The sequence below is a fragment of the Shinella sp. GW821-FHT11G07 genome (assembly GCF_058808115.1).
This window is the reverse complement of sequence record NZ_JBXARJ010000009.1, coordinates 170,235-223,778: the sequence shown is the minus strand read 5'-3', so window position 1 is coordinate 223,778 and position 53,544 is coordinate 170,235. Positions and strand designations below refer to the sequence as shown.

Sequence of the window (53,544 nt, the reverse complement as noted above, 5' to 3'; positions counted from 1 at the left end):
ATCGGAAGATCGAGTGCTTTCGCAGCCTTCGCCAGAGCGACGACATTGTGCTTCAATTCTCCTGTCGAATAGTCACGCACGCCCGTCATCAGACCGATCTGGTGGTCGACGAGAACGAGCGCCGCATTCTCGGATGTAAGCGGCTCATAGGCCTTGGCTTGATCGACCATTGTATTCTCCTTTTGCTGGTGTGTTGCAGCAAGCAACGGGGCGGCTCCCAACACGGTCGCCGCCATGCCGATCGCTGCCGTCTGAAGGAATTGACGCCGTTCCATTGCAACCTCTTTGCAGTTCCTGGCGGCCATCGCAGCACATCCAGCATCGCCGCTTCATGGCAGCGACGAGGTAAATCTAGAGGCTGGATTTTCGGCTAAGAAGCCGGTTAAATTCCAACTTAGCGTCCAACAGAATGGACGATGGAGAATGTCGTGCTTGACCTGAACGACTTCTATTTTTTTGTGCAGGTGGTGGATCGGGGCGGCTTCACGGCGGCGGGGCGCACGCTTCATGTGCCCAAATCGACGTTGAGTCATCGCATACGACGGCTGGAGGCTGATCTGGGCGTTCGCCTGATCAACCGCACCTCGCGGAGGTTCGGCATGACCGACGCCGGAGGTGAGTTTTACCGGCATGCCGTCGCCATGCTCCAGCAGGCAGAGCAAGCGGAGACGGCGATCCGCCACCGACTCAGCGAACCGACCGGCACGGTGCGCTATACGACAGGGGTGGCGACCGCGCAGTTCGCGATGGGGGACCTGGTTGCGGGCTTCCTCCTGCGCTTCCCCAAGGTAAATCTCATCGGCCATGCGACGGACCAGACCGTCGATATCGTAGGCGAGAATTTCGACGTGGCGATCCGTGCACACTCGGCTCCCCTGCCCGATTCGACGCTCGTTCAGCGAAAGCTGGCGCCGGCGCCATGGCTTTTCTTCGCCGGCGCCACCTATCTCGACACCAATGGCAGCCCCGAAACACCGCCGGACCTCGCAAGGCATCCATCGCTGTTCATGATGCGAACTGGGATTGCACCGACGTGGCGGCTGCGCCATTCCAGCGACGCCAAGGGCGACGAGATTATCGTGCCCATCGCGCCGCGCCTTCTGAGCGACGACATCGTGGGCCTGAAGCAGGCGGCGATCGCGGGTCTTGGGATCGTTGCCCTGCCGGGCTACATCTGCCGCGACGAGGTGCGTGCCGGACGGTTGCGGCGCGTGCTGCCGGACTGGCTCGCCGGTGAATCGACGATCTCGGCGCTGATCCCGTATCGGCAGGGACTGCTCCCATCCGTCCGCGCCTTCATCGACCACCTCGCCGCAGAGTTCCCAAAGGCCGTCCTGCTGTAAATCGCTCCTTCGGCGAGATCACGTTGTTTGATACCGTCGGCATAGGGTGAAGGCTGCGAACTCAGATCAGCATTCCAGTTACGACTTTGCTGGAGCTACAATTTTGCCTTCGTTGAACGTGGCGTGGACAGCAGCAAACTGGTTTCGCTACCCGTGATGCCCGGCACAAGCCGAATCTTGCGAAGCACGGCGTCGAACTCGGTCAAACTCGACGCACTAAGTTCGACCAGCAAGTCCCATCGGCCGTTTGTCGTGTGGATCTGCGAAATCTCCGGAAAGCCACCGAGCGTGCGGATCACGCGGTCAGTCACATGACCTTCGATCTCGATCATCATGACGCCGCGGACGACGTCTTCGAGCGCATCCGCGCGCAGCATTACGGTATAGCCGACAATGGTACCATCCTGCTCCATCCGCTCGATGCGCGCCCGCACGGTTGCCCGCGATGCACCGGTTTCCAACGCAAGGTCCGAAACGCTGCGGCGCCCGTTGCCGCGCAGGAGCGTCACGATCTTCCGGTCCAGGTCGTCCATGCCAGTTTGGCTCCGTGGCTTTTCATTTTGATCAATATGGCATTCCGACATGCCAAATTTCAATATTCAATCTGCCGCTTGAGGCTTCTAGAGTTCTAAAAACCAATCGGGAGTTAGCCATGGAATGCACGTTGATCGGAGCCCCCCTGCAAATCGGTGCGGGGCAGCTTGGCTGCGAGATGGGCCCGAGCGCCCTTCGCATCGCCGGTCTTCGGACGGCGCTGGAGGAATTGGGACACGCGGTCAGGGATGCCGGCAATCTCACGCCGCGTCCGTTCGTGGAGATGCCGCACCCGAACGCAGCCGTGCACCATCTCGGTGAAACCGTTGCCTGGGTGGAAGCGCTATCGGCGGCAGCCTACGAACATAGCGAAGCCGGCATGCCCATTTTCCTTGGTGGCGATCACGCGATATCCGCCGGGACCGTTCCGGGCCTCGCACGGCGCGCCGCAGAACTCGGCAGACCGCTCTTCGTGCTCTGGCTGGATGCCCATACCGACTTCCATAGCCTGGAAACGACCGCGAGCGGCAATCTGCACGGCACACCGGTCGCCTACTATACCGGCCAGGCCGGTTTCAACGGCTATTTCCCGGCGCTGGCGCATCCCGTCGCCACGGAAAACGTCTGCATGATCGGCATTCGCAGTGTTGATCCCGCCGAACGGGCCGCCATAACAAAAACGGGCATTACGGTGCATGACATGCGGGTCATCGACGAGCATGGCGTGGCCGTGCTGGTCCGCAATTTTCTCGAGCGGGTCAGTGCCGCAAACGGCCTTCTGCACGTAAGCTTCGACGTCGACTTTCTGGAGCCCGACATCGCGCCGGCCGTCGGCACCACCGTGCCGGGCGGAGCGACATTCCGCGAGGCGCACCTGATCATGGAAATGCTCCATGACAGCAGCCTGGTGACAAGCCTCGACATCGTCGAGCTCAATCCGTTTCTCGACGAGCGCGGCAAGACCGCGAAACTGCTCGTTGATCTCGTTGCCAGCCTGATGGGCAAGCGGGTGATGGATCGCCCGACGCTTGCGGGCTGAGCGCGACTGTACTTTGTCCGGAGGAAAAATGAACACTGATCCGAAATTGAACGTGGTTCCGTTCGTCAGCGTGGACCATATGATGAAACTGGTGCTGAAGGTCGGCATCGATCGGTTCCTGACGGAACTGGCAGCGGTGATTGAGGAGGACTTCCGCCGCTGGCCGGTCTTCGACAAGACCCCGCGCGTCGCGTCGCATTCCGAAGAAGGCGTCATCGAACTGATGCCAACCAGCGACGGGACGCTCTACGGCTTCAAATATGTGAACGGCCATCCGAAGAACACGCGCGACGGCCGGCAGACCGTGACGGCCTTCGGTGTCCTGTCGGATGTCGGCAACGGCTACCCGATGCTGCTGACCGAAATGACGATCCTGACGGCGTTGCGCACCGCGGCGACCTCGGCAGTCGCGGCAAAGTACCTCGCCCGGCCGAATGCCCGCACCATGGCCATCATCGGCAATGGCGCGCAAAGCGAATTCCAGGCGCGCGCCTTCAAGTCGCTTCTCGGCGTCGACAAGCTCCGCCTCTACGATATCGACGCGTCGGCGACGAGGAAATGCGCCCGTAACCTTGCCGGCCTCGGCTTCACCATCGTCGAGTGCTCCTCCGTCGAGGACGCCGTCGAGGGCGCCGACATCGTCACCACCGTCACGGCCGACAAGCAGTATGCGACGATCTTGTCCGACAATCATGTCGGCCCCGGCATCCACATCAATGCAGTGGGTGGCGACTGCCCCGGAAAGACCGAACTCAGCAAGGACATCCTGCTGCGCTCGGACATCTTCGTCGAATATCCACAGCAGACACGCATCGAAGGCGAAATCCAGCAGCTGCCGGCCGAGCATCCCGTCATCGAACTGTGGCAGGTCATGACCGGCGAGATCGAAGGTCGCAGGAGCGCCGACCAGATCACGCTCTTCGACAGCGTGGGCTTCGCGATCGAGGACTTCTCGGCGCTGCGCTATGTGCGGAAGAAGATTTCCGAACACGGCATGTTTACCGAGCTCGATCTCCTTGCCGATCCCGACGAGCCGCGCGACCTCTACGGCATGCTGCTTCGCTGCGAAAAGAAGCTCAACGCGGCGTAGCATTGGTGGTGGTGAACTGACGCCAACTCCAAACTGGTGATCTGCGGGTGCTATGCTTCCGCAGTGATCCAACTCAAGACCGTATTGAGCGCGTCCGATTTCCGATACCGCGGCCACACCAGATAGAAGTCGGACGGACCGCGGAGTGACCCATCGGTGACGCGGACGAGCCGATCGTCCAGAATATCCCGGGCAACGAAATCACGGTTCGCCAGCACGACACCCTGTCCGGCGATCGCCGCTTCGATCGCGTGCGAGGTCTGGTTGAAACTGATGCCCTTGAAGGACGTCTGATCTCGTCTTCCGAAGTGCTTCTCAATGAACTCCGGCCAAAAATTATGCGCGTCGTGGAGGAGTGTGTACCGAGCGAGTTGCTCCGTCGTACCCGGCGTCCCAAGCTCTGAAAGCAGGGACGGACTGCATACCGCGACGATCTCCTGTTCGAACAGCAGCTGATGTGCCAGGCCCGGTCCGAACGGAGGCCGGCCATATCGGACTGCGACGTCGACCCCATCAGCATGGAAGCTCGACACACGGTCTGTCGCCAGAATATGCAGATCAAGATCGGGATGACGTGTCGTGAAATCGGGCAACCTCGGGATCAACCACTTCGAGGCGAACGTCGGTGTGGTGCTGATCGTCAACTTGACCGGCTGAGGTGTCAACTCCACCGTCGCCTGCGAGATGATCTCGAATGCACGGCGGATATCGGCAATGTAGCGTCGTCCCTCGCCGGTCAGGGCCAGTGTGCGCGGAAGACGCTCGAACAGGATCACACCGAGTTCGGCTTCAAGACCGCGGACCTGCTGAGCTACCGCGCCCTGTGTCACACCGAGTTCTTCCGCGGCCATGCGGAAGTTGAGGTGCCGGGCGGCCACTTCGAATGCTTTAAGGCCGTTGAGTGAGGGAAGCTTTCTAAGGGTCTCAATCATCGATAGTTTTTCTACTGTCAAATAGAAGGATAACTGTTTCGTCTTCGCGTAAGTGGCGTGATATTCAACGATCATAAACCCTACAATCGAAGCCGGAAGCAAGAAAGAGATCACGCTATGTCTGTAGAAAAAGTTGCGATCATCACCGCAGGCGGCAGCGGAATGGGCGCCGAGGCAGCGAGGCGCCTCGCTGCGGACGGCTTCAAAGTCGCGATCCTGTCATCGTCGGGCAAGGGCGAAGCGCTCGCCAAGGAATTGGGCGGCATCGGCGTGACTGGCTCGAACCAGTCAAACGATGATTTGAAGCGCCTGGTCGATGCGACGATGGAGACGTGGGGGCGTATCGACGCGTTGGTCAACAGCGCCGGACACGGTCCCCGCGCGCAGATCGTCGAGATCACAGACGAGCAGTGGCACACGGGCCTTGACGTCTACCTCATGAACGTCATCCGCCCGGTCCGTCTGGTGACGCCGATCATGCAGGCACAGAAGGCAGGCGCTATCGTCAACATCTCCACGGCCTGGGCGTTCGAACCCTCGGCGATGTTCCCGACTTCTGCAGTGTTTCGTGCAGGCCTTGCCGCCTTCACGAAGATCTACGCGGAAACCTACGCCGCTGAAGGCATCCGGATCAACAACGTGTTGCCCGGCTGGATCAACAGCCTTCCAGCCGTGGATGAGCGCCGTGACAGCATTCCGATGAAGCGCTATGGCACCAGCGCCGAAGTGGCGGCAACGATTTCCTTCCTTGTTTCAGAGGGTGCCGGTTACATCACTGGCCAGAACCTCAAGGTAGACGGTGGCATCACCCGGTCGGTCTGATCTGAGCTAACGCAGCAGCTCCGGCTAATCGGTCGGGGCCGCCTCGCAAGATAGGGGGAGCGGCAATGTCGGGCTACTGGGTTGTCAAAGGCAGCGACGTCAAAGACGGCGAAGCGCTCAAAGCATACAATGAAATCTTCGCCATCATTGCAAAGCGCTACGACGTCGAAATCATTGCGGGCAGGCACCGCGTTGAGACTGTCGAGGGAGCCCATTTTCCGCGGCAGTTCATCTTGCGTTTCGCCAGCTATGAAACGGCGAAGCCTGTTACGAAGACCCAGAATATCAAGCCTCTCTCGAATTTGCTGCGTGCGCCTATTCCCGTGAAGTTTCCATTCTGGAGGGCTCGGAGAGAGTACCGCACACCATCACAATAGAAGAGGCCTCACCGTGAATCTTACCGACACTGACGCATCCGCATGGGCAGAACTCGAAGCTGCAACCGTCAATCCGCAGTCGGGCTTCAGATATGTGAGCCTGTGTTCGGTAGATGCCTCCGGTCGACCGCAGGCGCGCATGGTCGTGCTGCGTCGTGTCGAGAGAACCAGACGTCTCATTGAGGTCCATACGGACACCCGAAGCGCCAAGTGGCAGGAGATATCGCACCACGCGTCCGTGACGATCCTGGGCTTCTGCGCGCGAACGAAATTACAGCTCCGTCTGCAGGGAATGGTGGAGCTTCATGGGCCAGTCAGCGAACGTGCGGACAAGGCCTGGGCCGGGCTCTCACCATGGACGCGCAGTACCTACGCAGGCGGGCCTCCCGGCGACGACGTGCACGTCGGGGCAATACCCAAATCGATGGCGGCAAATGCTATCGCCGACTCTGACGGAAAGGCATTCTTTGGCGTACTGAGTTTCCGGGCCGAAGCCTTGGACTGGTTTGAATTACGGCACGCCGATAACCGAAGAGCCCTGTTCACCTATGATGAGTTTGGCGCTCTAGCGGACCAACGATGGGTCAATCCGTAACCCGGGATGGGTTTAGGAACATCCCTCTCCTTCCGACAGCGAGCACCGATTGCCGACGAAGGTTTTTGGCGCCCATCGCAGGCGTCGCAACACGGTTGGGCTTGACTCTCCGTATCCAGCACACGACAAAAGCCTGTCTTTTGCTGGAGCCCACCATGGCCGACGAACCAAACCTTGATGCGAACACCCAAACGGTTGACGTGACACCCGTTGCGGCCCCCACCGCTGCCAAGAAACGTCGGTCTCCAGCAAAGCGCAAGGAGACCAACGCACCAGTCGCTGTCGCACCCTCACGAGTGGCATCGGTTGCGGTTCAATCGAAGGCGCGCCGGCACTCCGAAAGCGAGAAGCTCGAGAAGATTACCCAGATCGAGAATAGCCTCAGCGGCGGATCAACACTGAAAGCGGCGGCCAAAGAGGCCGGCATCTCCGACCAGACTTTCTATCAGTGGAAGCGCTCAGTGCCGTCATCTGAAGCAAAAGTCGCGCAACCCGCTCCGCAAGACGATAGCCTTGTGGACCTGCTCAAGCTCGAGGCTGAAAACATCCGCCTCCGTAACCTGCTGGCCGAAAAGCTGCGCGCCGAAAACGCCGAGTTGCGCAAGCGGCTTGGAATGAAGTAACTCCCAGCCGCCTGACACTATTGTCCGTTTGGCGCGACCAATGTATGTCGCTGCCTGTGTTGCTGAACTGCGGCGCAAAGAGTGGAACCGAGAACCTGATCCGCATGAAGTCGCAACGCAACTTTGTTGTCGAGATAAAATCGAGCCGACGCCGACCGAAGACCTCTGCTGCGCCCTCGATATGGGGTTATACGGACTTCAAGGCATTGGCCCGCGAGGTGAAAGTGCACTCACCTCAAATCTTCGAGGAAAAGCAGGCGCCTGCTGACATCGTCATTGCCGCGCCCAGCGTGGCTAAGCCGATAGTCGAAGCTCAGGCACCGGTGTCTTCCGACAGTGATCAACCGCTGGCAATCGTCTCAACGGAAAAACCAGCGGATGAAGCCCATTCCGCTCTAACGACAAGAACGCCACGCACTTCGCGCAGACGCTCAGCACCCAAACAGACGTTGCAGCCCAGCTTGAGACCATCGCCGCAGCCATCGGAGGCGGCAGTAGCACCCTTGATGAGCTTTGACGCGTTGATGGAGCTCGACAACTTGAACCGGAACCTTGGGGCTCGGCTGCGGCAGCAGCTTGAATCGGAGCGGGCTGAACTTCTCCGGATGCTCGACCGCATGAACTTGCGCAACAAGCAGGCCTGATGAAAAGCCAGCCCGGTTTACCCGCTCAAGAAACGCCAAATCGCTCCAGCATCTTCTTGAGCTGACCGTTCTGCACAACAAGCGCGTCCGCCAATTGGCTTCTTAGCCGCAGGATCTCCTCGTCCGCACGCTGCATATCTGCGTAGTCGCCTTCCTGTGAGGGCACCGAATGGCCTCGCGAGCTGTCCGAGGCGTGTGTGTTTTGAGTCGCCGCGCCCGTTGACGTGTTCTTCGCCTGGCCGGACCGCTTCGTCCGTGTTCCAGTCCGGCCCCTTTTGCCCGCTTCCTCATTTTTCGCCACTACCGCTGCGTTGGGACGACCGCGCTTGAACCGGTTTCGCGCTAGCGTCTCAGGCCGTTTGCCACCAATCGGCGCGCTCGTCGACGCACGCGCACCAGCATCTTCATTTAAACTCGCTGCTTGTATGGCGTCGAGCTGATCGGTCCGAGGCAGAAGGGACGCCTCAGATGCAGATGACAGCGCCAGCACCTCGTCCGATTGGACCGAGCGTGCCGTCGCTTCAGCGTCATCAGGATTTGCACCGTGCTCCAGTTCCGCTGATCGGGCGCGCGAAATCAAGTTCGCCAGAAGTTTCCACGGTGACTTCATCGTGCTAGCCCCTCATCCACGGCATGTCTGGCGCCGCATTGATCAGGCTCCCGTTGTGAGCCGGATCACATTTTGACCCCGACAATTTCGACGCTACAGCCGATCTCAATCCGCTACGGGCATGCCGGCCCGCTAGACTAGACCAAGCTTCTTTCGCAGGTCGGCGTTTTCTGCCCGAAGCTTTTCAGCCAACGTTTTCCGGAGTCGGCGATTCTCTTCCTCAAGCTGCAGAAGCTCAGCCATCTCGTCACTCGCGGACGAAGGTGATCCAGCGATCGCCCCGGCCGGATGAGCGACGGCTCCATCCCTTCGACGCTTGGCTGCAACCGGCTTGACCGCAGAAATCGGCGTCACCTCACTTGGAGCTCCGGCTCGCTTTTTGCGGCCGTTAGAATTTTTCGCTTCCTTTAGAGGCGAAGGAGCTGTCTTTGCTTCTGCCGCTGCTCTTTTGCCCCTCGGTAGCCGTTGCTTTTTCGGCGCCGGCGCAGCCGCGTCGGCGACCGTCGATGCACCGTCCGGATTCCCGGTTAGAGTCTGTTCTTCAGCCATCATTCACCTCCCCTTATCACAAGCCCATTTTTCAAACGCCGGAGAGCAGTAGTCAACCCGACTTTAGAAACCCGGGACCATTCACCCCGAATCATCCGCAACGCCGTTTCGGGCGATGGTCGCCAGAGTATCTTAGCGCGGTAGGGAAGCACGTAACCGCACCAAAACTCGACAAGTCTTCATTCGGAGGCTAAAATCAGTGGTGTTGGTTACCCAAGCGCCGCTCGCCCGCTCTACGTCGCCAGGCTGGCGAACCGCTTGCGATACTCGGCCGGCGTGACCCCAACATGGCGGGCAAACGCCCGGCGCAATGTGTCGGCATCCGCGAAGCCACAATGTGCAGCGACCTGTTTTGGCGCTTCATGGCCTTGCTCCAGCAATAGCCTGGCCGCGCTGACACGGGCTTCCTCAACCCATGTCGCAGGCGTTATTCCCACCTCGTTCCGGAACAGCCGGGCAAAATGGCGCGGGCTGAGCTCCATGCGCTTCGCGAGGCTTGCGACGCTGTGGTCGAGCGCCGGATTGGCGGCCACCCAGCGCTGCAGTTCCTGCAGTGCCGCCCGCCCCGCCGGCACGGCCTCACCCTTGCGGCTGAACTGCATCTGTCCGCCCGGACGCTTGAAGAACATGACGAGCTGGCTTGCAACCTTCATCGCGATGTCGCGCCCGAGATCTTCCTCCACCAGCGCCAGCGCGAGGTCCAGGCCGGCCGTAACCCCCGCCGCGGTCCTGAGCTGGCCATCGCTGACATGAATCGCGTCCTGGTCGATGACGACGTTCGGATATGTCAGCGCCAATTGCTCTGCCACCGCCCAGTGGGTCGTCACCCTGCGGCCGTCGAGCAGGCCGGCTGCCGCGAGAAAGAAGGCGCCGCTGCACACCGATCCGAAGCGCCGCGCGGCGGGCGCTCTGCGTCGCAACCAATCGACCACCATACGGTCAGCGGGGACCTCCGCGGCATTCGGACATCCCGCTACGAGCAATGTGTCTATCGCCTCGCCGTTCTCGCCGTCGATGATCCAGTCGGGCATCAGCCGCGCCCCCGACGAACTGCGGATCGGCCCGGCCTCCCCTGCCGCCACCAGCAGCCGGTATGCCGCATAACCGGCCTGCGCGTTTGCCTCGGCGAATACGTCGAGGGGACCAGAGATGTCAAGAAGCTGCACACCGGGCAACGCGACCATCACCACCGTTTTCGTCTTCACCTTCATGGGCACGTCCGCCTCAGCCCGGATTTGTCAGAATTCGTCGTATTACGACAATTGCAGACACACCTACTCCAGATCTATCGTCCTGGCGAGCAAAAACACAGGAGACAGCAATGACCAAGATCATCGAAGCGGCCGCCATCCCCGACAGCAAGCTGGCGCGTGCGATCGCCGACTACATCCGCGACACCGAGACCGACCTGCTCTTCAATCATTCGAGCCGCGTCTATCATTTCGGCGCACTCGCCGGATTGCATCGTGGACTGAAGTTCGACCGGGAACTGCTCTACGCTGGCGCGATGTTCCACGATATCGGCCTGATGCCGAGCCACAGCAGCCCACACGAGCGGTTCGAGGTCGATAGCGCCCACGCCGCCCGCGACTTCCTGCGCAGCCACGGCATTCCCGAGAAAGACGCCTACACAGTCTGGACCGCCATCGCGCTGCACACCACGCCGGGCGTGCCGGTCCATATGCACCCTGTCGTCGCGCTGGTGACCGCGGGCGTCGAGATGGACGTGCTCGGTCTCACCTACAAGGACTATTCGGACCACGAGCGCGAGGCCGTCGTGAAAGCGTTCCCGCGCACGCCTGAGTTCAAGGAAGACATCATCCAGGCGTTCTACGACGGGATCAAGCACAAGCCGGACACGACCTTCGGCAACGTCAAGGCCGACGTCATCGCCGACAGGGAGCCGCATTTCCACCGCGGCAACTTCTGCAGCGTCATCCGCTGCTCCCATTGGCACGGCTGATTCATCCCGAACGTAACGAGGGGGCACGGCCAGTTCGTTTGGCCGTAGCAACTCCCAACAAGGGACCACCCAATGACTGACACACCGAAATATCTAACCCATGCAACCGGAGCACCCGTCAGCGATAATCTCAACATCCAGACGGCAGGTCGCCGAGGACCGGCGCTGCTGCAGGACATCTGGCTGATCGAGAAGCTCGCCCACTTCGACCGTGAGGTGATCCCGGAGCGCCGCATGCACGCCAAGGGCTCCGGCGCCTTCGGCACATTCACCGTCACACACGACATCAGCCGCTACACCAAGGCCCGGATCTTCTCGCAGATCGGCAAACAGACGCCGATGTTCGCCCGTTTCTCGACCGTCGCAGGGGAGCGCGGTGCGGCCGACGCCGAGCGCGACATCCGTGGCTTCGCCCTGAAATTCTACACCGAGGAAGGCAACTGGGACATGGTCGGTAACAATACGCCCGTGTTCTTCTTCCGCGATCCGCTGCGCTTCCCGGATTTGAACCACGCCATCAAGCGCGATCCGCGCACGGGCATGCGTTCGGCCGACAACAACTGGGACTTCTGGACCTTGCTCCCGGAAGCCCTTCACCAGGTAACGATCGTGATGAGCGAGCGCGGCATCCCCAAGAGCTACCGCCACATGCACGGTTTCGGCAGCCACACCTACAGCTTCATCAATGCCGCCAATGAGCGGACCTGGGTGAAATTCCACTTCCGTACCCAGCAGGGCATCAAGAACCTGAGCGATGCGGAGGCCGAAGCCCTGGTCGGCAAAGACCGCGAAACGCATCAGCGCGATCTCTTCGACAGCATAGAGAGCGGCGACTTTCCGCGCTGGACACTCTTCATCCAGATGATGACGGACGCTGAAGCCAAGGCCCTTCCGTTCAACCCGTTCGACCTGACCAAGATCTGGCCGAAGGCGAATTTCCCGCTCATCGAGGTGGGGTACTTCGAGTTGAACCAAAACCCGGAGAACGTTTTCGCCGAGGTCGAGCAGGCGTCGTTCTCGCCGGCTCACATCGTGCCGGGCATCAGTTTCTCGCCTGACAAGATGTTGCAGGCCCGGCTGTTCTCCTATGGGGATGCGGCGCGCTATCGCCTCGGCGTCAACCATCACCTCATTCCGGTCAACGCGCCAAAATGCCCGTTCCATAGCTATCACCGCGACGGCGCGATGCGCACCGATGGTAATCTTGGCCGCACCCCGACCTATTTTCCAAACAGTCGGGGAGAATGGACCGACCAGCCTGATTTCAACGAGCCGCCGCTTGAGATCGAAGGTGCGGCGGCCCATTGGGATCACCGCGTCGATGATGATCACTACCGCCAACCCGGCGACCTGTTCCGCAAGATGAACACGATGCAGCGCCAAATACTGTTCGACAACACCGCCCGCGCCGTCGGCGCAGCCGCCGTACATATCCAGCAGCGCCACGTCACCAACTGCACGAAGGCTGATCCCGACTATGGCTCCGGCGTTTCCGCAGCCCTAATGCGCCTCGCAACCATCAGGGCGATCGACGACGACGGGCCAGTCGCATGAGAGCCTAACCCAGACGAGATCGCCGCCCTCGCAGCCGCTTGTAAGCGCGAAATGCTCTTTCGCATCCTGCGGGGCGGCTCGGCCGGAGGCTGCCCGGCATCGCCCTTTCGAAAACGGCGCTGGTCCCGTATCGGCGGGATGGCGCCACCTACCGCGGCGATGGCAGAGATTGTCGCCCGAATCCGGACAGTTCAGAAGGAGCGGCAAGACGCCGCGTGAGCTTCATACAGAACGCGCGTTCCACCGGCTCAATGCAGCATGTCGATCGAAACGGAACTGACGCCCGAGTGCTGTGTCTCCAATCAGGTCAAATCCATGGGCTGCCCCGGGATAGACATGGCATTCCACCGGGACGCCGGCTCTTGAAGCGCGAAGCGAGAAGTTCACGCCTTCCTCAAGGAAGAGGTCCAGGCCACCGACCGCCAGGAACAAGGGCGGGAAACCGTCGAGATGTTCGGCAAGGCTGGGAGAGAAGTAACCCGCGCGTTCATCGTCGACGGCATAGGCGCCTCTCATGGAGGTCCATCCGAAGCGATTGTCCTCGGCCGTCCAGACAAATCCTCCCGTTGTGGGGTTCGGCTGGACATCCTGGTCCGAGCCTGTCCGATGGTCGAGCATCGGATAGATCAGCATGACGCCCGAAGGCAGGAACGCACCGCGATCGCGCGCAAGAAGCGTCGTCGCGGCGGCGAGGCCCCGGCCGGCACTGTCGCCCATGATGGTGATGCGGCGTTCGTCCACGCCGAGTGCGGAGGCATTTTCGAAGAGCCAGCGCAGGCCGGCATAACAATCCTCGACCGGGCCGGGGAACGGCGTTTCTGGCGCCAGGCGATAGTCCACGGACACGACGACGCTTGCGGTGTCCGCCGCCAGCTGCCAGTTCAGGCCGTCGTTCGACGCTGCCGAGCCCAGAACATAACCGCCACCGTGGACGTTGTAGATCGCGGGCTTCATCCCCGTTCCGGGTGGGGTATAGATACGCAACTGGATGGGCGGCGCGCCGACCGGGCCGGCGACGACGACAATGCGCGGCGCCTCGCCCACCATGCCCAACTGCCCGAAAGACTGCTCGACCATTGCCCGCACAGAGGCAAGGTTATCGGCGTTGAGGCCGAGGCCACCTCCCTCCAGCAGGAACGGGCGGAGTTCCGGGTCGAGCAGCGTTTCTCCGTTCATGTTCAAGGTCCTCGGTTTGCCTGGCGCCGATCTTAATCTCGCTGCGTGTGCCAACCAGCCCGATAGTGTCGAACGTAACGTTCCAGATTTCCGATGGGCGCATGAGCGGGTGCGGGGCCGGATGCCCCCGGCACCCGCTTAGTCCTCCCCCGGACCTGGTTCGACGAGTTCGATCAGCACATTGTCCGGCCCCTTCAGGTAGGCGACGCGCCGGCCGGTCCAGGGACCTTTCTCCACCGTCTGCGGCAGGCCGAAGGCCACCCAGCCATGGCTCGCCACCACGCACAGCAAGGCATCGGCATCCTCCACCAGCAAGCCGAGATGCGACGCACCGCTGTCGCAGGCCTGGAAGGCAAGCGGTTTTCGCCCAAGCGCCGTCTTGTACTCCAGCAATTCCACGACGTGCGGCCCCTTGGCCAGCATGGCAAGTTCGATCGATCCGTCATGGACGCCCGTGACGTCGCGGACGAAATCACGATCCTGCAACACATCGCGCCCGACCAGGTCGAAGCCGAGAATATCGACCCAGAAACGCAGCGACGTTTCGAGGGATGTGACCGTGATCCCGACATGATGCACGGCGATGCCGGATACACTGTCAAGCATGGCCGCGCTCTTCCCGAAACAGATAGAGCGCCTGCTGTACGGGACGGTCGGAGAAGGAGAACAGCACGCTGTCCTCGTCGGTCTCATGCCAGACATGATGCCACGAGGGCACGACGAAGATATCGCGCTTGCCCCATTCGATGACCGTGTCACCGATATGGGTGCGGCCCCGACCTTCGATCGGCACGAAAACGGTGGCGTCCGTCGAACGATAGCGGGCGGTCGCAAACCCTTTCGGCAGCAGTTGGATGAAGGTGCCGATGGTCGCCATGGCGTGGTTGCCGGTGATCGGATTGGTGTAGCGCATTTTCAGCCCATGGTACGGATCCCAGGCGTCGTGGCGGCGCATGCGTTCGAGTGCGTCGCGGGTTCGGTCGTAGGGGTAGTTGAAGACGGGGGACGTGCCGTCACCCGCGCCGTGATCGACGGGCAGCAAGTTCGCGCCATAGCGGGCGTCACTGTCGCCGATCGGGCGGTCCAGCGGTTGCTCGTCCCGGTCGAGATGTTCGGCAAACGACGCGTCGAGGAACTGCACGATGGGAATGTCGAGCCCATCCAGCCAGAAGATGGGGTCCGAACTCTGGTTTCCGTGATCATGCCAGGCCATCGGCGGGGTGATGATGAAATCGCCCTCGTGCATGATGGTCTTCTCGCCGTTGACGGTGGTGTGGGCGCCGCTACCCTCCAGCACGAAACGCAGCGCGCTTTGCGTATGGCGGTGCGCCGGGGCTACCTCACCGGGCAGCACGAGCTGCACCCCGGCATAAAGATCGGTGGTGATTTTCGATTGCCCGCGCAGGCCGGGGTTTTCCAGGACGAGGACGCGCCGCTCCGCCTCCTTCGCCGTGATCAAGTCGCCCGCCTCCAGGATCGCCTCGCGAATCGTCGAAAAATCCCAATGCGCTGGGCGGCAAAGGCTGCGCGGGGTGGGGGTTACGAGATCAGCCAGCGACGTCCATAGCGGCGTCATGTTGCTCCGGCTGATCCGGTCATAGAAGCCCTGGCGTACTGCCTCCGTGGAGGTCGCCGTGAGATGATCAGCCGACATGCGCGCCTCCTGTTGCAAGCGGTTCCGCGATGGTCTTGCCGCGAAGGCGGATGGGGGCGGTTTCCTTGAGTAGCAGGATGACGACGATGCCAAGACCGAGGGCATAGAGCGGGACCGCGGCGGCGTGCTCGATGCCGTAGTGTTTTGCGATGGTGCCGGCGATGGCAGGCGCAAAGCCGCCGCCGAAAATCTCGCCGATGCCGATGACCATGCCGGAGCCCGTCGCCATCAGGCGGGCGGGCACGGATTCCGCGGTGATCGGGCCGACCGTCAGTGTGAGAAGCGCATAAAGGCTGCCCATCGCGACCATCATGCAGAGGAAGAGCACGGTGACGTTCGCGCCGGCCCCGCCGAAAATCCAGAAGGCGCCGAAGGCCAGCACGGCGGAGAGCAGCATGACGGGTTTGCGGCCGATACGGTCGGACAGTGCGGGCAGCGTCAGGGCGCCGAGCGCGCCGCCAAAACCCATGGAGGACAGGATGAGGCCCATCTGGTCCATGTTAAGGTGCAGGTAGTCCACCAGATAGCTCGGAAACAGTGCTGCCACGACGATGATGCAGGTCAGCCAGAACAGCTGGCAGAGAATGGCGAGCGGCACGTTGCGGTAGGTGAAGACCTCGTACCAGGTGTGTGTGCCGGCATCATGGGTCGCGCTGTGGGCGGCGATTTCCGATGGGGTAGACTGCTGCAGGACGCGGTGCAACAGGTAGGCGATGACCACGCCGGGGATGGCGACCATCAGGAAGATCCAGGGCCAATCGATAACCTTGAGCAGTTGCGTCACTGCCAGCGGCGCAAGGCCAAGGCCGAGCAGCGCCGGCATGGTCTGCTGGATGCCGACGTTCAGCCCGTGCCTTTTCGGCGGCGAGGCGTCCATCGTCGCGATGATGCTCGCGGGGGTGAAGGCGCCTTCGGCCAGCCCCATCAACACACGCGCCAGCACAAGCGAGGCAAGGCCCGTTGCAAGACCGCTGAAACCGGCGATCAGCGAGAAGATGAACAAAGCCGGAACGATGATTTTCTTGAAGCCGAAGCGGTCGGACAGGTTGCCGGTGAAGAGCGAGGACAGGCCCCAGGCCACCGCGAGCGCGCCGGTTATAATGCCGAGATCCTGGTAGTCGAGGCCGAGATCGCTGGCGAGAACCGGCATCATCGGCACGATGATGAACCGGTCGACGCCGACGAGGCCAAGGCCGAGCGACAGCAGCGTCACCGCCTTCCACTCATAGCCCTTCGGCCGGCCGGATCGGTCGACCGTATCGTTTGCATTGGTCACGACGGGTATCATTCTGCATCCTCCTGGTTGGCTGGCAAAGCCTGTTCGAAAGCGGTGAGCGCCAGTGCTGCTTCCGCGATACGTTTCAATGTCGGAAAGGGAGAGAGGTCCAAGGCGTAGGTTTTTGCGTTGATGACCTGCGGCACGAGGCAGATATCGGCGAGCGACACCGTATCGCCATGGCAGAACCGGCCGGTCTCGGCGCTTGTCGAAAGCGCGGCCTCCAGCGCGAAAAATCCTTCGGCAATCCAGTGGTTGTACCAGCGGGCGACCGCCTCATCCGGCAGGCCGAGCGGCCCGCGCAGGTAATTAAGCACCCGCAGATTGTCGATCGGATGCACATCGCAGGCGATGATCTGCGCAAGCGCGCGGACCCGGGCCCTGCCTGCGGCGTCACCGGGCAGCAATGGCGGCTCGGGCCGCGTCTCGTCCAGGTATTCGATGATGGCGAGCGACTGCGTGAACGTCTTTCCGTCGATCTCCAGCGCCGGGACCAGACCCTGCGGATTGATCCGGCGATAGTGCGGCTGGGTCTGTTCGCCGCGCCGCAAGTGATGCGGAATGGTTGTGTACGCCACGCCCTTGAGGTTGAGCGCGATGCGGACCCGGAACGAAGCCGACGAGCGGTAGTAGCCGTGGAGAGTGACGGGTTCGCTCATGTGACCGACACCCGAAGCGGCGGAAGGCCATCGATGCGGGCTTCGAGCGCGTCACCGCGCACCACGGCACCGACGCCCTCGGGCGTGCCGGTATAGATGAGGTCGCCGGGGGCGAGGTCCATGTAGCGCGACAGCCAGTGGATGATCTCGCCGACCGACCAGATCAGCTTGGCGAGCCTGCTTTCCTGCCGACGCTCACCGTTGACGTCGAGCGTCATCGTCGCATCCGCGACGGCGTTCCATCGGGCTAGGGGAACGATCTCGCCGATAGGCGCGGAGCGATCGAACGCCTTGCCCATGTCCCACGGGCGGCCTTTTTCACGGGCGGCGATCTGCACGTCGCGGCGCGTCATGTCGAGGCCGACGGCATAGCCGAAGATATGGGACGCGGCGTCCTCGACGGGAATATTCGCTCCTGCCTTGCCGATGGCGACGACCAGCTCGACCTCGTAATGGTAGTTGCCGGTCATCCGCGGATAGGGAATGCGCGCGCCGTCCAGTTCCACCGTATCGCCGGGTTTCAGGAAGAAGAACGGCTCCTCCCGATCGACCTCAAAACCCATTTCCCGCGCATGGGCCTCATAGTTCCGGCCGACGCAGTAGATGCGCCGGACCGGAAAGTCGCCCCCACCGACAACCGGGACGGTCGAGACGGAAGGGGGTTGGAATACGTAACTGCTCGTCATCACACTCTCCGTCGATCCCGGGATTGGGGCCTCACCAGGCCGTGAGGCCGCCATCCACCTTGATGTCCGTGCCGGTCACCCAGCTCGCCTCGTCCGAGACGAGGTAGACGATGGCCCAGGCGACATCATCGGGCTTGCCGTGGCGGCCGATCATCGTGTTGGTCTTCATGGAGTCTTCGAAGCCCGGTAGGTTGTCGAAGGCGAATTGGGCGGCCGGGGTGTGGATGATGCCGGGCGAGACCGTGTTGGCGCGGATGCCGTGGCGCGCACCCTCATAGGCCATCTGGCGGGTCATCGAGAGCACGCCGCCCTTGCCGGTGAAATGGGCGATTGCGCCCATGTTGCGCGTGGCGCCCCAGGCGGAGATCGAGGCGAAGTTGACGATACTGCCGCCGCCGCGTTTGATCATATGCGGCCAGGCGGCGCGCACGGGCAGGAAGACGATGTCGAGTTCGCCCTTCAGCGTCTTGTGCCACTGCACCAGCGTCATGTCGGGCACGGCAGCGAACTCGACGAAGCCCGCCGCCGTCACCAGCGTGTCGATGCCGCCGTATTTTTGCGCGACATAGTCCATGAGGGCGGCAGCACCCGCTTCGCTGGTCAGGTCATAGGAGACGGGGTCGATCTCGAAACCGTCGGCCTTTGCGGTGGCCACGGTGCCGGCCAGCGCCTCCTGGTTGACATCGACGCCGATGACGGTCGCGCCCTCCCGGGCAAACAGCAGTGCGGTTCCCTGGCCGATGCCGCTGGCGGCGCCGGTGACGATTGCAACTTTTCCTTTGAGACGATTGGGCATGTCATGCTCCCTGAATGGTTGATGCCGGTGATGGGTCCCTGCGCCGTTTTCGGGCGCAGGTGTTCGTTGCCGCCGCTTTCGCGACGCGGTCGATTTTCGATGGTCATTTGATAGTTGCCCTGCGGTGGTCAGGCCGCGACGGGTTGTCCGGCCGCGTCCGCCAGGAAATCGAGGATGAGATCCCCCACGATGTCCGGCCGCTCGATATTGGCGCAATGGCCGCAACCCGGGATGACGGCGACCGTGCCGCCCGGAATGCGCTTGGCCACTTCGCTGGCGTAGCCGGGCAGGCGCAGCTTGTCCTCCGCCCCGGCGATCAGCAGCGTCGGAATGCCGACCGCCTCATAGTTCGTTGCATCAGCCTGTCCGAATTCCTTGCGCTCCGGGGCATTCGGCGAGCGGAAGCGCGCGGCCGCCACCGCCTCCCAGGCGCCCGGCGCGATGCTGAGCGCATGGCGCCGACGGACGTACTCCTCATCGCTGTGCCAGACGCTGCCCTCGAACAGAGACTGGAGGATACCGACCATGCCGTCGAGGCTGCCATCATAATGGGTGAGCCGCCTGCGCGCCTCGTTCTCCGACATCCAGCCGCCGCCGCTGATCGCCACGAGCCTGTCGATGGCAAAACCCGGATGCCGTTCCGCCGCGATCTGCAGCAGGAACGTCGCCCCCATGGAATTGCCGATGAACGACGCCCGATCAATCGCCAGAACCTCGAGGAAGCGTGCCATATGCGCGATCATACGCGCCCGCTTGCCGTCGAAGTCATGGATCTTCGCCGTCTGCCCGAAACCGAGCCAATCCGGCGCGATCACCCGGTAGTGTTCCACAAGCCGGGGTATGAGGTACTCCCAGCTCAGTTCCGCACACCCGCCGAACTCGCCGCTGTGCAGTAGCACGACGGCCGGCCCTTCACCGGCCTCAAGATAGTGCGTGCGGATTCCGTCGACACTCACGAAACGGCTGCGATAGGCCTTTGTGACCGGCGGAACCTTTTCGGCGGCGCTCATGGCCGCGCCTCCGGCAACGGACGCAGGCGCCGCAGGCGTGCTGTTGCGTCCGGATGCATCATGTCGGGCATCCACTGCGCCCGGCCGTTCAGTGCGCAGACCACACTGTCGGCACCCGGCAGGGCGCCGACCGCCTTTTCGACCATGGCGATGATGTTGGCGGCCTGCCAGCAGACAGGACTGGTCAACCTCAACGTCACCCGCACCGCGCCTTAGTCGATGTCGATCGATTCGATCATGCCCATTTCCCTGAGCGTGATCGGCGCACCCGTCGCGATCGAGCACGGGTCCACGACCCGTTCGAGGGCCTCGTAGATTGCTGCCTCGTCAAGCATAGGCCGCCTCCTGCATCGTCGAGAAGGGTGCTGCGACACCTGCGCGGCGGCGCTTGGCGAACCCGTCGTCCTTCGTTGCGGCAATCCGCGATTCCAGGTCGAGGCCGGTCATGCGGGCATAGTTGTCGAAGAGGATCTTCTTCTTCGCCGCCCGGTCGATCTGCGGCAGGCCCGCGCCGGAAACCAGTTCGTCGGGGAAAGCGAACTTGTGCACAAACGCTTCGAGCAGCGGCTGCGGATGGAAGGCCATCGCGCCGGTCCCCCAGAGGATGCGGTCGATTGCATTCTGTCCGCCGGGGCCGACGAGCGAGGCCATGATGTGCTGGAAGGCGGCCGGCCGGGTCGCGGCCAGCGCGCAGGTGATTTCGAGGTTCACATAGACATTGGGGAAGCGCGCCAGTTGCCAGGCGGTCTCTTCCGCAAAGGCCATGCCGCCATGGATGATCTCGAAATTGAGATCCGGAAAGGCCATGCAGGCACGGTCGATATCGCTGACGCGATAATGTTCGATGGCGACCGGGCCGAGCGGCAGCGCCTTGTGGATCGCCACCACCTTGATGCCGAGCTCCTGCGCCCGCTGGAACAGCGGGAAGGCCACCTCCGGGTCGTCCATCTTCCAGCCCTGGATTTCCTGGCCGACCCAGCTGTTGGGATAGAGTTTCAGGCCGACGGGCTTCAGGATTTCGACCTGGCGTTCGAGTTCGTCGAGCGCGGCGGTACCCGTCAGCGGATCGACGCCGCAATAGGTGATCATCCGGTTCGGCCACCGTTTTTTCGCCTCGACGGCCTTTTCGAAACTACAGAGCCCATCGTGAAAGGAGTAGATCGGCAGAGCGTGATAGACCGCCAGATCCGTGTCGCTTTCGACAAAAACCTGATCGACCGTCTCTTCGATACTCCAGTCCCGGTAGAATTGTTTTCGTGTCGGAGCATAGCCGGGCAGTGCGGCCGCCATGACAGAGTCATAGACAAGATCGCATAAGGGTTTTGCGAAGCGGTTTGCAAAATTTCGTTCATCCATATTGTAGGCATGGATGACCGCGTCTATCACGTTCAGGCCGTCTATCATCGGGAGCTCCCATCTCGATTTCCGTTGCTTGAAGTGTTCTAAAATTTATGATCTTCGTCCAACGAGGATTAATGACCTCGTGATCTGGATTTGAGATCAGGGCCTGCCGGCACGCGACGTACCGCTCAAGATCTCCTGCACAACGTCATGCGCCACCTCGCGGAAGGTGACGGCAGACGGGTTCGGCTCATCGTCCTTCCAGGCGAGGAGCAGTTCGTAAGGCGTGTCAAAGTCCATGAGGTCGCGGAAGACCACTCCCGGCTGGGGAAGCTGCGCCACCCATTTCGGCACCAGCGTGACACCAAGCCCGGCACTGACGAGGGAGAGCAGCGTGTGCAACTGCCCGCCCTCCTGCGTGACACGCGGCGCAAAACCCGCGCCCGCACAGGCTGTCTTGAGCAGATCCAGAATGCGGCTGTTCATCTGCAGGGGGAAGGTCACGAAAGGCTCCGCGGCGAGCTCCGTCATCGATACCGCAGCCTTCAACGCCAGCCCGTTCGCCGATGGAAGCGCGACCATCAGCGGCGCGGAAATCAGCACCTCGGTACGGACTGAAGCCGCGAGATGGGAGGGGGCCGGGATGATGCCGATATCGACCGCGCCGCCGGCTATGGCCTCGACCTGGACATCCCGGTCCATCGGGATCAGCTTGAGATCGACATGCGGCCAGCGCTCGCGAAAATCCCGGATGATCGGCGACAGCAGCGTCCACAGCACATTGTCGACGAAGCCGATGGAGAGGCGCCCGACAATGCCGCTGGCCGATGCCTTCAAGCGCCGGACCGCTTCGTCGGTGCGCTGCAGGATGTCGCGCGCCTCCGGAAGAAAGACCTCGCCGAGCAAGGTGAGGCTGACATCCTGGCGCGAACGCTTGATCAGGGTGAAGCCGAGTTCGTCCTCCAGGAGCTTCAGCTGCTGGCTGACGGCCGATTGCACCACATGCACCCGGTCGGCTGCCCGTCCGAAATGAAGTTCTTCGGCGACGGCCACGAAGTAGCGAAGTCTGCGCAGGTCCATGACCGCCTCCTTTCCCAAGCGCACGCGCTTGTGTGTTCGGAAAGGCTACACGTCTGAAAATCCGGCAATAGCGGCAAAGATTCGAGGGTTACGGTCGAAATACTCGAACGATCGCACCATTCGTCCTGGCGGACAGGTCCAATGACAATCAGGTCCCATGCACCGTTCGATTTCTTCGACCGTAACCACTCATTTTATTCGACTGTTCCCCCAAGCCGTTTGATGCCAGCTTATTCCCAAGCCGCAAGGGCGACTGCATCCAACCAACGGAGAACAAAATGGCGAAGGTACTGGTCCTTTATTATTCGACCTACGGACATATCGAGACGATGGCCTATGCCGTCGCGGAGGGCGCCCGCAAGGCCGGAGCCGAAGTCGACGTCAAACGCGTTCCGGAAACCGTGCCGGAAGAGATTGCCCGCAACGCCCATTTCAAGCTCGACCAGAAGGCGCCAATCGCCACCGTCGCGGAGCTGGCGGACTATGACGCCATCGTCATCGGCACCGGCACGCGTTTTGGCCGCATCACCTCGCAGATGGCAGCCTTTCTCGACCAGGCCGGCGGCCTTTGGGCGCGCGGCGCCCTGAACGGCAAGATCGGCGGCGCCTTCGCCTCCAGTGCCACGCAGCACGGCGGACAGGAAACCACGCTGTTTTCGATCATCACCAACCTCCTGCATTTCGGTATGATGATTGTCGGCCTTCCCTACAGCCATCAGGGCCAGATGAGCGTGGACGAAATCGTCGGCGGTGCACCCTATGGTGCGACCACGGTGGCAGGCGGCGACGGATCGCGCCAGCCGACCGAAATCGACCTCGCCGGCGCACGCCACCAGGGCGAACTCGTTGCTGCCGCTGCCATCAAGGTCTTCGGCTGACCTACTGATCGGCCGGGGGTTCACTCCCCCGGCCCACACTCTTCAACACCGACAATCACAACGGAAGCGTCGTCCCGCAGCGCGGGCGAGGAGCGAAGCCATGCCTACTGATTTCGACGGTAAAGTGGTTCTGGTCACCGGCGCAGGCTCGGGGATCGGCCGGGAGGCGGCAAGATTGTTTGCCGAGCGTGGCGCCCATGTTTTCGCGGCCGACCTCAATCTGGGCGGCCTTGAGGAAACCAAGGACGTCGCGGCGCCGGGAAAGATCGACATCCAACGGATCGACGTTTCGAGCGAGGCGGAGGTGAAAGCCTTTCTCGCGCGCATCGAAAGGGACACCGGCCGACTGGACGCAGCGTTCAACAATGCCGGCATCACCGGCGGTACTCACCGCATCGAGGACTACCCGACCGACGATTTCGATCGGGTGCTGACCGTCAACCTGCGCAGCGTGTTCCTCGGCATGAAATACGAGATCCCGCTGATCGCGAAGACGGGTGCCGGCGCGATCACCAACACCGCCTCCGTCGCCGCACTGACGGGACCGGGCGGCATGAGCGCCTATGCCGCCTCCAAACACGGCATTCACGGCCTGACCCGCGTCGCGGCGATGGAAAATGCCAGCCGCAATATCCGCGTAAACGCGCTTGCCCCGGGCTGGACCGACACGCCGATGGTGGTGGCCAACAGCGCCCAGAACCCGGCCTTCGCCGACCTCGCCCGAAAGGCCATCCCTGCCAAGCGCGGCGGCCAGCCGCGCGAACTGGCCGAGGTCGCCGTTTGGCTGAGCTCCCCGGCCGCAAGCTACATCTTTGGCCAGATGATCGTCGTCGACGGCGGCATGACCATCGGCGGTTTTGAACTTTAACCCCAATTCCAGACACGAAGGATACGACCATGACCAGAAGTGCAGAAAGCGAAGCCGCGATCGCAGTGGTGCGCCGCAACACCGAGGAAGTGCAAGGAAAGGGCAATTTCGCCGTCTTCGACGAAGTCTTTTCCGAGGATTTTCTCGACCACACGCCGCAGCCGAACATGGTGCCGGACAAGGAAGGCGTGCGTGGCCTCTATGCCGGCCTGCGCCAGGCGTTTCCGGATTTCCACGCGGACATTCATTGGCAAGCGGCCGACGGCAATCTCGTCACGACCTTCAAGACCTATCACGGCACGCACAAGGGCACCTTTCTCGGCATTCCTCCGACCGGCAAGACCATCCAATTCGAAACGGTCGATGCCATGCGCGTCGTCGACGGCAAGATCACCGAGCATTGGGGTGTCGCCAATCTCTATTCACTCGTCGGCCAGCTCGGCCTCCAACTCCAGCCGACAGCTTGAGCCAGTCCATCATCCCGAAGGAAGACTGCAATGAGTGACATTCTGAAGAACAAGGTGGTGGTCGTGACAGGCGCATCGAGCGGCATCGGCCGCGCCATCGCCATCCGCGCCGCCGAACATGGCGCCAAGGCCGTGATCGTCGCCGACATCATCGAAGAGCCGCGCGAAGGCGGCAGGCCGACCGTCGAGGAGATCGAGGCCATCGGCTCGGCCGCCCGTTTCGTGAAGACCGATGTCAGCAAACGCGCCGACAACGACGCGCTCATCGCCGCATCGGCCGAATTCGGTGGCGTCGACGTCATGGTCGCCAATGCCGGCATTACGCTGCGCAACGACGGCGCGGACGTGCCGGAGGACGATTATCACCGGCTGCTGTCGATCAATCTCGACGGTCCGCTGTTCGGCGCGCAGGCGGCGGCCCGCCAGATGAAGGCGAACGGCAAGGGCGGCAGCATTGTGCTGATGGCCAGCATGGGCGGCATATCGGGCGCCGGCATCACCGTCGCCTATTCCACCAGCAAGGGCGGGGTGGTGCTGATGGCGAAATCGCTGGCCGACGCGCTGGGCCCAGACGGCATCCGCGTCAACGCCGTGGCACCGGGAACCATCGATACCGAATTGCTGCGCACCAGCCCCGGCATTGCCGAGGCATCCGAAGGGTTTCGCAAGCGCACGCCGCTACGCCGCCTCGGTCAGCCCTCCGAAGTGGGTGACGCAGTCGCCTATCTCGGCTCGGATCTCTCCAGCTACGTCTCGGGCATCGCACTCCTCGTGGACGGCGGCCTGCTGGCCGTCCTCTGACGCGAAACGCTCCGCAAAGGATTTTTGACGATGAAAGCCCTTCGTTTTGAACAATTCGGTACGCCGGATGTCCTGACCCATCAGGATATCCCCGTTCCCGCCCTCAATGCCGGCGAGGTGCTGGTCAAGGTCCGTGCGGCGGCGATCAATCCGAGTGACGTGAAGATCGTCAGCGGCCTGTTCGGCGGCTCGGTTCCGCGCACGCCCGGCCGCGATTTTGCCGGTGTTGTCGTCGGAGGCGACCTTGCCGGCAAGGAGGTCTGGGGGAGTGGCGCCGGCTTCGGGTTCCGGCGCGATGGCGCGCATGCGGACTATGTCGTTCTGCCTGCAAGCTGGCTGTCGGAGAAACCCGCCACTCTGTCGATGGCCGAGGCCGCGGCGGTCGGAGCACCTTTCGTCACGGCCTGGCATGCGCTTGTCGATGTCGGTGCGCTAAAGGCGGGCGAAACCCTGCTGATCACCGGTGGCCTCGGCGCCGTCGGGCGCGCCGCCACGCAGATCGCCCGTCACCTCGGCGCCCGCACCATCGTGGCGGCGAGAAACAAGGCCGCGAACGAGGCGGACGACTTCATCGACCTCTCGAAAAAAGACCTGCCGGAGGCCGTCCGCGCGGCCACCTGGGGCAAGGGCGCCGACGTGGTGCTCGATGCGGTCGGTGGCCCAATGTTCGAGCCGGCGCTCAAATCACTGGCCCTGGGTGGCCGCCAACTCGTCATCACCAGTGTCGGTCAGAAGCGCGTCGAGTTCGACCTTGCCGACTTCTATCACAACCGCTCGACACTTTTGGGCGTCGATACCGCAAAACTCACGGGCGAGGAGATCGCCGGCATTCTCGACCGGCTCAAGGCAGCGTTCGACGGCGGCGCCTTCAAGAAGCCGCCGTTGCGGGAATGGCCGTTCGATCAAGCCGCCGACGCCTATCGCAGCACAGCGGCGGGCGAAGCGGCGGAAAAAAATGTCCTCGTCATGAAATGACGGCCGTGGCCGACCTTGGCGGAGGCTACCACCGATTGGAATAGGTCATGTCGTCGTCTTCGGCCTGATTTTCGAAATGCGCAATCAGGAAGCGGCCCGCTGGACCGGGGGGAACATCGGTGCGGTGAACCGCCTGGAGCCGGTAGGGGCCACCCTTGCAATCCGGCATGTCGAGATGGACCAGACGGCCCGTCCGGATATCCTCGCGCACCATGGGCTCGGGCATGTTGCCCCAGCCCATGCCCTCCTTCAAAAGCATGTGTTTGGAACCCAGGTCGGCCAGTCGCCAGGTACGTGCGCCGACGACCCCCAGCTGAAACCCTTGCGTCAAGGTCGAGCGGTCAGTCAGCACGAGCTGCACATGTTCGCGCCCGGCGCCCGGCAGGTTTTTTCCCGCCTTCGCCAGAGGGTGCGAAGGTGCTGCCACCGGAATGAGGTGGACGAAACCGGCGCCGATCCGCTCCAGCCCGTCGACCTCGATGTCGAGCGGGCCGCTGACGCCGATCACCGCCGCCCGGTTCAGCACCATTTGCGTGACCGCCCCCAGAGCCTCGACATAGAGATGCAGCGTCACGGAGGGGAAGGCTTCGCTGAAGGCTTTCAGGGCATCGGTGACGCGCGAGGCGGGCAGCATGACATCCAGCGCGACGTGAATTTCCGGCTCCACGCCTTCGAGCATGGCCCGCACTTTGGCACGCAAGCCATTAATGCCGTTCGAGACGATCCTCGCCTCCGCCAGCACGGTGCGCCCCTCCGTCGTCAGCTGCGGCTTCTTCGTCGTGTCGCGGTCGAACAGCGAGACGCCGAGTTGCGCTTCGAGATTGGCTATCGAATAGCTGATCACCGACGTGGCACGCCCCAGCTTGCGCGCGGCCCCTGCAAAACTCCCGACATCCACCACCGTGAGAAACACCTTGAGCTGGTCAAGGGTGGGCATGCCGGGATTCTGCATATCTATTTCCTCGAACGTTCCTGTCCAATTTATGTCAGTTTTTTCCGCAAGCCACCAGCGGTAATTTGAAGCTCGACAGCAACATCCTCCTCGCCTTCCGGCTGAAGTGGGGATCGTTGAAGGAGCTCAAAATGACATTCGCTTCGAATGCCCGAATAGAACAGATCATTCTTCCGGCGACACGCGATCTCGGCGGTTTTTCGGTGAAACGCGCGCTACCCTCGCCGCTGCGGCGGACCGTCGGTCCTTTCATCTTCCTGGACAGTTTCGGGCCTGTGACCTTCGGCGCCGGCGCCGGCATCGACTCCCGGCCGCACCCGCATATCGGGCTTTCGACGATCAGCTATCTGATCGACGGCGAGATCATCCATCGCGACAGCGAGAACTACGTCCAGAAGATCAAGCCCGGCGAGGTCAACGTCATGACCGCGGGACGGGGCATCGTCCATTCCGAGCGCAGCAGCGACACGCTGCGGGAAGCGGGCGGGCGGCTGTTCGGCTTCCAGAGCTGGGTGGCGCTGCCGGCAAGCCATGAGGAAACCGACCCCGGCTTCCAGCATCTTGGCGCACACGAACTGCCGCGCGTCGAGGGCGAGGGCATCGACATGCGCCTGATCGCTGGTTCGCTGCATGGCCGGCGCGCGCCGACAAAAACCTTCTCCGACCTGTTCAATGCCGATGTGGCTCTCGTCTCCGGCGCACGCTTTCGCATCGACGGGGAGCATATCGAGCGGGCCGTCTTCGTCGTCAGCGGCGCCATCGAGGTCGCCGGGCAGGACGAGCGTTTCACGGCGGACCAGTTGATCGTCTTCAAGCCCGGTTCCGAAATCGTCCTCAAGGCGATCGGCCCGGCGCGGCTGATGGTGCTTGGCGGCGAGCCGCTCGCCGAGAAACGGCACATCTTCTGGAATTTCGTGTCGAGCCGCCGAGACCGGATCGAGCAGGCGGCCCGCGACTGGCGAAACCGGGAGTTCCCGGGCGTGCCGGGAGAAACCGAGTTTACGCCGCTGCCCGATGGGCCGGCAAACATAACGTAACCCCAACCCAACGAACCCAAAGGAAAGCGAACATGACCTACGCAATCATCGGCTCGGGCGCGATCGGCTCGGCTCTCATCACGCATTTTTCGGCAAAGCGCATACCGGTCAAGGTGGCCAACAGCCGGGGCGCGGCATCCCTCGACGCCGTCGCCGGGAAACATGGCGACGCAGTCATCCCTGTCGAACTCGACGAAGCCCTGGCGCAGGATATTGTCATCCTCGCCCTGCCGTTCACGGCGGTGCCAGACCTTGCAAAGGTGCGCAAGGACTGGTCGGGCACCATCGTCGTCGACGCGACGAACGCGATCCAGTTCCCCGAATTCCGTCCCGCCGATCTCGGCGGCAGACTGTCGAGCGAAATCGTCGCCGAGGCTCTGCCCGGCGCGAAAGTGGTCAAGGCCTTCAACACGATACCGGCCGCGGTTCTGGCCGCCGATCCCGTCGAGGCCTCCGGGCGCCGGGTCGTGTTGCTGTCGGGCGATGATGAGGCAGCCAATGCCAGCGTCGTCGGCCTGATCGAGAAGCTGGGTTTCGCTGCGCTCAATCTCGGCAGCCTCAAGGCGTCCGCGCCCGTCCAGCAGTTCGGCGGTCCGCTGGTCGCCGTCAATCTGATCAGGAAGGGCTGACGGAGCCTTTTCGCCGCACGGTCGATACGCTTCACATCCAACGCGAAAAGCCCTCATCGCACAAACGATGGGGGCTTTTCGCGTTGGGATTCACTGCTGCCGATCAAGGCCACCACCGGTCACAGCTGGCGAGAAACTATTCGAAATTATAGAGCGTTATTGTCTATTTTATTCGGCTTTTACGATGAGTCAGGTGACGCCATAGTGCTTCTCACAGGGCGGCCGTGGTGGCCTGCCGATTTCGAAAAGGATACGAACATGTCGCACACAGCAATCGCCCGCCAGGTAGAAGACCTGGCCTCTTCCGCCGCCGTACAGGCTGTCCTGCCGACCGCCGGCCGCATTCTCATCAGCCTGATTTTCGTGCTTTCCGGTCTGAACAAGCTTGCCGCTCCGGCCATGACGATCGGCTACATCGAATCCGTCGGCCTGCCCTTCCCGACGCTGGCGTATGGCACGGCACTCATCGTGGAAATCATCGGCGGCCTCGCCCTTGCGCTGGGTTACCAGACACGCCTTGTCGCCGCCGTGCTCGCCGTGTTCTCGGTCGCGACCGCCGTGAGCTTCCACAACGATCTCGCGGACCTCAACCAGTTCGTCCACTTCTTCAAGAACATCGCCATGGCCGGTGGCCTGCTGAATGTCATCGCACTCGGCGGCGGCAAGTTCAGCATCGACGGCTGGCGCCGCTAAGCGGGTGGATCACGCCGGCCTCGGGCCGGCGTTCTCCCGTTCCGTCAAATCCCCCAAAACATCGATCGAACAGAAAAACCCATGCGCATTCTGAAAATTCTCCCGCTGGTGGCCGCGCTCCTTGTTGGCCAAGGGGTCATGGCGGCACCGGAAAACCAAGAAACGGCAATCGCGGTCAAGTGGTACGAAGCCTTCGACCGGAACCAGCCGGAAATCCTCGAAGCCATCCTTTCCGACACCTGGCGCGACATCCCCGATGCACCCGATGCCGCGCCTGGAGCCCAAACTGCAAAGTCCCTTCTGAAGATGCTTCACACCGCCTTCCCGGACTTCCGGATCGCAGTCGAGGACATCGTCGCGGAGGGCAACATGATCGTTGTCCGGTCGACCATTTCCGGCACGCAGACAGGACCCTTTGCCGGTCTTCCGGCATCCGGCAAAAAACTCCGAATTCAGGCCGTCGACATTCACCTCGTCGAAGGCGGCAAGATCCAGAAAACCTGGCATACCGAGGACTGGATGACAGGCCTGCGCCAGCTCGGCGCCTTCGGGCGGTAAGACTTCATTTCAAAATGCCGGCAGGTGCAAATTCCCTGCGGCACTCCCCAATCAAAACCAATCAGGAGGCAGGCCTTGCCTGCCCAATGGAGAAAGCCATGACGTACGTCGTCAAATACAGCCAATGGGGCGGCCCGTCCGTCCTGCACGTCGAACAGGAAAATACCCACGCACCCGGCGCCGGCGAGGTGCTGATAAAGCAGGACGCCATCGGCGTGAACTTCGTCGACACCATGTTTCGGGACGGCACGTTCAAAGTCGGCCTGCCGGCCGTAGCTGGGGTCGAGGGCGCCGGCATCGTCGAAGCGATCGGCAAGGGAGTCAGCCGTTTTGCCGTCGGCGACCGGGTTGCCTATTTCTTCGCACCCGGCAGTTACGCCACATCCCGTGTCGTGAACGAGGACGTCCTCGTCAGGCTGCCGGATGACGTATCGACCGAGACGGCCGCAACCCTTCTCACAAAAGGCCTGACCGCCTGGATGGCTATCAACGCCATGGCGAAGCCAAGCGGCTCGGATATCGTCCTCGTACAGGGCGCGACGGGTGGCGTGGGCAATCTGCTCGCCCGCTGGCTGCGGGCGCGCGGCTTCACGGTGATCGGAACCGGTTCCCGCCACAAGCTGCCGGCCTTGCGGGAGGTCGTCGATCACGCCTTCGCCTATGACACTACCGGGCTTGATGACCATATCCGCAGGCTCGCCCCCAACGGCGTCGACATCGTTTACGAACTGGTCGGAGCAACGACCTTCGCCACCACGCTCAAGGCGATCCGCGATGGCGGAACGATCGCCGTGATCGGAGCGGCCTCCGGTGGTGCCGCCATCGACGAAGCTGACCTCAGCCGGCGCGGCATCCGCCTGGTGCGCGGCAGCACCGCCCAGCATGTGACGAAAGACAATCTGCAGGTCGCCGCGGATGCGGTGTTCGCAGCCTGGCGGACCGGCGTGTTCGGCGCGGTCACCGCCCGGAAGTATCCGCTTTCCGAGGCACAGCAGGCGCATGCCGACATTCTCGAACGCCGCAACAACGGTCCGATGGTTCTAGTTCCCTGAACCTCTTCCCCAAAGGAACCGTCATGTCCGATTGTGACAATCTGCATCCCGTTTTCTGGGATGTCGCAAAGAGCGACACTATCACCTGCCGTCCGCGCCGACGCCCCCGCCCGTCCCTGGTGGAAGCCCTTGCCGTGGTCGTTGTCCTGCTGTTCGTCCTCGTCACCAACTTTGATCGATGGACCAGTGATGCCAAGGCGGAGGCACCAGCAACGGTTAGTGCTCTCGCCGATCCCGGGTCGGGTTACGCCGCCGCCCATTGCCGGCAAGCCTCGATGCTCGGCGACTGCTGACGAGCCGATGGCGTCACCGCGAAAGGTGGCGCCATTTCACCATGCGTTCGCGGAGATCGAGCACATCACCATCGGCGCAAAAGCTGCCATCGCCGCGATGGTGCAAGGTTCGCCGTTCCTTACGGACCGGGTCGATCCACAGCTGCTCGGCCTCAAGGATGAAGAGGTTGTAAGCCTCGACGAGGCTGGTATCGGCAACCCTGCATTCGATGTTGACGAGGCACTCCTTGATCAGCGGTGCGGCCACCGTGCGGGCCGGCTGCTGCGTCAGGCCGAAGCGCTCGAACTTGTCGACCGTGTCACCCGAGCAGTTGCCGATATCGACGACCGTCTCCGCAAGATCGATGGTCGGGATGGCGATAACGCATTCACCGGTTGCCCGAAGCGCGCGGTGGCTGTGATCCCAGGGGCCGATGATGCAGCCGATCAACGGTGGCGCGTGCTGGATCATCATGTGGAAGCCCATCGTCATGATGTTGGGCTTGCCGTTGTGGCGGGTCGTGACCAGCACGATCGGGCCTGGCTCGAGCTGGCGATAGGCCTCAGAGGCCGGTACTTCCTTCATGGGGAAACTCCTTGATGCTCGGCCTCCCCGTCGTGGACGGGAAGGCCGATGGTTCACGATGCGAGATGGCAGCTTACCAGCCCTGTTCGACCGGCAGGACGAAGAGCTCGGCCACGTTGACATGAGCCGGCGCCTGGGCGGCAAACAGGATGGTCTCGGCAACGTCGGCGCCTTGCAGGAAGGTCATCTGCTTTGCGAGATCATCCATCTGCTGGCGATAGCCGGGATCCGTGATCTGGTCATAGAGCTCGGTCGCGACCGCACCCGGCTGGATGCAGGTGACGCGGATATTGTGCTTCTGGCCGACCTCCATGCGCAGGCCGTCGGAGAAGGCGGTCACGGCATGCTTCGTCGCGCAGTAGACCGACAGTCCCTTGAAGACCTTGCGACCGGCGATCGACGACGTGTTGAAGATATGACCGGAATGCTGCCTGATCATCTGCGGCAGCACGGCTGCAGTGGTGTTCAGCAGACCCTTCAGGTTGACGTCGACCATGCGAAGCCATTCGGAGGTCTTGAACTGGTCGATGTCGGAAAGCGGCATCAGGCCGGCATTGTTGAAAAGAATGTCGATCGTACCATAGGCATCAACCAGTTTTTTGACGCCAGCCTCGACCGAGGCCGGGTCGACCACGTCCATATCGATGACCAGGGCTTCGCCGCCCTTTGCCGTGATGTCAGCCTTCAGCGCTTCCAGCCGATCGGTGCGCCGGGCGGCAATACCGACCTTCACGCCGGCGGCAGCCAAGGCCAGGGCCGTTGCGGCGCCGATGCCGCTCGAGGCGCCGGTGATCAGCGCGACTTTTCCGTTGATGTTCGTCATGATCTGTCTCCTTGTTGCTTGCGAACCCGCTCCGGAAGCGGAGAGGCATTCGCGTTCGACAAGGAGAACTCTAGTAAACCCGAGCTTTCCTCTCTCCCGGCGCCTTGCCGTGACTGTCGGGATCTTGCTCTATTCGTGGTCGGCAGGGCCGGACGACCCTACTCTCTGCGATAGTCGCTCGGCGAGAGACCCGTTTCACGTCGAAAGATCTGGGCGAAATGGCTAGGGCTGGAATAGCCGACGGTCAGGCCGATCTCGATGATGCTGGCATCGGTTTCCTGCAAAAGCTGCTGGGCCTTGGCCACCCGCTGGCGGATGAAATAGTGCGAGGGGGGAAGGCCCGTCGCCTTCTTGAACAGCCGGCTGAAATGAAATTCGCTGATGCCCACCGCCTGCGCCAAGCGGGCAAGGTCGAAAGGCTCTTCCAGCCGGTCTTCCATGAAGGCGATCGCCCGCCGGAGCTTTGCGCCGGGCAGGGCGTTTTGTGCGCGCATCTCCGTGTCGGCAGTCGCATAGTGGCGGATCAGATGGACGGCCAGGCTCTGCGCCAGCCCTTCGACATAAAGTGGGTTGCCGCCGCCGTCTGCCGCCAGCTCTTCATGGAGAAGACCCAGGATGTACGACAGCGTCCCGTCACGGCCGCCGGATACATCCTGTAATGTCACGTTGGCGCCGGCCTTGCCGTGCATCGCCTCGGCCACCCTCTCGAACAGCGGCACGGAAACATAGAGATGCATCACCCGAAAGGGTTTTTCACCCTCGGCCTGCCATCGCATTTCGTAAGGTACCGGCGAGCATGTCAGGAAGAAATCGCCAACCTCGACGCGGTTTGCCGTCCATTCGCCGCGAAGGTCCCGCTCTTCCACCACGGCGCTGCCGGACATGATCCAGACGATGAGCGGCTCCGCAACGGCGGGCACCAGGAACGGGTGCTGAACGCGGTTGCGGGAGAGCACCTGCACGAAAACGTCCTTCCAGGCTGGTCCGTCGCCGCTGATCAGCGTGCTTCCACTGATGTAATTTTCGAGCCCGATCGGAGAGGTCCGTTCGGGAATGGGCAGACTGACGGATGGTTCGTCCAGGGCCATGGTCATCTCCCGATCGGTGGCCTCATGCCAATGTGGCGCTGGAAACAAACATATCCAGCGCCACGAAAACGGAATGTCTGGCCTGTCCCGCCTATTCCGGCATCTTCCCGCCACGATAGAGAATCATGCCGGCGTGATGGAGTACCCCGCCGATGAAGTCGCCATCGGCGGTGAAGCCTGTATCATCCCAATAGTCGATGTGGTTGCCGCGAACCTCATATCGACCCTGGTAGGCGCTCTCCCGACGGCCGCGCGCCTCGTCATAGCGGCCGTTCGGCAGAAGGTTGTGGCGAATGCGGCCATCCTCGGTGATCCACATGCCGACATAGGGGTGGTTCTGGTCGGGGGCGGTTGCGTTCATCTGGGAATATCCTTCCTGGGCGGGAGCCATGCACAACAGCATTGCGGCAAGCCCCATCGTTGCAAGTCTAAAATGATTCGACATCCCGGCCTCCGCTCACATGCTGGCGGTCGGCCGGATGACGATTTCGCTGGTATCGACATCCGCCGGCTGGCCGATGACATGGGCGATCGCCTCCGCAATGGCCTCCGGCTTCAACGCGATCCGGCGATTGGCGACCATGGCTTCGGCCGCGGTGGCATCGGTGATGGTGTTGGCCAGTTCCGATTCCACGACGCCCGGATAGACGCAGGTCACCCGGATCCGGTCGTTCTCCTGCCGCAGCCCGTCGGAAATCGCCCGCACCGCATATTTGGTGGCGCAATAGACGGCGGCGGTCGGCGAAACGGTGAGGCCACCGACGGAGGACACATTGATGACCTGCCCGGCGCCCTGCCGGTTCATCGCCGGCAGCACGGCGGCGATGCCGTAGAGCACGCCCTTGATGTTGACGTCGACCATGCGGTCCCATTCGTCCACCTTCAGCGACGCCAGCGGCGACAGCGGCATGACGCCGGCATTGTTGATGATGACGTCGATGCGTCCAAAGGCATCGAGCGCTGCATCGGCGAAGGCCTGGACGTCCTGCCGGGAGGTAACGTCGAGACTCCGGTAAAGGACCTTGCCGCCGGCAGCGGTAATTTCTGCGGCCAAGGTTTCAAGACGGTCGGTGCGTCGTGCGCCGAGCACGACCGTCGCGCCGGCCTTGGCAAGGGCGCGCGCCACTGCCTCGCCGATGCCGCTGCTGGCGCCCGTGACGAGAACGATCTTGTTTGTGATGTTGCTCATGGAAATGATCCTTCGTTTTGAGTTGGTTGGTTCAAGCAGAGAGCCGGGTGAAGTTGTTGAGGTCGAGATCACCCTCGACCAGATCGGGGATGCGAGCGATGAAGGCCTGCATGTGCGCAAGCGCGAAGTGCCCTTCGAGATCACCGGCGGAACGCCAGTTTTCGTAGACCATCCACAAGTCGGGATCGTCGTTCGACCGATGCACATCGTAGGACAGGCAGGCCTCTTCCTCGCGGGAGGGAGCGACGAGGGCCAGAAGGGCCTCGCCAAGGTCCGCTGAACGACCGCTTTGGGCGCGAATGAACACGAGGTTTGTGAAGTTCGACATTGCGTGTCTCCTTTTTGGGAAGCTTGGTAGCGGGGTTGGATTCGATCTGGGCAGGCGCGCTAGGCCATTTGCGGAAAATCGGTGCTGCGGCTGACGTCCTCCCATTGCCGGACATCGTCATCGAAGCGATCGAGGCGGGTGCGGGCGCGCTGCAGCGCATCGCTGCCGAGCAGCAGATCAAGCGGCGGCTCCTCCGCATCGACAGCCGCGAGAATGGCCAGCGCTGCCCGCTGGGGATCGCCGGCCTGCCTGCCGTCCTTGCTGAGGAGACCATCGACCGCCCGGCCGCTGGTGGCGACATAGTCATCGATGGTCGCGCCGCTGCGCAGGACAGACCGGTCCGACAGGAAGTCGGTGCGCAACGAGCCGGGTTCGACAACCGTCACCCACAGCCCGAACGGCGCCAGTTCCTGGGCGAGCGCATAGGAGATCGCCGACAACGCTGCCTTCGTTCCAGCATAGATCCCGGAACCCGGCGCCGGCGCGATGCCGGCGATCGACGCGACGTTGACGATGTGCCCCCGCCCCTGCCCGCGCATTCTGGGAAGCGCGCGGCGAATGATGGCGAGTGGAGTGAAGAGGTTGACCGCGAAAATGTCGCGCACCTCACGATCATCGGCCGCTTCGACCGGGCCGAGAAGACCATATCCCGCATTGTTGACCAGAACATCGATCCGGCCATGCAGCGCAAAGGCCGACGCCAGCGCCTGATCGATCGATGCCGCATCGCCCATGTCCAGCGGCAGCACATGCAGGCCCTGCGCTTCAAGCCCCTCCGGCGCGGCACCGCTGCGCGTCGTGCCGATGACCGGATCGCCGCGCTCAAGGGCTGCCTGCGCAAGGGCATATCCGAGCCCCCTCGATATGCCGGTAATGAACCAGACCCGCTTTGCCATGACCGTCTCCTTCCGTGCGGCGATGTCCTTGACTGGTTCGCCGGCTCTGGAAGGAAGATTAGGCCGGGATGGCGCGGCTTATAATCCAACGCCTTTCAACAGGGCTTGTTAGCTGGAGGAACACAATGCCCTTCCCTTTCAAGCTGGAACAAGCGAAGAACTGGACCAGCTTGTGCCGCCAGCGACATTGGCGGCTGGTGCAGGGGATGAGGCTTCCGAGAAGGTCAGGAGGTCGAGTTCCGGTTCGGCAAGATGGCGCAGGAGGCTGTAATATCCGTCCATGCGCGCGTGGCAGAGATTATCCCGCAGATCCGCCCGTGAGCGCCACGTCTCGTAGATGCACCAGACACCGGCCTCGTCCTGCGAACGGTGCACGCGGAACTGAAGGCAGCCCGCTGCCGCGCGGCACGGTTCGACAAGCCTTTCGAGCGCGCGCCCCAGGGCCTCCGACAACCCAGGACGGGCACGCAGGATCGTAATGTTCGTGAGGTTTTCCATGACACGCTCCCGATCTCTTTCGACGAAATCGTCGTCGTTGTTTGCTGATGGACGGGAGTATGGGTGACGCGGCAGCAAAGGATAATCGACGGAATTCCACCGTTCTTTGTTAGCCGAGAGCGTATAATCCGGCGACTTCTCTCGCTGAGAGAAGGTGCACCCTACTGCTCCTGCCGTGCAGCACCTCGCACCGCGTCGATGAAGGCACGCAAGGCGGGCGCCATCTGTCTTTGCTTGGGATAGCAGAGGAAAAATCCCGGATAGGCTTCGCAATAGGCATCGAGCATCGTGACGAGCCGCCCGTTCGCGATCAGGTGATCGGTTTCCCGGTTCGTCGCAAAGGCGATGCCCGCACCATCCAGGCACGCCGAGAGAACCATGCTCCGATCATTCGTAATGATCGGCCCCTTCACGACGAGCTCGAACCAGCCGCCGTCCCGGTGGAACTCCCAGGCATAGGGAAGGCTCTGGCCCGACCAGCGCCAGAGAAGACACGTGTGGTTCAACAGGTCTTCCGGCGTTTCCGGCAGGCCGTGTTGTGCAACGTAACCGGGCGTCGCCACCGGGCGCTGGCAAAGGGCGCCGCCAACCTCGACCGCGATCATGTCCCGCTCGATCACCTCGCCTGGACGGATGGCGACGTCCCATCCGCCGGCGACGATATCGACCACCGCATCGTCGACGGTCACATCGACCGTGATCTCGGGATAGGATCGGCTGAAAGCGCCGAGCATCGGCGTGATGAAGGCCTGCGCCGCCGCACGCGCGGCATGCACACGCACCGTGCCGGCCGGCGTGTCGCGGAAACGTACGGCGCTGTCGAGCGCCGCGCTGATTTCATCCATCGCCGGGCGAAGGCGCAACAGCAGGGCTTCGCCGGCCGGGGTGAGAGCGACACTGCGCGTCGTGCGATTGAGCAGACGGATGCCCAGCCGCTCCTCCAGCGTGCGGATCGTCTGGCTGAGCGACGACGGCGTGATGCCGAGCCGCTCCGCCGCGCGGCTGAAGCTCAAGAGTTCAGCAACAGTGACGAAGGTTCGCAATTGCGCGAATTCGCTTCCTTGGACGGTCGGCGTCATCGTTTCCTCGCAGGAAATGAACGGCGGCATTGTTTATCGATACCAAACAATCTCGCCGCTTTCACGCCGATTTTTAACTCAGCGCGACATTTTCACTGCCTGCCCGCCGTGTTTTTCCGTCAACCGGGCTCGAAACCGCGCAGGGCAACAATCCGCGATCCCGCCGCGGCCTGTCTCTGCCTGGCCAGGGGAGCATAATCCGACGAGGCGAACAGATCCTGGATCGCCTGCATGCTCGGGAACTGGATGATCAGCATATTGCTCGCCTCCCAGCCCTCGAGTCGCAGGGGCGCATCATCCAGAGCAACGAGCCGACCGCCGGCCTTGGCGACAAGCGGCAGCGCCTTGGAACGATAGTCGGCGATCGCATCATGATCGTGAATGTCGAGATCGACAACGAGATAGGCTGGCATGACAAGCTCCTGTTTGAATGGCCCATCCCGGAATTCAGTTGGGCAACATTGACAGGATCGAACCTAGCTCCAATGCCGACGCGGCTCTCCCGCGGGCTTGCGGTAGTCGTCGGGATTTTGCGCATTAGCGGTCGATGCAAGGCGAGGAAGCCTCCGAGACCGGGGTGCCCGCCCTCATGCTCCTTCGACAGGCCGATGATATGTTCGCCTGTGAAACAGGTTGTGCTTCATTCTCTGGAGGGGCGAGGCGAGCGACACGAAAGAGGATGCAAAGTTTGAATTGACCCCTTTCGATGGCGAGGCGATACTTCAACCCGTAACAAGGCGGGAGGAACAACAATGGACGAGCCAGACCGGTGGCGCCACATTGCAAGCGCGCCGAGAGACGGTAGCCGGATCCTCGTCACAGTTCGTTCGTCCGAACAAGGGCCGGCAGAAGTCGATGTCGCCTATTGGTCGAATGGCGATCGGTTCGGCGCAGAAGGCTGGCGCGCCTCCGATTCCGCACCTGGCTGCATCATTGAATATGCCGAGCCGGAGCTGAAGTGCTGGATGCCGATGCCCTCGGCCAATCTAAGCCGCGCCTCCACGCCGTCGCCCTGGCAAGGCCAAGACACCCAGCAACTCGATGGGTCAGGTATCTGACGAACCCGCTCCGCTGTGTGGCAAGTCATCGATTCTGGCGACCAATTAGATCGGTGCAACCGCTAGAAAAACAGCGCCCGGCAAAATGATGGCAGATCGCCGATCAGCAAAGCTGTGGTTCGCTTCCTCGCTTGTGGCACCGTTGTCGCCGAGGCTGCAGCCCAAAACCGCTGAAAGGAGACGCGACAATGCCCAAGTTTATCACAATCGGATATGGCGACGCGGCCGACTACAACCGCACGGCCCAGTCCGTCAGAGACGCCGCGCATGCCCAGGACGATAAATTAAGATCCGAGGGCGCTGTGATAGGGATCGCCGGCACACCGGTTCAGGTTCGCAATCCAGAGGCCGTTGGCGTGGAAACCCGCGATGGACCGTTCATGTCGTCCGCCTTGCCAATCGCCGGTTTCGCCATCATCGAGGCAGCCGACTTGGGCGAAGCTATCAAAAAGGTTTCGGTCGTGCCCTGTGCAGTTGCACATGGCGTCGTTGAAGTTTGGCCATTGAAAGAAACAGTCTGATCCGAGCCGCAACGTGTTCAGGGAAAGCTCCCATCAACCGACCCTGCGGTGAGAACGGATCATGTAGAGCTTCCGATGAGCCCGACATCTCCAGCGTTTCCCGTCCACCCGCGACCAGATCGCCAACCTCTTTCACATTCCCCACCATGAAATCGCATCCAAGGATTGCCGCGGACTGAGAATCGGAGTCACTGTCACGCGCGGTGCTGCTCTCAAAGCAGGACGCTCCAGCGAGACGTCTCATATCATGGGGTGGCCTTGCAGGCAGTAAGCGCTACTCCACAATAGGACTTGCCGGTGTGTTCAGCACCTTCGCGGCCGATGTCCAGCAGCTCTATTTGGATATCGACCAAAAGCGAACCGCCACTCTACATCGTCATCAAGACGGCCAGAGGAGCGCTCAAGCAACGGCTTCTTGGCTTTGAGCCGAGCGCCGCATTCGACGCTGCCGGAGAGTAAGGCGTCATTGGCCTTTCTCCTGGGGACCAGCCGGCTCAGTTTGAGTAGGATGGGCTCTGGATTCCTTTATTTCGTTTGTCTTTTCGGGAACACCGGCTTCCATTTTTCCCTGACAAACTCCAGGAGGGGTGAACCGTCCGGGTGGCCAAAATCTTGATATACGGTTCAAAGCTGCCCTTGTTCCGTCCGGGAACGTCGCTTCCCCAGCGCAGCTCCATCGCGAGGCGTAGAAAACAGACGAAACCGCGCAATCTTTCGATGCGCGGCTCCATTTTGTTTGATAGCTACCCGGCTAGGCCGGGAGCTGGAAGTAGGCGTTGGCGGCGAGGACGACGGCGAGGCCGGCGGCGAGCGCTGCATAGGGCAGGATGCCGGCTTTCTTGATGCCCAGATCCTGGCCGACGAGACCGAGGTCTTCCATGGCGCCGACCGGGAATTTTCCACCGTCACGCACATAGTGGCGATAGGCGAAGACCGGCAGGATAAGGGCGGCAAAGATGAAGCCGACCCAGAGCGCGTTGGAGTAACCCCAGACCTTTGCACCAGCGCCGAGGAACAGCGCGTTGACGAAGGCGAGAACGGTGTTGAGGCCGATCAGCCAGGTCGGTGCTTTCCACGGGCGCGGGATATGGCCGGAATCCATGCGGTGGATCCAGCCGGCATTGAGGTTGAGGAAGTTGAAGATGATGTAGCCGACATTGGAGACGGCCAGCACGAAGAAGTAGCCGGCCACGTCGGAGGCGATGGCGAGCAGGATGAGATTGAAGGCGAAGTCGGTCCACATAGCGCGGGTCGGCGCGCCATGTTCGTTGACGTGGTCGAGGTACTTCGGAAGCCAGCCGTCCTTCGAGCCCTGATAGAGGGTACGCGACGAGCCGGCCATTGCGGTCATGATGGCGAGGAACAGCGCCATGATCATCAGGAGAACGAGGATCTGGGTGACGATCTGGCCGCCATGGACGAGGCTGGCCAGCGCTTCCGCGACGCCCGTGCCATCGACGATGCCAGGGGCAAGCATGCCCGCATGGCCGAGAACGCCCTGGAAGGTAAAGGGAATGAGGAAGAAGAACAGGCAGCAGAGAAGGCCGGAATAGAAGATCGCCTTGAACGTATCGGTTTTGGGGTTCTTCAGTTCGCGGGTGTAGCAGACGGCGGTTTCAAAGCCATAGGTCGACCAGGCGGCGATATAGAGGCCGCCGAGGAATAGCGTCCAGCCGCCATTGCTCCACACACCGTCGATCCCGGAATAACCGGCTGTCGGCGGAACGAGGTTGGTGACGTTGGCGCTGTCGATCTGGCCGGAGAAGATCGGGTACAGGCCGATGACCAGGAGCGGCAGCAGGACGATAAGCGCGAGCCATTTCTGGACGTTCGCCGTTCCCTGGATGCCGCGATGCTGGATCGCGAAGATGACCAGCATCAGGATGCCGCCGATGACGAAGGTGGCGTTGAGGTTTGCCGTGGCAAGGAACGGAATGTCGAAGGTGAGCAGCGACCAGTTGCGGATCGCCGGTGTCAGGGCCGCAACGGCATCGGTCGACAGCAGGGCGGAGATGGCGTCTTGCGATGTCTTGCCGGCATTGACGGCAAGCCATTCGACGACGCGCGGGCTTTCCGCCGTCAGCGTTGCCATATTGGCAGTGACCCATTCCATGACGGCCGGGGACGTGGCGCCGGGAATGGGGAACAGCGCATTGAGGATATAGCCCGCCGCGATGGCGCAGCCGAGCGACAGAACCGGCGACCAGGCGAACCAGTTGCACCACACCGAGAGCGGCGCGATGAATTTCGAATAGCGCAACCAGGCAGTGGCGCCATAGATCGAGGCGCCACCCGATTTGTTGCCGAACATGCCGGCGATTTCGGCGTAGGTGAAGGATTGCAGGAAGCCCATCACCATGGAAATGATCCAGACCACGAAGGCGAGCTTGCCCGTCGTGCCTGCAATGCCGCCGATGGAAAACAGCACGAGCGGGGGCACGCCGGCGGCGACCCAGAATGCCCCTTTCCAGTCCAGCGCACGAATCAACCCCGTGCCCGAGGTTGCCGATCCCTCGGTCTCAACGATAGATGCCATAAACAGTCTCCTCGACCAGTTTTTGCCGTGAAGCGCGTTTGCGCGCATTCCCAATCTGATGGTTCTCGCTGCGGTTTTTCCGCTGGATGGCGCCTGCGTTTTCGCAGTGTCACCACCTGTTCCCGTTTGCAATTTCGCGACCGCAACTTATTCTCATAGTGAATTTTTTTTCTTCTGGGTCAAGTCTCTCTTTACTTTTCGGGGCCTCCCGTAGGATAGTTTTGCCATATTGCCGGTGCATAAAGCGGCCCTTTCAGGGCATCGAAACGACCGTGCATTGGGTGGGAGCTGAGATGGACACGTCCGGACGATTTGCAGGCACCCTGATGCCGCCGCGGCCCAGCACCATACTGCGGCCGGGCATGCCGGCGCTGCCGGCCGGCGTCGAGCGCTATCGCGTCAAGGGACGTGGCACGACGGTGGTCAAGGTCACAGCCGGCGACCGGGTCGTCATCAAGGATGTCGAAGGCGGACAACTCTGTGAAGTGAGCTTCGTCGATGCCGGCGGCCGGTTCAATGCGGCGGGGCTCGGCGTCGCGTTTTCGCGATCCGCTGATGGTCTTCAGGAAATTCTCGGGCGGGACGAAGACAGCGCACGACGGACGCTCGCCGCATTGAAACGGCGCAATATCGACCCTGCGGGCGCTCAGGCGCTGGTGCTGTTTGGGGAAAGCTCCTCGCCAGGTGCCTCGGCCGAGTTAACGATCGGGCTGGACGGCCTGCTGATCGTCGCGGCCCCGGCGCCGCCGATGGACGCGGAAGCACAGAACACCGCGACCGCGCTGGAACTGCGGATCGCCCGCTCCACAATCGAACGTACTTACGAGGACATGCTGCCGGAGCCGATGGCCGATCCGATACAGGATCTGCGCATTCAGGCGGCGCGGGCTTCGGCCTATTTCGTGCGGGCCGGTGAGTTCATTCAGGTCATCGACGTTTCAGGCCGGCAATGTACGGATTTCCAGGCCTTTTCGGCCCGCAAGGTCGACAAGGGACTGGATCTGGCGCTCGATGCGACGGTGACGCGCACGCTTCTCGGGCGCAGCTACCCGATGCCGGGGCTGCCATCGAAGGCGTTCGACCGGGATTTCGAGCCGCTGGTGGAGATCGTGCAGGATACGGTCGGGCGTCATGATGCCTTCGCCACTGCCTGCAACTCGCGCTACTACGACGACATGGGTTATCCGGGGCATGTCAACTGCACGGATAATTTCAACCACGCGCTGGCGCCCTACGGCATTGCGCCGCGCAAGGGCTGGGAAGCGCTCAACTACTTCTACAACACCAATGTCGATCATCATAACCAGCTCTATCTCGACGAGCCCTGGTCGCGGCCGGGCGATTATGTGCTGATGCGGGCGTTGACTGATCTCGTCTGCGTCTCGTCGTCCTGCCCGGACGATATCGATGCGGCGAACGGTTGGGACCCGACCGATATCCATGTCCGCACCTATTCGGACAAAGAAAAATTCTCGCGCGCCGTCGCCATCCGAATGACCCCCGATGCAGAGCCCGAAATGACCCAGGAAACCGCCTTCCATCCCCGCCTCTCAGGTCTGACCCGCAATCATGTGGAATATCGCGGCTATTGGTTGCCGAACCGCTTCAACAATGAAGGGGCGATCGAGGAATACTGGGCCTGCCGCGAAAACGCCGTGGTGATGGACCTGTCGCCACTGCGCAAATTCGAGGTAACGGGGCCGGACGCCGAGGCGCTGCTGCAATATTGCGTCACACGCGATATCCGCAAGCTCTCGCCGGGCCAAGTGGTCTACACGGCCATGTGCTACGAGAACGGCGGCATGATCGACGACGGCACTGTGTTCCGGCTCGGCCAGAACAATTTCCGCTGGATCGGCGGCGATGACGTCAGCGGCATCTGGCTGCGCGAGCAGGCGGAGAAGATGGGCTACAAGGCCTGGGTGCGCTCCTCCACCGACCAGATGCACAACCTCGCCGTCCAGGGACCGAAGAGCAGGGACATCATCAAGGAGATCATCTGGACCGCACCGGCGCAGCCGTCGATTGGCGAACTCGAATGGTTCCGCTTGGCTGTCGGCCGCATCGGTCATTTCGAAGGCGCACCGGTCGTCGTTTCGCGCACCGGCTATACGGGCGAACTCGGCTACGAGATCTTCTGTCATCCGAAGGATGCCCTTGCCGTGTTCGATGCTGTCTGGGAGGCCGGCCAGAAGCACGGGCTGAAGCCGATGGGCCTGGAAGCGCTCGACATGGTGCGCATCGAAGCCGGTCTGGTGTTCGCCCATTATGATTTCTCCGACCAGACCGATCCGTTCGAAGCCGGCATCGGCTTTACCGTGCCGCTGAAGTCGAAGACCGAAGATTTCATCGGCCGCGAGGCGCTGATCAAGCGCAAGGAGAACCCGCGCTACAAACTGGTCGGTCTCGATATCGACGCCAACGACGCCGTCGGCCACGGCGACACGGTGCATATCGGCCGGGCGCAGGTGGGCGTGGTTACCAGTTCGACGCGTTCGCCAATCCTGAAGAAGACGATCGCGCTGGCACGGATGGACGCCCTGCATTCGGAAATCGGCACCGACGTCGAGATCGGCAAGCTGGACGGCCAGCAGAAGCGGCTACCGGCGAAAATCGTGCCGTTTGCGCACTACGATCCGCAGAAGCTCAAGCCGCGGTCATAGCTTCAGAAGACGGACGCTCCTTGCGGGAACGACTGCGAGGATGAGGACGGTATCTGTCGCCTCCTCGTAGAGAATGATGTGGCTCTGATGCGTGTGCCGCCGCACACGCTCGCCGATCGATGGGATGAGCCTGCCCATCTGTGGACGCGACGCTATCAACTGAAAACAGCGTACCAATTCACCCTTGTAACGACGGGCCTGGGTGAGACCGAACATCTCGATGCCATCGAGAAACAGGGCGAGCAAGTCATCTTCGGCACGCTCTGTCAGCGTGTAGCTAGTCACGCACGACGCCCCTTGCTCTGGCAAGGCGCTCTGCATTTTCGAAAATCTCGTCGACGCTTTGTTTGCCGGGTCCGCTCGACCGGGATTCCAGAACGATCTGGCGCAAGTCGTCGATGGTCAATTCCTGATCTCTGCGGGAACGATCGCGGCGCACGAGATCGCGCACATAATCGCTGGTACTCGCGTACTCGCCCTTGCTGATCTGGGCTTCGATCCATTCTTTCATGGGATCGGGCAGGGATATGGTCATGGTCGCCATGCAGATACTCCTTTGGGGCATCCTATCATGGATAAGAACAAATCACAAAAACGCTTATTGTGAGCCACGCAGTACGTCGAAACGTTGCTCTCAGGAGCAGACGGCCTTCAGCCCGATTTGCTCTGCGTTGTCGCAATCTGCCTTGCGACCGCCTCGGAATCATTGGCAAGGGCACGCATTTCCGAGGCGAGCACGGCGAAGCCGGCACCGGCCGTGCCGGCGCGCGCTGCCTCGATGCCGGCATTGACGGCGAGCAGTTTCAGCGAGCGCAAAGAGTGCAGGATTTCGGCAGTGCGCGAGGCAGTGGCGCGCATGTCGGCGGTCTGCTCGTCGATGCGTTGGTAGAAGGATTCGATGTTGACGATGCTGCCTTCGAGATAGAGCAACTCGCCGTTGGTGCCCCAGACGCCGCCGCCGGTTTCGGTAACCCAGAGATAGTGACCCTTGTTGTGGCGGATGCGGTATTCGAGCGTCCAGTCGGTGTGGTTTTCCAGCGCCTTGCCGACCGCCGCGTCCATGGCCGGTACGTCATCCTCGCACATGATGGAAGTAAAGGCGCGCACACGGTTGCCGACGATCTCGTCGGTCGGATAGCCAAAGATCCGCTGGATGCCGTCGGTCATCTCCAGCATCGTGTAATGTTCATCCGCCCGGCACCGGTACAGAAAACCATTCATGCGACCGAGAACGCTGCTCAGAAAATCCATGGGAACCTGGCGGTTGCTGGAGGGCGAATGAAACTTCGTCATTTTAAACCACGAGCCGAAGACCAAAAAGGCCTTCGGCTTTGTCGTCGTCGAACCAAAATCAGTTCTTCAGATAGACCTCGAGCGTATCGTCCATAGCCTCAAGCCACGGCGTATGATGCTTGGGTGCGAGGGTGCCGGTCATCAGCGACTTGTAGGCGTTGTCGCGGAAGCCCATGATGTTCTCGGCCTTGTGGTGCTCCCATTCCATGAAGGTCTTGTTGGTGCCCTCGACGTCGAACTTCGGATAGTCGGTGTGCTCCAGAAGCTCGATAACATAGTCGCCCTGGAACCAGATCATCTGCTCGGCATCCTCAAGCGTTTCCTCACGGGCGCGCCATGTGTCGAAATGCGCCTTCATCTCCGCCTTCGAGGGCAGGTCGATGCGGCCCATGATGACGTCGCGGGCATACCAGGCCTGGGCGTCGAACATGTTGAAGGTATAGAACTGGTCCTGCATGCCGATATACATCAGCTGTGGATTGTCCTCGTAGACGACGCCCTTGTAGAGGTTGTCGGACCACAGGCGGTTGGCCGTCTTCAGGCGCAGGTCGTCCGGCAGGAACGGGAAATGGTGGAGGTAACCGGTGCAGAGGATCAGGGCATCGACCTCCTTGGTTGATCCGTCGGCGAAGTGGGCCGTCTTGTTGACGAGTTTCTGCAAGAGTGGCCGCTCCTCGAAGCGCTCCGGCCATTTGAAGCCCATCGGCTTGGAACGGTAGCTCGTGGTCACCGATTTCGCGCCGTATTTCCAGCATTGCGAACCGATGTCCTCGGCCGAATAGCTGCGGCCGACAATCAGCACATCCTTGTCCTTGAACTCCAGAGCATCGCGGAAATCGTGGGCATGCAGCACGCGGCCGCCAAAGGTCTTCACGCCTTCGAAATAGGGCACGTTCGGTGTCGAGAAATGGCCGGAGGCGACGACGACATAGTCGAATTCTTCGTCATACATCCGGTCCTCAACGCGGTTGTGCGCCGTCACCGTGAACTTCTTCGTCGCCTCATCGAACCGCACCATGCGAACGGGTGTCGAGAAGCGCACCCATTTGCGCACGTCGGCCTTTTCGACGCGGCCTTTGATATAGTCCCACAGCACCGCACGGGGCGGATAGGAGCCGATCGGCTTGCCGAAATGTTCCTCGAAGGAGTAGTCGGCGAATTCCAGGCATTCCTTGGGTCCATTCGACCAGAGATAGCGGTACATGCTGCCATGGACCGGCTCGCCATATTCATCGAGCCCGGTGCGCCAGGTGTAGTTCCACAAGCCGCCCCAATCGGCCTGTTTTTCGAAGCAGACCACTTCGGGGATTTCCGCACCCTTCTGGGCGGCGGACTGGAAGGCTCTCAATTGAGCAAGGCCCGATGGCCCCGCGCCGATCACCGCTACTCTGGTCATATGTGTCTGTTCCCTTTTATATCGTTGTAAGCTTTGTGAAGACCTTCAATCCGGATGGATGCCTGCAGTTGTCGGTGCCCCATCGTCATATTTCGCCAGCCAGTCGATCATGATCGGCCGGTTGCGGGTCAGACCCTTGTAGTCGGCGATCTCAGGCGGCAGGCTTTTCAGGACGCGCGGCAGGCGGCGGCCCCATTTGGGAACGGTCACCAGTTCGTTCAGGCTGATCAGGTAACAGCGGATGACGAAGAGGATGGCGTTGGAGCGCGGCAGGCGCCAGAGGCTCTGCAACTCGACGCGCAGGTGCATCTTGTCGCCGACATTCTCCGGCGTCACCGTCGTGCGGTCCGGCCCCCATTTATGATAGTTTTCCGGCGACGTATCGAGCCGAGGATTGACCGTCATCGTCCAGTTGAGGCGGCGGGTCGGCTTGCCCTGTTGCAGGTTGAGCAGGAATTTCAGCGCCCGGTCGAACACGCCGATCTGGTGGGCGAGCGGTACGGGACCATGCCATTCCATGAAGTTCATGCCGATGTCGAAATCCAGCGACCAGTCGGCCTGAGTGGTCACCATGCCGGCATCCATCCAGAGATTGTTGTCGCGCTGGTCGACGATGCAGAAATCGCCCTGGGCCTGGCGGGTGATGTATTCCATCGGCGGGTGGGGAAGCGTTGCCGGATCGCCGAAGGTGAAGGTGTCGTCGATGCCCATCGGCCGGTTGATCCAGCGCCAGCGGTCGCCGTCCTTCGTCAGCGTGAAATGCTCCGGGTAATCCTGTGCCTGATGCTCCATGATGAGCTCCAGCACGTCCCATTGCGCCGCCATCATGTGCGGCAGCGCCTGGCAGCGCAGCGGATCGTCCTTCAGCACCATCGCCCGGTCCTGCATCTCGGCGACATAGTGTTCGTCGACATCGATCAGGTTTTCGAAAACGCTGTCCGCCTTGCCCCGGATATGCGGCTCCATGTTGACCGAATACATGTATTCGTCGCGATCGAAGGGGAAGGGAAAGCGCTTGATGTTGTAGAGGCTGTTGCGGAAGGTGAAGTCGTCGCGGAACGTTTCGCTCCTGAACGTGATGGTCATCTGTCCGGTCCCCTTAAGCTACAATTGAAGAACGAGTTGCTGGCCCTTGAACCGCGAGACGCAGATCATGACCTTCTTGCCGGACGCCTTTTCCTCATCCGACAGGTAGATGTCGTTGTGCTGCAATGTGCCATCACAGGAGAGCACCTCCGTCTCGCACTGGCCGCAGGCGCCGCCGCGACACATGTAGGGGGCGTCGCAGCCATGGGCCTCGGCCGCTTCCAGAATGCTCTGGTGCTCACCGACGGTCATATGGATGTCGGATTTTTCGAGAAATACCTGGAACGGCAGGCCGGCGGGCGGCGCAAGGAACCGTTCCGAATGCAGGTTTTCCTTCGGCCAGCCGGCTTTCAGCCCCGTCATCAGAACGCCGTCGATCATGCCGGCGGGCCCACAGACATAGAGATGCGTGCCGAGCGGCTGGTTGTCGGCGATCTCGGCAACGGGGATGAATGACTTTTCCTCGTCGACATAGATCTTGATGCGGCGCGGGCCGTAGCGATCGAGCAGTTGCTGCCAGTAGGCGCCGTGCGAGCGCGAGCGGATGGCGTAGTGCAGTTCGAACGGGATGTTGTCGCGGCTGAACTGCTGCATCATGGCGATGAACGGCGTGATGCCGATGCCGCCGGCAATCAGGATGTGCTTGCGGCCGCGATGGTCCGGCGCGAAGAGGTTGACCGGCTGGCTGACGGTCAATTGATCGCCGGGGCGCACCTGTTCGTGCATGAAGATCGAGCCGCCGCGGGAATTGGGAACGCGGAGCACGCTGATTTCATAGGCGCTGTTGTCGTCGGGGTTGGACATCAGCGAATAGGGATTGCGCCGCAGCAGTCCGTTGTCGTTCATCGAGACGACGACATGGGCACCGCCGGAGAAGAACGGCATGGGATGGCCGTCCAGCCGCTCGAAGCGGAAGCGCTTGACCAGATCAGTCACCTGCGTCACCGCGGCGACCCGCACAGGCATGTCTGTGTTGAGGCTCACGGGAACATCTCCTCAGGTTCTGGGGCCGTACCCGGTTCTTCTGCATCGATGTTGACGCCCTGGAAGGCGCCAAGCCGTCTGGAGTAGTGATCGCGCACCAGAAGCGGCAGACCACAATGACTACAGGCAAAGGGGCTGGTCGTCACATTGTCGGTGATGCCCTTGCAGTGCACGCATTGCACGCGGCGTGCCGTCGAACCGCGATGTTCGGTGTGGATCGAATGGTAGTCGATGCCATATTCGATCGCCACCTGCATGATCTGGCCGATAAAACCCTCGGTGCCGGCGATGGAGAGCCGCGTTCCCATCCGGGCCTGCTCAAGACAGGCGCGCAGGCGAAAGAGCAGCGGCTGAAGCGTCGGCGCCTGCCAGAAGACATCGGGCGCGAGCGTCGAAAGCGTCACGTCATAGGCCTTGGGGGCCGCACCCGCCGCCAGATAGAGGATTTCCGACTTTGCCAGGAAGTCGTTGCCCTTGGCCCCGACCTGATCGATCAGGGCCTGAGCCCCTTCGCCCTCGAGGACGAAGAGGTGGCGTTTGGCATGGGGATCAATGTCGAGCCCCTTATATTCCGGCCTGCTTTTGATCCCTTGTACGAGCATGCCGATATCCTCAGCCTTGCGCCGTCCGTTTCGTCTTCTTTGGATCGTCGAAGGTGATGGTGTGGGCGATGGCCGGTGCGTTGACGGTCTTGCCCTTCACTTCGAGCTTGGTGCCCTGCACGGCATAGGGAACGTCGACGCGCATGATCGCCATGGAGCGGTTGGTGAGCTTGGAATAGGACGGGCAGGTGATGACGCCCACCTTCTTGTCGCCGGCCCAGACCTCGTCGCCAAGATCGGTCGGACCATCGGCCTCGACCAGCAGGCCGAAGATCTTGAAGCGCTCCTTGCCCTTGAGGCGGGCATGTTCCTCGGCACCGCGGAAGCCGGTCTTGCCGGGGCTGACGGTGAAATCGAGGCCGAGTTCCCACAGGCTGTCGCCAGGCTGTTCGTTGGCGAAGGGATACATCTGCGAATTGTCGTAGGGATAGAACAGCAGGTAGCTTTCGACGCGCAGCATGTCGAGTACGCTGAAGCAGACGGGGATGATGCCCATCGCCTTGCCTTCATCGACGATCCGGTCCCAGACCATGCCGGCATCCTGGCCGCGCACGAAGATTTCGTAGCCGCGCTCGCCGGTATAGCCGGTGCGCGAGATCATCACCGGCGCGCCGAACAAAGTCGTCTGCATGTGATGGAAATATTTGAGGTCGCGGATGCCGGGCACGTATTTTTCGAGATAGTCGACGGCGAGCGGGCCCTGGAGGGACAGGTCGTGCAGGTCGTCATCGAACAGCACGGCGCAATTGCGGCCCTGTGCCTGCTTGACGATTTCCTCGAAGCCGGAGCCCGAGCCATGCACCAGCATCCAGGAATTGGGACCAGTGCGGTAGACGATGCAATCGTCGGTGAAGTGGCCGCGGTCGTTGAGCATGCAGGCATAGACCGACTTGCCGGGATAGACCTTCGTCATGTCGCGGGTGGTGATATATTCCAGAATGGCGATCGCATGCGGGCCGACGAGATGGACCTTCTTCAGGCCCGAGACATCCATGATGCCGGCCTTGGTGCGCACGGCGATGTGCTCTTCGTAGATGTCCTTGTCGTAGGTCCAGGCGGTTCCCATGCCGCTCCAGTCTTCGAGGTTCGATCCGAGTGCCCGATGCCTGTCTGCAAGGGCGGAAAAACGCCAGCTAAGACTCATATTCTCGTTCCCATTTTCTTTTGCGGAATATTTATTTCCTGAGTATATCGCCGCTGTTCAAACTCGCAAGAGTGTTAAAACTGGTATCTCCATTGTTCTTTGGCATCAGTCTAGAAATGCGGCGGTTCACGGCCCGATGCGCGATAGGCGGCGATCACGGTGTTGGCCATCAGCATGGCGATGGTCATCGGCCCGACGCCGCCCGGAACCGGGGTGATCGCACCGGCAACCTCTAAAACCTCGTCATAGGCAACATCGCCCACCAGACGGCTCCTCCCCTCGCCGCCCTCCGGCGCATCGATGCGGTTGATGCCGACATCGATGACGGTGGCGCCCGGCTTCACCCAGTCGGCCTTCACCATTTCCGGGCGACCGACAGCGGCAACGAGGATGTCCGCGTTGCGGCAAACACCGGCAAGGTCCTTCGTGCGCGAATGCGCGATCGTCACCGTCGCATTGGCATGGAGCAGCAATTGCCCCATCGGCTTGCCAAACAGGTTGGAGCGGCCAATGACGACGGCTGTCAGACCCGCCAGATCCTCGCCATGGATGGAGCGGACGAGACGCATGGCACCTGCCGGTGTGCAGGAAATCAGGCCGGTCGCCAGATCGCCGGTCGCAAGCTTGCCGGCGTTGACCACATGCAGGCCATCGACGTCCTTCTCCGGCCTGATCGACTGGATGATCGGCTCGGCGTCGAGGTGCTTCGGCAGGGGCAGTTGCACCAGGATGCCATGCACGGCGGGATCCGCGTTCAGCGACGCGACAAGGCTTGCGAGATCCTCTTGCGTGGTCTCCTCCGGCAGCGTGTGCTGGGTGGAGTTGAAGCCGCATTCCTTGGCCAGGCGACCTTTGGCGCCGACATAGGCGTGGCTTGCCGGATCATCGCCGACGATAACGACCGCAAGCCCGGTCTTCACCCCGGTTTCCTCTTCAAGTGTCGCGGTCGCAGCCTTCACAGCCTCGGTCACCGACGCCGCGACTTTCTTCCCGTCAATACGCGCCGCGATCCCCATGGTTCAACCCATACGCTCTGACGCGTAGCTGCCGGGGCTCGGCGGGAAGACGATCGTCTTGTTGCCGTTCATGAAGGTGCGGTGGTGGATGTGCGCGTGCACGGCGCGCGCCAGAACCTGGCTCTCCACGTCCCGGCCGATCGACACATAGTCCTCCGCAGACTGCGCATGCGTGATGCGCGCCACGTCCTGCTCGATGATCGGACCCTCGTCGAGGTCCTCCGTCACATAGTGCGCCGTCGCACCGATCAGTTTTACGCCGCGCTCGAAGGCCTGCTTGTACGGGTTCGCCCCCTTGAACGACGGCAGGAACGAGTGGTGGATGTTGATGATCCGCCCCGACATCTTCTTGCACACCGCATCCGACAGCACCTGCATGTAGCGGGCAAGCACGATCAGCTCCGCACCGGACTGTTCCACCACCTCCATCAGCCGGGCTTCGGCCTGCGGCTTGTTCTCCTTCGTCACCTTGATGTGGTAGAAGGGGATGTCGTGGTTGACGATGACCTTCTGGTAGTCGAAGTGGTTCGACACGACCCCGACAATGTCGATCGGCAACGCACCGATCTTCCAGCGGTAGAGCAGGTCGTTCAGGCAATGGCCGAAGCGCGACACCATCAGCAGCACCTTCATGCGCTCGTCGCTGTCGTTGAAGCGCCAGGTCATGGCGAACTTTTTGGCGACCGGGGCAAAGCCGGCCTTGATGTCTTCTTCCGATACGCCTTCCTGAGAGAGGAAGGTCAGGCGCATGAAGAACAGGCCCGTCTCCAGGTCGTCGAACTGCGACGAATCCGAGATGTAACACCCCTTCTCGGCGAGGTAGCCGGTGATCGCGGCGACAATGCCGCGGGTCGATTGGCACGATACTGTCAGGACGTGGCTTTTCATCGGTTCTTTTCCCGGTCAAACGATTGCCGAAGTGGCGTCTCTTTTCCGAAGCGCCAAGCCTCAGATATCGAGCGTCGTCTGCCGCTCCCAATCCGTGAAATGCGACGCGTAGGCATTCCATTCTTGATGCTTGAGCTTCAGGTAGGCGCTGGAGAACCCCTTGCCGAGCGTAGCCTTCAGATCCTCGTCCTTGTCATATTCCCGCAGCGCATCGAGCAGGTTCAAGGGCAGGCGCGGTGCGTCTGTGACGGTATGGCCTTCCTTGTACATGTCGATGTCGTAGTGGCGGCCCGGATCGGCGTTTTTGCGAATGCCGTTCAGGCCGGCGGCGATGA

At 61.8% G+C, this 53,544-nt stretch carries 65 protein-coding genes (2 of these 65 running past the window's edge); 24 read left to right on the top strand and 41 right to left on the bottom strand.

The window, feature by feature from the left end; translation table 11 throughout:
* Window positions 1-170, bottom strand: the 5' portion of a protein-coding gene (locus tag AC1RT2_RS19090; RefSeq protein WP_493104381.1) for an isochorismatase family protein. Its footprint begins 454 nt before the window's first position; 170 of the gene's 624 nt are visible here — the first part of the coding sequence; its start codon is at window positions 168-170; the stop codon falls past the left edge of the window.
* A gap of 258 nt (window positions 171-428) precedes the next feature.
* Between AC1RT2_RS19090 and AC1RT2_RS19085 the strand changes: the two genes are divergently transcribed.
* A complete protein-coding gene (locus AC1RT2_RS19085; protein WP_493104379.1) occupies window positions 429-1,343 on the top strand; it encodes a LysR substrate-binding domain-containing protein in 915 nt (304 codons plus the stop codon).
* A 95-nt stretch (window positions 1,344-1,438) separates the two neighbouring features.
* On the opposite strand, the gene AC1RT2_RS19080 is transcribed toward AC1RT2_RS19085, so the two are convergent.
* Window positions 1,439-1,876 carry an Lrp/AsnC family transcriptional regulator gene (locus AC1RT2_RS19080; RefSeq protein WP_069063330.1) on the bottom strand — a complete coding sequence of 146 codons (438 nt, stop codon included), beginning with the start codon at window positions 1,874-1,876 and terminating at the stop codon, window positions 1,439-1,441.
* Between the two features lie 119 nt (window positions 1,877-1,995).
* Here AC1RT2_RS19080 and rocF point away from each other — a divergent pair, with 119 nt between their 5' ends.
* Window positions 1,996-2,916: an arginase gene (rocF, locus tag AC1RT2_RS19075; RefSeq protein ID WP_493104377.1), complete on the top strand. Its 921-nt coding sequence runs from the start codon at window positions 1,996-1,998 to the stop codon at window positions 2,914-2,916.
* Window positions 2,917-2,944: 28 nt separating this feature from the next.
* On the top strand, window positions 2,945-4,006 hold the full coding sequence (gene ocd / locus AC1RT2_RS19070) for an ornithine cyclodeaminase (protein WP_493104375.1): 1,062 nt from the start codon (window positions 2,945-2,947) through the stop codon (window positions 4,004-4,006).
* A gap of 50 nt (window positions 4,007-4,056) precedes the next feature.
* Here ocd and AC1RT2_RS19065 read toward each other — a convergent pair whose 3' ends face one another.
* The gene (locus AC1RT2_RS19065) at window positions 4,057-4,938 is read right to left on the bottom strand and encodes a LysR substrate-binding domain-containing protein (protein ID WP_493104373.1); all 882 of its coding nucleotides are present in this window, start codon (window positions 4,936-4,938) and stop codon (window positions 4,057-4,059) included.
* Window positions 4,939-5,055: 117 nt separating this feature from the next.
* Here AC1RT2_RS19065 and AC1RT2_RS19060 point away from each other — a divergent pair, with 117 nt between their 5' ends.
* The 5 genes from AC1RT2_RS19060 to AC1RT2_RS19040 all read left to right on the top strand — a co-directional run bounded on the left by AC1RT2_RS19060 (window position 5,056) and on the right by AC1RT2_RS19040 (window position 7,999).
* A complete protein-coding gene (locus tag AC1RT2_RS19060) occupies window positions 5,056-5,760 on the top strand; it encodes an SDR family oxidoreductase (RefSeq protein ID WP_493104370.1) in 705 nt (234 codons plus the stop codon).
* A gap of 65 nt (window positions 5,761-5,825) precedes the next feature.
* On the top strand, window positions 5,826-6,137 hold the full coding sequence (locus AC1RT2_RS19055) for a DUF1330 domain-containing protein (RefSeq protein WP_493104368.1): 312 nt from the start codon (window positions 5,826-5,828) through the stop codon (window positions 6,135-6,137).
* A gap of 13 nt (window positions 6,138-6,150) precedes the next feature.
* The gene (locus tag AC1RT2_RS19050) at window positions 6,151-6,732 is read left to right on the top strand and encodes a pyridoxamine 5'-phosphate oxidase family protein (protein WP_493104365.1); all 582 of its coding nucleotides are present in this window, start codon (window positions 6,151-6,153) and stop codon (window positions 6,730-6,732) included.
* A 155-nt stretch (window positions 6,733-6,887) separates the two neighbouring features.
* On the top strand, window positions 6,888-7,355 hold the full coding sequence (locus tag AC1RT2_RS19045; protein WP_493104363.1) for a transposase: 468 nt from the start codon (window positions 6,888-6,890) through the stop codon (window positions 7,353-7,355).
* A gap of 44 nt (window positions 7,356-7,399) precedes the next feature.
* Window positions 7,400-7,999: a hypothetical protein gene (locus AC1RT2_RS19040; protein ID WP_493104361.1), complete on the top strand. Its 600-nt coding sequence runs from the start codon at window positions 7,400-7,402 to the stop codon at window positions 7,997-7,999.
* A 25-nt stretch (window positions 8,000-8,024) separates the two neighbouring features.
* On the opposite strand, the gene AC1RT2_RS19035 is transcribed toward AC1RT2_RS19040, so the two are convergent.
* The 3 genes from AC1RT2_RS19035 to AC1RT2_RS19025 all read right to left on the bottom strand — a co-directional run bounded on the left by AC1RT2_RS19035 (window position 8,025) and on the right by AC1RT2_RS19025 (window position 10,369).
* Window positions 8,025-8,609, bottom strand: a complete 585-nt coding sequence (locus tag AC1RT2_RS19035; RefSeq protein ID WP_493104359.1) for a hypothetical protein — start codon at window positions 8,607-8,609, stop codon at window positions 8,025-8,027.
* 132 nt (window positions 8,610-8,741) lie between these two features.
* Window positions 8,742-9,161, bottom strand: coding sequence for a SyrB-like regulator (locus tag AC1RT2_RS19030; RefSeq protein WP_493104357.1), 420 nt, complete (start codon window positions 9,159-9,161; stop codon window positions 8,742-8,744).
* 230 nt (window positions 9,162-9,391) lie between these two features.
* Window positions 9,392-10,369 carry a GlxA family transcriptional regulator gene (locus tag AC1RT2_RS19025; RefSeq protein ID WP_493104355.1) on the bottom strand — a complete coding sequence of 326 codons (978 nt, stop codon included), beginning with the start codon at window positions 10,367-10,369 and terminating at the stop codon, window positions 9,392-9,394.
* A gap of 110 nt (window positions 10,370-10,479) precedes the next feature.
* On the opposite strand from AC1RT2_RS19025, the gene AC1RT2_RS19020 reads away from it, so the two are divergent.
* Window positions 10,480-11,121: an HD domain-containing protein gene (locus AC1RT2_RS19020; protein WP_493104353.1), complete on the top strand. Its 642-nt coding sequence runs from the start codon at window positions 10,480-10,482 to the stop codon at window positions 11,119-11,121.
* 72 nt (window positions 11,122-11,193) lie between these two features.
* A complete protein-coding gene (locus tag AC1RT2_RS19015) occupies window positions 11,194-12,675 on the top strand; it encodes a catalase (protein ID WP_493104351.1) in 1,482 nt (493 codons plus the stop codon).
* Window positions 12,676-12,897: 222 nt separating this feature from the next.
* On the opposite strand, the gene AC1RT2_RS19010 is transcribed toward AC1RT2_RS19015, so the two are convergent.
* The 12 genes from AC1RT2_RS19010 to AC1RT2_RS18955 form a co-directional block, all read right to left on the bottom strand.
* Window positions 12,898-13,851 carry an alpha/beta hydrolase gene (locus tag AC1RT2_RS19010; protein ID WP_493104349.1) on the bottom strand — a complete coding sequence of 318 codons (954 nt, stop codon included), beginning with the start codon at window positions 13,849-13,851 and terminating at the stop codon, window positions 12,898-12,900.
* A gap of 138 nt (window positions 13,852-13,989) precedes the next feature.
* Window positions 13,990-14,457, bottom strand: coding sequence for a VOC family protein (locus tag AC1RT2_RS19005; RefSeq protein WP_493104347.1), 468 nt, complete (start codon window positions 14,455-14,457; stop codon window positions 13,990-13,992).
* The gene (gtdA, locus tag AC1RT2_RS19000; protein WP_493104345.1) at window positions 14,450-15,505 is read right to left on the bottom strand and encodes a gentisate 1,2-dioxygenase; all 1,056 of its coding nucleotides are present in this window, start codon (window positions 15,503-15,505) and stop codon (window positions 14,450-14,452) included. Before gtdA ends, AC1RT2_RS19005 begins: the two co-directional genes overlap by 8 nt.
* Window positions 15,495-16,793 (bottom strand): MFS transporter, encoded by a 1,299-nt coding sequence (locus tag AC1RT2_RS18995; RefSeq protein ID WP_493104343.1) that lies wholly within the window; start codon window positions 16,791-16,793, stop codon window positions 15,495-15,497. The genes gtdA and AC1RT2_RS18995 overlap by 11 nt, the downstream gene beginning before the upstream one ends.
* Window positions 16,790-17,440, bottom strand: coding sequence for a maleylacetoacetate isomerase (gene maiA, locus AC1RT2_RS18990; protein WP_493104341.1), 651 nt, complete (start codon window positions 17,438-17,440; stop codon window positions 16,790-16,792). Before maiA ends, AC1RT2_RS18995 begins: the two co-directional genes overlap by 4 nt.
* Complete coding sequence (locus AC1RT2_RS18985; protein WP_493104339.1) at window positions 17,437-18,126, bottom strand: fumarylacetoacetate hydrolase family protein; 690 nt, start codon at window positions 18,124-18,126, stop codon at window positions 17,437-17,439. Before AC1RT2_RS18985 ends, maiA begins: the two co-directional genes overlap by 4 nt.
* Before the next feature lie 31 nt (window positions 18,127-18,157).
* The gene (locus AC1RT2_RS18980) at window positions 18,158-18,922 is read right to left on the bottom strand and encodes an SDR family NAD(P)-dependent oxidoreductase (RefSeq protein WP_493104337.1); all 765 of its coding nucleotides are present in this window, start codon (window positions 18,920-18,922) and stop codon (window positions 18,158-18,160) included.
* 128 nt (window positions 18,923-19,050) lie between these two features.
* Window positions 19,051-19,932: an alpha/beta fold hydrolase gene (locus AC1RT2_RS18975; protein WP_493104335.1), complete on the bottom strand. Its 882-nt coding sequence runs from the start codon at window positions 19,930-19,932 to the stop codon at window positions 19,051-19,053.
* Window positions 19,929-20,132 carry a hypothetical protein gene (locus tag AC1RT2_RS18970; RefSeq protein ID WP_493104333.1) on the bottom strand — a complete coding sequence of 68 codons (204 nt, stop codon included), beginning with the start codon at window positions 20,130-20,132 and terminating at the stop codon, window positions 19,929-19,931. Before AC1RT2_RS18970 ends, AC1RT2_RS18975 begins: the two co-directional genes overlap by 4 nt.
* 12 nt (window positions 20,133-20,144) lie before the next feature.
* Window positions 20,145-20,267, bottom strand: coding sequence for a hypothetical protein (locus AC1RT2_RS18965; protein WP_493104331.1), 123 nt, complete (start codon window positions 20,265-20,267; stop codon window positions 20,145-20,147).
* Window positions 20,260-21,336, bottom strand: a complete 1,077-nt coding sequence (locus tag AC1RT2_RS18960) for an amidohydrolase family protein (protein ID WP_493104329.1) — start codon at window positions 21,334-21,336, stop codon at window positions 20,260-20,262. Before AC1RT2_RS18960 ends, AC1RT2_RS18965 begins: the two co-directional genes overlap by 8 nt.
* A gap of 96 nt (window positions 21,337-21,432) precedes the next feature.
* Window positions 21,433-22,353 (bottom strand): LysR family transcriptional regulator, encoded by a 921-nt coding sequence (locus tag AC1RT2_RS18955; protein ID WP_493104327.1) that lies wholly within the window; start codon window positions 22,351-22,353, stop codon window positions 21,433-21,435.
* A 278-nt stretch (window positions 22,354-22,631) separates the two neighbouring features.
* Between AC1RT2_RS18955 and wrbA the strand changes: the two genes are divergently transcribed.
* The 5 genes from wrbA to AC1RT2_RS18930 all read left to right on the top strand — a co-directional run bounded on the left by wrbA (window position 22,632) and on the right by AC1RT2_RS18930 (window position 26,342).
* The gene (gene wrbA, locus AC1RT2_RS18950) at window positions 22,632-23,231 is read left to right on the top strand and encodes an NAD(P)H:quinone oxidoreductase (protein WP_069063352.1); all 600 of its coding nucleotides are present in this window, start codon (window positions 22,632-22,634) and stop codon (window positions 23,229-23,231) included.
* Window positions 23,232-23,331: 100 nt separating this feature from the next.
* Window positions 23,332-24,099 (top strand): SDR family NAD(P)-dependent oxidoreductase, encoded by a 768-nt coding sequence (locus tag AC1RT2_RS18945; protein WP_493104324.1) that lies wholly within the window; start codon window positions 23,332-23,334, stop codon window positions 24,097-24,099.
* A gap of 29 nt (window positions 24,100-24,128) precedes the next feature.
* Complete coding sequence (locus AC1RT2_RS18940; RefSeq protein ID WP_444802031.1) at window positions 24,129-24,566, top strand: ester cyclase; 438 nt, start codon at window positions 24,129-24,131, stop codon at window positions 24,564-24,566.
* A gap of 30 nt (window positions 24,567-24,596) precedes the next feature.
* Window positions 24,597-25,367, top strand: coding sequence for an SDR family oxidoreductase (locus AC1RT2_RS18935; RefSeq protein WP_493104322.1), 771 nt, complete (start codon window positions 24,597-24,599; stop codon window positions 25,365-25,367).
* Window positions 25,368-25,397: 30 nt separating this feature from the next.
* A complete protein-coding gene (locus tag AC1RT2_RS18930) occupies window positions 25,398-26,342 on the top strand; it encodes a quinone oxidoreductase family protein (RefSeq protein WP_493104320.1) in 945 nt (314 codons plus the stop codon).
* 25 nt (window positions 26,343-26,367) lie between these two features.
* Here AC1RT2_RS18930 and AC1RT2_RS18925 read toward each other — a convergent pair whose 3' ends face one another.
* On the bottom strand, window positions 26,368-27,294 hold the full coding sequence (locus AC1RT2_RS18925) for a LysR family transcriptional regulator (protein WP_493104318.1): 927 nt from the start codon (window positions 27,292-27,294) through the stop codon (window positions 26,368-26,370).
* Window positions 27,295-27,425: 131 nt separating this feature from the next.
* Between AC1RT2_RS18925 and AC1RT2_RS18920 the strand changes: the two genes are divergently transcribed.
* From AC1RT2_RS18920 to AC1RT2_RS18895, 6 genes are all read left to right on the top strand, one after another.
* Window positions 27,426-28,331: a pirin family protein gene (locus tag AC1RT2_RS18920; RefSeq protein ID WP_493104316.1), complete on the top strand. Its 906-nt coding sequence runs from the start codon at window positions 27,426-27,428 to the stop codon at window positions 28,329-28,331.
* Between the two features lie 32 nt (window positions 28,332-28,363).
* Window positions 28,364-28,960 (top strand): NADPH-dependent F420 reductase, encoded by a 597-nt coding sequence (locus tag AC1RT2_RS18915; RefSeq protein WP_493104315.1) that lies wholly within the window; start codon window positions 28,364-28,366, stop codon window positions 28,958-28,960.
* A 258-nt stretch (window positions 28,961-29,218) separates the two neighbouring features.
* Window positions 29,219-29,653 (top strand): DoxX family protein, encoded by a 435-nt coding sequence (locus tag AC1RT2_RS18910; RefSeq protein WP_493104313.1) that lies wholly within the window; start codon window positions 29,219-29,221, stop codon window positions 29,651-29,653.
* Window positions 29,654-29,734: 81 nt separating this feature from the next.
* Entirely contained in the window at window positions 29,735-30,211 is a 477-nt protein-coding gene (locus AC1RT2_RS18905) for an ester cyclase (RefSeq protein ID WP_493104312.1), read from the top strand.
* Between the two features lie 98 nt (window positions 30,212-30,309).
* Window positions 30,310-31,263: a zinc-binding dehydrogenase gene (locus tag AC1RT2_RS18900; RefSeq protein ID WP_493104310.1), complete on the top strand. Its 954-nt coding sequence runs from the start codon at window positions 30,310-30,312 to the stop codon at window positions 31,261-31,263.
* A 23-nt stretch (window positions 31,264-31,286) separates the two neighbouring features.
* Complete coding sequence (locus AC1RT2_RS18895) at window positions 31,287-31,556, top strand: hypothetical protein (protein ID WP_493104308.1); 270 nt, start codon at window positions 31,287-31,289, stop codon at window positions 31,554-31,556.
* A 13-nt stretch (window positions 31,557-31,569) separates the two neighbouring features.
* On the opposite strand, the gene AC1RT2_RS18890 is transcribed toward AC1RT2_RS18895, so the two are convergent.
* From AC1RT2_RS18890 to AC1RT2_RS18845, 10 genes are all read right to left on the bottom strand, one after another.
* On the bottom strand, window positions 31,570-32,121 hold the full coding sequence (locus AC1RT2_RS18890; RefSeq protein WP_493104306.1) for a flavin reductase family protein: 552 nt from the start codon (window positions 32,119-32,121) through the stop codon (window positions 31,570-31,572).
* A 73-nt stretch (window positions 32,122-32,194) separates the two neighbouring features.
* A complete protein-coding gene (locus AC1RT2_RS18885; RefSeq protein ID WP_493104304.1) occupies window positions 32,195-32,944 on the bottom strand; it encodes an SDR family oxidoreductase in 750 nt (249 codons plus the stop codon).
* 158 nt (window positions 32,945-33,102) lie between these two features.
* The gene (locus AC1RT2_RS18880) at window positions 33,103-34,032 is read right to left on the bottom strand and encodes a helix-turn-helix domain-containing protein (RefSeq protein ID WP_493104302.1); all 930 of its coding nucleotides are present in this window, start codon (window positions 34,030-34,032) and stop codon (window positions 33,103-33,105) included.
* A 91-nt stretch (window positions 34,033-34,123) separates the two neighbouring features.
* Window positions 34,124-34,423, bottom strand: coding sequence for an Atu4866 domain-containing protein (locus AC1RT2_RS18875; RefSeq protein WP_493104589.1), 300 nt, complete (start codon window positions 34,421-34,423; stop codon window positions 34,124-34,126).
* Between the two features lie 66 nt (window positions 34,424-34,489).
* Window positions 34,490-35,221 carry an SDR family oxidoreductase gene (locus AC1RT2_RS18870; protein WP_493104300.1) on the bottom strand — a complete coding sequence of 244 codons (732 nt, stop codon included), beginning with the start codon at window positions 35,219-35,221 and terminating at the stop codon, window positions 34,490-34,492.
* A 31-nt stretch (window positions 35,222-35,252) separates the two neighbouring features.
* Window positions 35,253-35,549 carry a putative quinol monooxygenase gene (locus tag AC1RT2_RS18865; RefSeq protein ID WP_493104297.1) on the bottom strand — a complete coding sequence of 99 codons (297 nt, stop codon included), beginning with the start codon at window positions 35,547-35,549 and terminating at the stop codon, window positions 35,253-35,255.
* Window positions 35,550-35,608: 59 nt separating this feature from the next.
* Window positions 35,609-36,445 (bottom strand): oxidoreductase, encoded by an 837-nt coding sequence (locus AC1RT2_RS18860; RefSeq protein ID WP_493104295.1) that lies wholly within the window; start codon window positions 36,443-36,445, stop codon window positions 35,609-35,611.
* A 138-nt stretch (window positions 36,446-36,583) separates the two neighbouring features.
* A complete protein-coding gene (locus tag AC1RT2_RS18855) occupies window positions 36,584-36,943 on the bottom strand; it encodes a putative quinol monooxygenase (protein WP_493104293.1) in 360 nt (119 codons plus the stop codon).
* A gap of 161 nt (window positions 36,944-37,104) precedes the next feature.
* Entirely contained in the window at window positions 37,105-38,022 is a 918-nt protein-coding gene (locus AC1RT2_RS18850; RefSeq protein WP_493104291.1) for a LysR family transcriptional regulator, read from the bottom strand.
* Between the two features lie 119 nt (window positions 38,023-38,141).
* Window positions 38,142-38,435, bottom strand: coding sequence for a DUF1330 domain-containing protein (locus AC1RT2_RS18845; protein WP_493104289.1), 294 nt, complete (start codon window positions 38,433-38,435; stop codon window positions 38,142-38,144).
* Window positions 38,436-38,774: 339 nt separating this feature from the next.
* On the opposite strand from AC1RT2_RS18845, the gene AC1RT2_RS18840 reads away from it, so the two are divergent.
* The gene (locus AC1RT2_RS18840; RefSeq protein WP_493104287.1) at window positions 38,775-39,080 is read left to right on the top strand and encodes a hypothetical protein; all 306 of its coding nucleotides are present in this window, start codon (window positions 38,775-38,777) and stop codon (window positions 39,078-39,080) included.
* 188 nt (window positions 39,081-39,268) lie between these two features.
* Complete coding sequence (locus AC1RT2_RS18835; RefSeq protein WP_493104285.1) at window positions 39,269-39,601, top strand: YciI family protein; 333 nt, start codon at window positions 39,269-39,271, stop codon at window positions 39,599-39,601.
* A 751-nt stretch (window positions 39,602-40,352) separates the two neighbouring features.
* Here AC1RT2_RS18835 and AC1RT2_RS18830 read toward each other — a convergent pair.
* Window positions 40,353-42,137 (bottom strand): trimethylamine N-oxide permease, encoded by a 1,785-nt coding sequence (locus tag AC1RT2_RS18830; RefSeq protein WP_493104283.1) that lies wholly within the window; start codon window positions 42,135-42,137, stop codon window positions 40,353-40,355.
* A gap of 326 nt (window positions 42,138-42,463) precedes the next feature.
* On the opposite strand from AC1RT2_RS18830, the gene AC1RT2_RS18825 reads away from it, so the two are divergent.
* Window positions 42,464-44,800, top strand: a complete 2,337-nt coding sequence (locus AC1RT2_RS18825) for a trimethylamine N-oxide demethylase (protein ID WP_493104586.1) — start codon at window positions 42,464-42,466, stop codon at window positions 44,798-44,800.
* On the opposite strand, the gene AC1RT2_RS18820 is transcribed toward AC1RT2_RS18825, so the two are convergent.
* The 11 genes from AC1RT2_RS18820 to glnT form a co-directional block, all read right to left on the bottom strand.
* Window positions 44,795-45,085, bottom strand: a complete 291-nt coding sequence (locus tag AC1RT2_RS18820; RefSeq protein ID WP_493104281.1) for a type II toxin-antitoxin system RelE/ParE family toxin — start codon at window positions 45,083-45,085, stop codon at window positions 44,795-44,797. The genes AC1RT2_RS18825 and AC1RT2_RS18820 overlap by 6 nt on opposite strands.
* Window positions 45,078-45,344 (bottom strand): type II toxin-antitoxin system ParD family antitoxin, encoded by a 267-nt coding sequence (locus AC1RT2_RS18815; RefSeq protein ID WP_444802177.1) that lies wholly within the window; start codon window positions 45,342-45,344, stop codon window positions 45,078-45,080. The genes AC1RT2_RS18820 and AC1RT2_RS18815 overlap by 8 nt, the downstream gene beginning before the upstream one ends.
* Before the next feature lie 107 nt (window positions 45,345-45,451).
* Window positions 45,452-46,051, bottom strand: coding sequence for a PAS domain-containing protein (locus tag AC1RT2_RS18810; protein WP_493104583.1), 600 nt, complete (start codon window positions 46,049-46,051; stop codon window positions 45,452-45,454).
* A 100-nt stretch (window positions 46,052-46,151) separates the two neighbouring features.
* Window positions 46,152-47,489, bottom strand: coding sequence for a trimethylamine monooxygenase (locus AC1RT2_RS18805; RefSeq protein WP_069063378.1), 1,338 nt, complete (start codon window positions 47,487-47,489; stop codon window positions 46,152-46,154).
* A gap of 45 nt (window positions 47,490-47,534) precedes the next feature.
* Window positions 47,535-48,575 (bottom strand): heme-dependent oxidative N-demethylase family protein, encoded by a 1,041-nt coding sequence (locus tag AC1RT2_RS18800; protein ID WP_444802174.1) that lies wholly within the window; start codon window positions 48,573-48,575, stop codon window positions 47,535-47,537.
* Window positions 48,576-48,593: 18 nt separating this feature from the next.
* Window positions 48,594-49,541, bottom strand: coding sequence for a PDR/VanB family oxidoreductase (locus AC1RT2_RS18795; protein ID WP_493104581.1), 948 nt, complete (start codon window positions 49,539-49,541; stop codon window positions 48,594-48,596).
* Between the two features lie 14 nt (window positions 49,542-49,555).
* The gene (locus tag AC1RT2_RS18790; RefSeq protein WP_493104277.1) at window positions 49,556-50,161 is read right to left on the bottom strand and encodes a dimethylamine monooxygenase subunit DmmA family protein; all 606 of its coding nucleotides are present in this window, start codon (window positions 50,159-50,161) and stop codon (window positions 49,556-49,558) included.
* 10 nt (window positions 50,162-50,171) lie between these two features.
* Window positions 50,172-51,305 (bottom strand): aminomethyl transferase family protein, encoded by a 1,134-nt coding sequence (locus tag AC1RT2_RS18785; RefSeq protein ID WP_493104275.1) that lies wholly within the window; start codon window positions 51,303-51,305, stop codon window positions 50,172-50,174.
* A 110-nt stretch (window positions 51,306-51,415) separates the two neighbouring features.
* On the bottom strand, window positions 51,416-52,315 hold the full coding sequence (folD, locus tag AC1RT2_RS18780) for a bifunctional methylenetetrahydrofolate dehydrogenase/methenyltetrahydrofolate cyclohydrolase FolD (protein WP_493104579.1): 900 nt from the start codon (window positions 52,313-52,315) through the stop codon (window positions 51,416-51,418).
* 9 nt (window positions 52,316-52,324) lie between these two features.
* Window positions 52,325-53,209 carry a formyltetrahydrofolate deformylase gene (gene purU, locus AC1RT2_RS18775; RefSeq protein ID WP_444804151.1) on the bottom strand — a complete coding sequence of 295 codons (885 nt, stop codon included), beginning with the start codon at window positions 53,207-53,209 and terminating at the stop codon, window positions 52,325-52,327.
* Between the two features lie 60 nt (window positions 53,210-53,269).
* Window positions 53,270-53,544: the end of a type III glutamate--ammonia ligase gene (gene glnT / locus AC1RT2_RS18770; RefSeq protein ID WP_069063384.1), read on the bottom strand. It continues 1,033 nt past the right edge of the window; the window shows 275 of its 1,308 coding nt (coding positions 1,034-1,308); its start codon lies off the right edge, out of view; its stop codon occupies window positions 53,270-53,272.

Bases quoted from the DNA above. Each gene is read 5' to 3' on its own strand.
- AC1RT2_RS18870 (WP_493104300.1), bottom strand. From the start codon at position 35,221: ATGAGCAACATCACAAACAAGATCGTTCTCGTCACGGGCGCCAGCAGC.
- AC1RT2_RS18955 (WP_493104327.1), bottom strand. From the start codon at position 22,353: ATGGACCTGCGCAGACTTCGCTACTTCGTGGCCGTCGCCGAAGAACTT.
- AC1RT2_RS19080 (WP_069063330.1), bottom strand. From the start codon at position 1,876: ATGGACGACCTGGACCGGAAGATCGTGACGCTCCTGCGCGGCAACGGG.
- AC1RT2_RS19035 (WP_493104359.1), bottom strand. From the start codon at position 8,609: ATGAAGTCACCGTGGAAACTTCTGGCGAACTTGATTTCGCGCGCCCGA.
- AC1RT2_RS18805 (WP_069063378.1), bottom strand. From the start codon at position 47,489: ATGACCAGAGTAGCGGTGATCGGCGCGGGGCCATCGGGCCTTGCTCAA.
- AC1RT2_RS19015 (WP_493104351.1), top strand. From the start codon at position 11,194: ATGACTGACACACCGAAATATCTAACCCATGCAACCGGAGCACCCGTC.
- AC1RT2_RS18850 (WP_493104291.1), bottom strand. From the start codon at position 38,022: ATGACGCCGACCGTCCAAGGAAGCGAATTCGCGCAATTGCGAACCTTC.
- AC1RT2_RS19040 (WP_493104361.1), top strand. From the start codon at position 7,400: ATGTCGCTGCCTGTGTTGCTGAACTGCGGCGCAAAGAGTGGAACCGAG.
- AC1RT2_RS18880 (WP_493104302.1), bottom strand. From the start codon at position 34,032: ATGGCCCTGGACGAACCATCCGTCAGTCTGCCCATTCCCGAACGGACC.
- AC1RT2_RS18915 (WP_493104315.1), top strand. From the start codon at position 28,364: ATGACCTACGCAATCATCGGCTCGGGCGCGATCGGCTCGGCTCTCATC.
- AC1RT2_RS18985 (WP_493104339.1), bottom strand. From the start codon at position 18,126: ATGACGAGCAGTTACGTATTCCAACCCCCTTCCGTCTCGACCGTCCCG.
- AC1RT2_RS18900 (WP_493104310.1), top strand. From the start codon at position 30,310: ATGACGTACGTCGTCAAATACAGCCAATGGGGCGGCCCGTCCGTCCTG.
- AC1RT2_RS18835 (WP_493104285.1), top strand. From the start codon at position 39,269: ATGCCCAAGTTTATCACAATCGGATATGGCGACGCGGCCGACTACAAC.
- AC1RT2_RS18960 (WP_493104329.1), bottom strand. From the start codon at position 21,336: ATGATAGACGGCCTGAACGTGATAGACGCGGTCATCCATGCCTACAAT.
- purU (WP_444804151.1), bottom strand. From the start codon at position 53,209: ATGAAAAGCCACGTCCTGACAGTATCGTGCCAATCGACCCGCGGCATT.
- AC1RT2_RS18945 (WP_493104324.1), top strand. From the start codon at position 23,332: ATGCCTACTGATTTCGACGGTAAAGTGGTTCTGGTCACCGGCGCAGGC.
- AC1RT2_RS18965 (WP_493104331.1), bottom strand. From the start codon at position 20,267: ATGCTTGACGAGGCAGCAATCTACGAGGCCCTCGAACGGGTCGTGGAC.
- AC1RT2_RS19010 (WP_493104349.1), bottom strand. From the start codon at position 13,851: ATGAACGGAGAAACGCTGCTCGACCCGGAACTCCGCCCGTTCCTGCTG.
- AC1RT2_RS18860 (WP_493104295.1), bottom strand. From the start codon at position 36,445: ATGGCAAAGCGGGTCTGGTTCATTACCGGCATATCGAGGGGGCTCGGA.
- wrbA (WP_069063352.1), top strand. From the start codon at position 22,632: ATGGCGAAGGTACTGGTCCTTTATTATTCGACCTACGGACATATCGAG.
- AC1RT2_RS19065 (WP_493104373.1), bottom strand. From the start codon at position 4,938: ATGATTGAGACCCTTAGAAAGCTTCCCTCACTCAACGGCCTTAAAGCA.
- AC1RT2_RS18935 (WP_493104322.1), top strand. From the start codon at position 24,597: ATGAGTGACATTCTGAAGAACAAGGTGGTGGTCGTGACAGGCGCATCG.
- AC1RT2_RS18830 (WP_493104283.1), bottom strand. From the start codon at position 42,137: ATGGCATCTATCGTTGAGACCGAGGGATCGGCAACCTCGGGCACGGGG.
- AC1RT2_RS19055 (WP_493104368.1), top strand. From the start codon at position 5,826: ATGTCGGGCTACTGGGTTGTCAAAGGCAGCGACGTCAAAGACGGCGAA.
- AC1RT2_RS18930 (WP_493104320.1), top strand. From the start codon at position 25,398: ATGAAAGCCCTTCGTTTTGAACAATTCGGTACGCCGGATGTCCTGACC.
- AC1RT2_RS18975 (WP_493104335.1), bottom strand. From the start codon at position 19,932: ATGAGCGCCGCCGAAAAGGTTCCGCCGGTCACAAAGGCCTATCGCAGC.
- AC1RT2_RS18790 (WP_493104277.1), bottom strand. From the start codon at position 50,161: ATGCTCGTACAAGGGATCAAAAGCAGGCCGGAATATAAGGGGCTCGAC.
- AC1RT2_RS18785 (WP_493104275.1), bottom strand. From the start codon at position 51,305: ATGAGTCTTAGCTGGCGTTTTTCCGCCCTTGCAGACAGGCATCGGGCA.
- AC1RT2_RS18845 (WP_493104289.1), bottom strand. From the start codon at position 38,435: ATGCCAGCCTATCTCGTTGTCGATCTCGACATTCACGATCATGATGCG.
- gtdA (WP_493104345.1), bottom strand. From the start codon at position 15,505: ATGTCGGCTGATCATCTCACGGCGACCTCCACGGAGGCAGTACGCCAG.
- ocd (WP_493104375.1), top strand. From the start codon at position 2,945: ATGAACACTGATCCGAAATTGAACGTGGTTCCGTTCGTCAGCGTGGAC.
- AC1RT2_RS18840 (WP_493104287.1), top strand. From the start codon at position 38,775: ATGGACGAGCCAGACCGGTGGCGCCACATTGCAAGCGCGCCGAGAGAC.
- AC1RT2_RS19030 (WP_493104357.1), bottom strand. From the start codon at position 9,161: ATGATGGCTGAAGAACAGACTCTAACCGGGAATCCGGACGGTGCATCG.
- AC1RT2_RS18795 (WP_493104581.1), bottom strand. From the start codon at position 49,541: ATGCCTGTGCGGGTCGCCGCGGTGACGCAGGTGACTGATCTGGTCAAG.
- AC1RT2_RS18875 (WP_493104589.1), bottom strand. From the start codon at position 34,423: ATGGCTCCCGCCCAGGAAGGATATTCCCAGATGAACGCAACCGCCCCC.
- AC1RT2_RS18910 (WP_493104313.1), top strand. From the start codon at position 29,219: ATGTCGCACACAGCAATCGCCCGCCAGGTAGAAGACCTGGCCTCTTCC.
- AC1RT2_RS18905 (WP_493104312.1), top strand. From the start codon at position 29,735: ATGCGCATTCTGAAAATTCTCCCGCTGGTGGCCGCGCTCCTTGTTGGC.
- AC1RT2_RS18865 (WP_493104297.1), bottom strand. From the start codon at position 35,549: ATGTCGAACTTCACAAACCTCGTGTTCATTCGCGCCCAAAGCGGTCGT.
- AC1RT2_RS19045 (WP_493104363.1), top strand. From the start codon at position 6,888: ATGGCCGACGAACCAAACCTTGATGCGAACACCCAAACGGTTGACGTG.
- AC1RT2_RS18800 (WP_444802174.1), bottom strand. From the start codon at position 48,575: ATGACCATCACGTTCAGGAGCGAAACGTTCCGCGACGACTTCACCTTC.
- AC1RT2_RS19005 (WP_493104347.1), bottom strand. From the start codon at position 14,457: ATGCTTGACAGTGTATCCGGCATCGCCGTGCATCATGTCGGGATCACG.
- AC1RT2_RS18925 (WP_493104318.1), bottom strand. From the start codon at position 27,294: ATGCAGAATCCCGGCATGCCCACCCTTGACCAGCTCAAGGTGTTTCTC.
- AC1RT2_RS19060 (WP_493104370.1), top strand. From the start codon at position 5,056: ATGTCTGTAGAAAAAGTTGCGATCATCACCGCAGGCGGCAGCGGAATG.
- AC1RT2_RS18815 (WP_444802177.1), bottom strand. From the start codon at position 45,344: ATGGCGACCATGACCATATCCCTGCCCGATCCCATGAAAGAATGGATC.
- AC1RT2_RS19025 (WP_493104355.1), bottom strand. From the start codon at position 10,369: ATGAAGGTGAAGACGAAAACGGTGGTGATGGTCGCGTTGCCCGGTGTG.
- AC1RT2_RS18895 (WP_493104308.1), top strand. From the start codon at position 31,287: ATGTCCGATTGTGACAATCTGCATCCCGTTTTCTGGGATGTCGCAAAG.
- AC1RT2_RS18920 (WP_493104316.1), top strand. From the start codon at position 27,426: ATGACATTCGCTTCGAATGCCCGAATAGAACAGATCATTCTTCCGGCG.
- maiA (WP_493104341.1), bottom strand. From the start codon at position 17,440: ATGAGCGAACCCGTCACTCTCCACGGCTACTACCGCTCGTCGGCTTCG.
- AC1RT2_RS18890 (WP_493104306.1), bottom strand. From the start codon at position 32,121: ATGAAGGAAGTACCGGCCTCTGAGGCCTATCGCCAGCTCGAGCCAGGC.
- AC1RT2_RS18885 (WP_493104304.1), bottom strand. From the start codon at position 32,944: ATGACGAACATCAACGGAAAAGTCGCGCTGATCACCGGCGCCTCGAGC.
- rocF (WP_493104377.1), top strand. From the start codon at position 1,996: ATGGAATGCACGTTGATCGGAGCCCCCCTGCAAATCGGTGCGGGGCAG.
- AC1RT2_RS18940 (WP_444802031.1), top strand. From the start codon at position 24,129: ATGACCAGAAGTGCAGAAAGCGAAGCCGCGATCGCAGTGGTGCGCCGC.
- AC1RT2_RS18825 (WP_493104586.1), top strand. From the start codon at position 42,464: ATGCCGCCGCGGCCCAGCACCATACTGCGGCCGGGCATGCCGGCGCTG.
- AC1RT2_RS18980 (WP_493104337.1), bottom strand. From the start codon at position 18,922: ATGCCCAATCGTCTCAAAGGAAAAGTTGCAATCGTCACCGGCGCCGCC.
- AC1RT2_RS19020 (WP_493104353.1), top strand. From the start codon at position 10,480: ATGACCAAGATCATCGAAGCGGCCGCCATCCCCGACAGCAAGCTGGCG.
- AC1RT2_RS18995 (WP_493104343.1), bottom strand. From the start codon at position 16,793: ATGATACCCGTCGTGACCAATGCAAACGATACGGTCGACCGATCCGGC.
- AC1RT2_RS18810 (WP_493104583.1), bottom strand. From the start codon at position 46,051: ATGGATTTTCTGAGCAGCGTTCTCGGTCGCATGAATGGTTTTCTGTAC.
- AC1RT2_RS18855 (WP_493104293.1), bottom strand. From the start codon at position 36,943: ATGGAAAACCTCACGAACATTACGATCCTGCGTGCCCGTCCTGGGTTG.